Origin of the sequence: Chryseobacterium sp. LJ668 (genome assembly GCF_019613955.1) — a bacterium.
Classification (GTDB): domain Bacteria; phylum Bacteroidota; class Bacteroidia; order Flavobacteriales; family Weeksellaceae; genus Chryseobacterium.
On record NZ_CP080443.1, the window covers coordinates 692,056 to 749,533 of the forward strand.

General features: G+C 34.9%; 60 protein-coding genes and 1 tRNA gene (2 of these 61 running past the window's edge). 44 read left to right on the forward strand and 17 right to left on the reverse strand.

Features of this window, described 5'->3' with window-relative positions; translation table 11 throughout:
* The 6 genes from K0U91_RS03270 to K0U91_RS03295 all read left to right on the forward strand — a co-directional run.
* On the forward strand, positions 1-967 hold the 3' portion of the coding sequence (locus K0U91_RS03270; RefSeq protein ID WP_220180388.1) for a glycoside hydrolase family 28 protein. 695 nt of this gene lie to the left of the window's left edge; the window shows 967 of its 1,662 coding nt (coding positions 696-1,662); its start codon lies off the left edge, out of view; its stop codon occupies positions 965-967.
* Positions 968-979: 12 nt separating this feature from the next.
* Complete coding sequence (locus K0U91_RS03275) at positions 980-1,885, forward strand: alpha/beta hydrolase (protein ID WP_220180389.1); 906 nt, start codon at positions 980-982, stop codon at positions 1,883-1,885.
* A 6-nt stretch (positions 1,886-1,891) separates the two neighbouring features.
* Positions 1,892-2,869 carry a pectinesterase family protein gene (locus tag K0U91_RS03280; protein WP_220180390.1) on the forward strand — a complete coding sequence of 326 codons (978 nt, stop codon included), beginning with the start codon at positions 1,892-1,894 and terminating at the stop codon, positions 2,867-2,869.
* A 149-nt stretch (positions 2,870-3,018) separates the two neighbouring features.
* On the forward strand, positions 3,019-3,756 hold the full coding sequence (locus K0U91_RS03285) for a rhamnogalacturonan acetylesterase (RefSeq protein ID WP_220180391.1): 738 nt from the start codon (positions 3,019-3,021) through the stop codon (positions 3,754-3,756).
* A 236-nt stretch (positions 3,757-3,992) separates the two neighbouring features.
* On the forward strand, positions 3,993-4,334 hold the full coding sequence (locus K0U91_RS03290) for a cupin domain-containing protein (protein WP_220180392.1): 342 nt from the start codon (positions 3,993-3,995) through the stop codon (positions 4,332-4,334).
* 46 nt (positions 4,335-4,380) lie between these two features.
* Positions 4,381-5,283 carry an alpha/beta hydrolase gene (locus tag K0U91_RS03295; RefSeq protein WP_220180393.1) on the forward strand — a complete coding sequence of 301 codons (903 nt, stop codon included), beginning with the start codon at positions 4,381-4,383 and terminating at the stop codon, positions 5,281-5,283.
* Between the two features lie 71 nt (positions 5,284-5,354).
* Here K0U91_RS03295 and pelA read toward each other — a convergent pair whose 3' ends face one another.
* A complete protein-coding gene (gene pelA, locus K0U91_RS03300; RefSeq protein ID WP_258561906.1) occupies positions 5,355-6,377 on the reverse strand; it encodes a pectate lyase in 1,023 nt (340 codons plus the stop codon).
* Positions 6,378-6,786: 409 nt separating this feature from the next.
* Here pelA and K0U91_RS03305 point away from each other — a divergent pair, with 409 nt between their 5' ends.
* Positions 6,787-7,212, forward strand: a complete 426-nt coding sequence (locus tag K0U91_RS03305) for a hypothetical protein (RefSeq protein ID WP_220180394.1) — start codon at positions 6,787-6,789, stop codon at positions 7,210-7,212.
* A gap of 205 nt (positions 7,213-7,417) precedes the next feature.
* Here the strand turns inward: K0U91_RS03305 and K0U91_RS03310 are convergent.
* Together K0U91_RS03310 and mce are read right to left on the reverse strand one after the other, a co-directional pair.
* Positions 7,418-7,491, reverse strand: a tRNA-Ile gene (locus tag K0U91_RS03310).
* 62 nt (positions 7,492-7,553) lie between these two features.
* Positions 7,554-7,952, reverse strand: a complete 399-nt coding sequence (mce, locus tag K0U91_RS03315) for a methylmalonyl-CoA epimerase (RefSeq protein WP_220180395.1) — start codon at positions 7,950-7,952, stop codon at positions 7,554-7,556.
* Positions 7,953-8,046: 94 nt separating this feature from the next.
* Here mce and rbfA point away from each other — a divergent pair, with 94 nt between their 5' ends.
* From rbfA to K0U91_RS03350, 7 genes are all read left to right on the forward strand, one after another.
* A complete protein-coding gene (gene rbfA / locus K0U91_RS03320; RefSeq protein ID WP_219970711.1) occupies positions 8,047-8,406 on the forward strand; it encodes a 30S ribosome-binding factor RbfA in 360 nt (119 codons plus the stop codon).
* A gap of 6 nt (positions 8,407-8,412) precedes the next feature.
* Positions 8,413-9,618 carry an ABC transporter permease gene (locus K0U91_RS03325; protein ID WP_220180396.1) on the forward strand — a complete coding sequence of 402 codons (1,206 nt, stop codon included), beginning with the start codon at positions 8,413-8,415 and terminating at the stop codon, positions 9,616-9,618.
* Between the two features lie 49 nt (positions 9,619-9,667).
* Complete coding sequence (locus K0U91_RS03330; protein ID WP_220180397.1) at positions 9,668-11,461, forward strand: endonuclease; 1,794 nt, start codon at positions 9,668-9,670, stop codon at positions 11,459-11,461.
* Between the two features lie 62 nt (positions 11,462-11,523).
* The gene (locus K0U91_RS03335; protein ID WP_220180398.1) at positions 11,524-12,261 is read left to right on the forward strand and encodes a shikimate dehydrogenase family protein; all 738 of its coding nucleotides are present in this window, start codon (positions 11,524-11,526) and stop codon (positions 12,259-12,261) included.
* Positions 12,262-12,331: 70 nt separating this feature from the next.
* Positions 12,332-14,137, forward strand: a complete 1,806-nt coding sequence (locus tag K0U91_RS03340) for a DUF349 domain-containing protein (protein WP_220180399.1) — start codon at positions 12,332-12,334, stop codon at positions 14,135-14,137.
* A gap of 59 nt (positions 14,138-14,196) precedes the next feature.
* On the forward strand, positions 14,197-15,219 hold the full coding sequence (gene ribD, locus K0U91_RS03345; protein WP_220180400.1) for a bifunctional diaminohydroxyphosphoribosylaminopyrimidine deaminase/5-amino-6-(5-phosphoribosylamino)uracil reductase RibD: 1,023 nt from the start codon (positions 14,197-14,199) through the stop codon (positions 15,217-15,219).
* Positions 15,220-15,233: 14 nt separating this feature from the next.
* Positions 15,234-15,839: an IMPACT family protein gene (locus K0U91_RS03350; RefSeq protein ID WP_219970702.1), complete on the forward strand. Its 606-nt coding sequence runs from the start codon at positions 15,234-15,236 to the stop codon at positions 15,837-15,839.
* 2 nt (positions 15,840-15,841) lie between these two features.
* On the opposite strand, the gene K0U91_RS03355 is transcribed toward K0U91_RS03350, so the two are convergent.
* A complete protein-coding gene (locus K0U91_RS03355; RefSeq protein ID WP_220180401.1) occupies positions 15,842-16,531 on the reverse strand; it encodes a zinc metallopeptidase in 690 nt (229 codons plus the stop codon).
* A gap of 108 nt (positions 16,532-16,639) precedes the next feature.
* Here K0U91_RS03355 and K0U91_RS03360 point away from each other — a divergent pair, with 108 nt between their 5' ends.
* From K0U91_RS03360 to K0U91_RS03455, 20 genes are all read left to right on the forward strand, one after another.
* Positions 16,640-17,764: a GTP cyclohydrolase gene (locus tag K0U91_RS03360; protein ID WP_220180402.1), complete on the forward strand. Its 1,125-nt coding sequence runs from the start codon at positions 16,640-16,642 to the stop codon at positions 17,762-17,764.
* A gap of 1 nt (position 17,765) precedes the next feature.
* Positions 17,766-17,942: a hypothetical protein gene (locus K0U91_RS03365; RefSeq protein ID WP_219970696.1), complete on the forward strand. Its 177-nt coding sequence runs from the start codon at positions 17,766-17,768 to the stop codon at positions 17,940-17,942.
* Between the two features lie 120 nt (positions 17,943-18,062).
* Complete coding sequence (locus K0U91_RS03370; protein WP_220180403.1) at positions 18,063-18,434, forward strand: NADH-quinone oxidoreductase subunit A; 372 nt, start codon at positions 18,063-18,065, stop codon at positions 18,432-18,434.
* Between the two features lie 103 nt (positions 18,435-18,537).
* Positions 18,538-19,107 carry an NADH-quinone oxidoreductase subunit B gene (locus tag K0U91_RS03375; protein WP_219970694.1) on the forward strand — a complete coding sequence of 190 codons (570 nt, stop codon included), beginning with the start codon at positions 18,538-18,540 and terminating at the stop codon, positions 19,105-19,107.
* Positions 19,104-19,598 carry an NADH-quinone oxidoreductase subunit C gene (locus tag K0U91_RS03380; RefSeq protein ID WP_219970693.1) on the forward strand — a complete coding sequence of 165 codons (495 nt, stop codon included), beginning with the start codon at positions 19,104-19,106 and terminating at the stop codon, positions 19,596-19,598. Before K0U91_RS03375 ends, K0U91_RS03380 begins: the two co-directional genes overlap by 4 nt.
* A gap of 59 nt (positions 19,599-19,657) precedes the next feature.
* Complete coding sequence (locus tag K0U91_RS03385; protein WP_219970692.1) at positions 19,658-20,881, forward strand: NADH-quinone oxidoreductase subunit D; 1,224 nt, start codon at positions 19,658-19,660, stop codon at positions 20,879-20,881.
* A 126-nt stretch (positions 20,882-21,007) separates the two neighbouring features.
* A complete protein-coding gene (locus K0U91_RS03390) occupies positions 21,008-21,517 on the forward strand; it encodes an NADH-quinone oxidoreductase subunit NuoE family protein (RefSeq protein WP_220180404.1) in 510 nt (169 codons plus the stop codon).
* Between the two features lie 76 nt (positions 21,518-21,593).
* A complete protein-coding gene (nuoF, locus tag K0U91_RS03395) occupies positions 21,594-22,949 on the forward strand; it encodes an NADH-quinone oxidoreductase subunit NuoF (protein WP_220180405.1) in 1,356 nt (451 codons plus the stop codon).
* Between the two features lie 13 nt (positions 22,950-22,962).
* Complete coding sequence (locus tag K0U91_RS03400) at positions 22,963-23,799, forward strand: hypothetical protein (RefSeq protein ID WP_258561907.1); 837 nt, start codon at positions 22,963-22,965, stop codon at positions 23,797-23,799.
* A 56-nt stretch (positions 23,800-23,855) separates the two neighbouring features.
* The gene (locus K0U91_RS03405; protein WP_219970687.1) at positions 23,856-24,854 is read left to right on the forward strand and encodes a 2Fe-2S iron-sulfur cluster-binding protein; all 999 of its coding nucleotides are present in this window, start codon (positions 23,856-23,858) and stop codon (positions 24,852-24,854) included.
* A 75-nt stretch (positions 24,855-24,929) separates the two neighbouring features.
* The gene (gene nuoH, locus K0U91_RS03410) at positions 24,930-25,991 is read left to right on the forward strand and encodes an NADH-quinone oxidoreductase subunit NuoH (protein WP_220180407.1); all 1,062 of its coding nucleotides are present in this window, start codon (positions 24,930-24,932) and stop codon (positions 25,989-25,991) included.
* A gap of 69 nt (positions 25,992-26,060) precedes the next feature.
* On the forward strand, positions 26,061-26,618 hold the full coding sequence (locus tag K0U91_RS03415) for a NuoI/complex I 23 kDa subunit family protein (protein ID WP_220180408.1): 558 nt from the start codon (positions 26,061-26,063) through the stop codon (positions 26,616-26,618).
* Positions 26,618-27,115 (forward strand): NADH-quinone oxidoreductase subunit J family protein, encoded by a 498-nt coding sequence (locus K0U91_RS03420; protein WP_047447235.1) that lies wholly within the window; start codon positions 26,618-26,620, stop codon positions 27,113-27,115. The genes K0U91_RS03415 and K0U91_RS03420 overlap by 1 nt, the downstream gene beginning before the upstream one ends.
* A 3-nt stretch (positions 27,116-27,118) precedes the next feature.
* Positions 27,119-27,448 (forward strand): NADH-quinone oxidoreductase subunit NuoK, encoded by a 330-nt coding sequence (gene nuoK, locus K0U91_RS03425; protein WP_219970681.1) that lies wholly within the window; start codon positions 27,119-27,121, stop codon positions 27,446-27,448.
* Positions 27,449-27,451: 3 nt separating this feature from the next.
* On the forward strand, positions 27,452-29,365 hold the full coding sequence (gene nuoL / locus K0U91_RS03430) for an NADH-quinone oxidoreductase subunit L (RefSeq protein ID WP_220180409.1): 1,914 nt from the start codon (positions 27,452-27,454) through the stop codon (positions 29,363-29,365).
* Positions 29,365-30,858 (forward strand): complex I subunit 4 family protein, encoded by a 1,494-nt coding sequence (locus K0U91_RS03435; RefSeq protein ID WP_220180410.1) that lies wholly within the window; start codon positions 29,365-29,367, stop codon positions 30,856-30,858. The genes nuoL and K0U91_RS03435 overlap by 1 nt, the downstream gene beginning before the upstream one ends.
* 159 nt (positions 30,859-31,017) lie before the next feature.
* On the forward strand, positions 31,018-32,403 hold the full coding sequence (locus tag K0U91_RS03440) for an NADH-quinone oxidoreductase subunit N (protein ID WP_220180411.1): 1,386 nt from the start codon (positions 31,018-31,020) through the stop codon (positions 32,401-32,403).
* A gap of 325 nt (positions 32,404-32,728) precedes the next feature.
* A complete protein-coding gene (locus K0U91_RS03445) occupies positions 32,729-32,962 on the forward strand; it encodes a hypothetical protein (protein ID WP_220180412.1) in 234 nt (77 codons plus the stop codon).
* Between the two features lie 23 nt (positions 32,963-32,985).
* Positions 32,986-34,290, forward strand: a complete 1,305-nt coding sequence (locus tag K0U91_RS03450) for an AbiH family protein (protein ID WP_220180413.1) — start codon at positions 32,986-32,988, stop codon at positions 34,288-34,290.
* On the forward strand, positions 34,291-34,512 hold the full coding sequence (locus K0U91_RS03455) for a hypothetical protein (RefSeq protein ID WP_220180414.1): 222 nt from the start codon (positions 34,291-34,293) through the stop codon (positions 34,510-34,512).
* 16 nt (positions 34,513-34,528) lie between these two features.
* Here the strand turns inward: K0U91_RS03455 and K0U91_RS03460 are convergent, their stop codons facing one another.
* The gene (locus K0U91_RS03460) at positions 34,529-35,377 is read right to left on the reverse strand and encodes a putative phage abortive infection protein (protein ID WP_220180415.1); all 849 of its coding nucleotides are present in this window, start codon (positions 35,375-35,377) and stop codon (positions 34,529-34,531) included.
* 99 nt (positions 35,378-35,476) lie between these two features.
* Between K0U91_RS03460 and K0U91_RS03465 the strand changes: the two genes are divergently transcribed.
* Positions 35,477-35,704 (forward strand): hypothetical protein, encoded by a 228-nt coding sequence (locus tag K0U91_RS03465; RefSeq protein ID WP_220180416.1) that lies wholly within the window; start codon positions 35,477-35,479, stop codon positions 35,702-35,704.
* Positions 35,705-35,740: 36 nt separating this feature from the next.
* Here K0U91_RS03465 and K0U91_RS03470 read toward each other — a convergent pair whose 3' ends face one another.
* Together K0U91_RS03470 and K0U91_RS03475 are read right to left on the reverse strand one after the other, a co-directional pair.
* Positions 35,741-36,994: an AbiH family protein gene (locus K0U91_RS03470; protein ID WP_220180417.1), complete on the reverse strand. Its 1,254-nt coding sequence runs from the start codon at positions 36,992-36,994 to the stop codon at positions 35,741-35,743.
* 35 nt (positions 36,995-37,029) lie between these two features.
* The gene (locus tag K0U91_RS03475) at positions 37,030-37,305 is read right to left on the reverse strand and encodes a hypothetical protein (RefSeq protein ID WP_220180418.1); all 276 of its coding nucleotides are present in this window, start codon (positions 37,303-37,305) and stop codon (positions 37,030-37,032) included.
* A gap of 148 nt (positions 37,306-37,453) precedes the next feature.
* Here K0U91_RS03475 and K0U91_RS03480 point away from each other — a divergent pair, with 148 nt between their 5' ends.
* Positions 37,454-39,865 carry a GAF domain-containing protein gene (locus K0U91_RS03480; RefSeq protein WP_258561908.1) on the forward strand — a complete coding sequence of 804 codons (2,412 nt, stop codon included), beginning with the start codon at positions 37,454-37,456 and terminating at the stop codon, positions 39,863-39,865.
* A gap of 10 nt (positions 39,866-39,875) precedes the next feature.
* Here the strand turns inward: K0U91_RS03480 and K0U91_RS03485 are convergent, their stop codons facing one another.
* Complete coding sequence (locus K0U91_RS03485) at positions 39,876-41,057, reverse strand: Pycsar system effector family protein (protein WP_220180419.1); 1,182 nt, start codon at positions 41,055-41,057, stop codon at positions 39,876-39,878.
* A gap of 26 nt (positions 41,058-41,083) precedes the next feature.
* On the opposite strand from K0U91_RS03485, the gene K0U91_RS03490 reads away from it, so the two are divergent.
* Entirely contained in the window at positions 41,084-44,797 is a 3,714-nt protein-coding gene (locus K0U91_RS03490) for a metallophosphoesterase (protein WP_220180420.1), read from the forward strand.
* Positions 44,798-44,982: 185 nt separating this feature from the next.
* Here the strand turns inward: K0U91_RS03490 and K0U91_RS03495 are convergent, their stop codons facing one another.
* From K0U91_RS03495 to ruvX, 5 genes are all read right to left on the reverse strand, one after another.
* Positions 44,983-45,858: a hypothetical protein gene (locus K0U91_RS03495; RefSeq protein WP_220180421.1), complete on the reverse strand. Its 876-nt coding sequence runs from the start codon at positions 45,856-45,858 to the stop codon at positions 44,983-44,985.
* A 2-nt stretch (positions 45,859-45,860) separates the two neighbouring features.
* On the reverse strand, positions 45,861-46,640 hold the full coding sequence (gene mazG, locus K0U91_RS03500) for a nucleoside triphosphate pyrophosphohydrolase (protein WP_220180422.1): 780 nt from the start codon (positions 46,638-46,640) through the stop codon (positions 45,861-45,863).
* Between the two features lie 289 nt (positions 46,641-46,929).
* Positions 46,930-47,490, reverse strand: coding sequence for a DUF5606 family protein (locus K0U91_RS03505; protein ID WP_220180423.1), 561 nt, complete (start codon positions 47,488-47,490; stop codon positions 46,930-46,932).
* A 70-nt stretch (positions 47,491-47,560) separates the two neighbouring features.
* Positions 47,561-48,133 carry a peptide deformylase gene (gene def, locus K0U91_RS03510; RefSeq protein ID WP_220180424.1) on the reverse strand — a complete coding sequence of 191 codons (573 nt, stop codon included), beginning with the start codon at positions 48,131-48,133 and terminating at the stop codon, positions 47,561-47,563.
* Positions 48,130-48,546, reverse strand: a complete 417-nt coding sequence (gene ruvX, locus K0U91_RS03515) for a Holliday junction resolvase RuvX (RefSeq protein ID WP_219970662.1) — start codon at positions 48,544-48,546, stop codon at positions 48,130-48,132. The genes def and ruvX overlap by 4 nt, the downstream gene beginning before the upstream one ends.
* A gap of 113 nt (positions 48,547-48,659) precedes the next feature.
* On the opposite strand from ruvX, the gene K0U91_RS03520 reads away from it, so the two are divergent.
* The gene (locus tag K0U91_RS03520; protein ID WP_219970660.1) at positions 48,660-49,142 is read left to right on the forward strand and encodes a SixA phosphatase family protein; all 483 of its coding nucleotides are present in this window, start codon (positions 48,660-48,662) and stop codon (positions 49,140-49,142) included.
* Positions 49,143-49,234: 92 nt separating this feature from the next.
* Entirely contained in the window at positions 49,235-49,423 is a 189-nt protein-coding gene (locus K0U91_RS03525; RefSeq protein WP_220180425.1) for a hypothetical protein, read from the forward strand.
* Positions 49,424-49,488: 65 nt separating this feature from the next.
* Here the strand turns inward: K0U91_RS03525 and K0U91_RS03530 are convergent, their stop codons facing one another.
* The gene (locus K0U91_RS03530) at positions 49,489-51,030 is read right to left on the reverse strand and encodes a serine hydrolase (RefSeq protein ID WP_220180426.1); all 1,542 of its coding nucleotides are present in this window, start codon (positions 51,028-51,030) and stop codon (positions 49,489-49,491) included.
* 78 nt (positions 51,031-51,108) lie between these two features.
* On the opposite strand from K0U91_RS03530, the gene K0U91_RS03535 reads away from it, so the two are divergent.
* The 5 genes from K0U91_RS03535 to K0U91_RS03555 all read left to right on the forward strand — a co-directional run bounded on the left by K0U91_RS03535 (position 51,109) and on the right by K0U91_RS03555 (position 54,240).
* A complete protein-coding gene (locus tag K0U91_RS03535; protein ID WP_220180427.1) occupies positions 51,109-51,606 on the forward strand; it encodes a metallophosphoesterase family protein in 498 nt (165 codons plus the stop codon).
* Between the two features lie 394 nt (positions 51,607-52,000).
* Positions 52,001-52,495, forward strand: coding sequence for a Smr/MutS family protein (locus K0U91_RS03540; protein WP_220180429.1), 495 nt, complete (start codon positions 52,001-52,003; stop codon positions 52,493-52,495).
* 18 nt (positions 52,496-52,513) lie between these two features.
* A complete protein-coding gene (locus K0U91_RS03545) occupies positions 52,514-53,233 on the forward strand; it encodes a DUF3822 family protein (protein ID WP_220180430.1) in 720 nt (239 codons plus the stop codon).
* A 9-nt stretch (positions 53,234-53,242) separates the two neighbouring features.
* A complete protein-coding gene (locus K0U91_RS03550) occupies positions 53,243-53,629 on the forward strand; it encodes a hypothetical protein (RefSeq protein ID WP_220180431.1) in 387 nt (128 codons plus the stop codon).
* A 35-nt stretch (positions 53,630-53,664) separates the two neighbouring features.
* Positions 53,665-54,240, forward strand: coding sequence for an RsmD family RNA methyltransferase (locus K0U91_RS03555; RefSeq protein ID WP_220180432.1), 576 nt, complete (start codon positions 53,665-53,667; stop codon positions 54,238-54,240).
* 30 nt (positions 54,241-54,270) lie between these two features.
* On the opposite strand, the gene murI is transcribed toward K0U91_RS03555, so the two are convergent.
* The 3 genes in view from murI to hemW are tightly spaced (at most 43 nt apart) and all read right to left on the reverse strand, a layout consistent with a single transcriptional unit that may run on beyond the window.
* On the reverse strand, positions 54,271-55,101 hold the full coding sequence (murI, locus tag K0U91_RS03560) for a glutamate racemase (protein ID WP_220180433.1): 831 nt from the start codon (positions 55,099-55,101) through the stop codon (positions 54,271-54,273).
* A gap of 43 nt (positions 55,102-55,144) precedes the next feature.
* On the reverse strand, positions 55,145-56,740 hold the full coding sequence (locus tag K0U91_RS03565) for a DUF4139 domain-containing protein (RefSeq protein WP_220180434.1): 1,596 nt from the start codon (positions 56,738-56,740) through the stop codon (positions 55,145-55,147).
* Between the two features lie 38 nt (positions 56,741-56,778).
* A protein-coding gene (gene hemW / locus K0U91_RS03570; protein WP_220180435.1) for a radical SAM family heme chaperone HemW crosses the window boundary here: on the reverse strand, positions 56,779-57,478 show its 3' portion. It continues 425 nt past the right edge of the window; the window shows 700 of its 1,125 coding nt (coding positions 426-1,125); its start codon lies off the right edge, out of view; its stop codon occupies positions 56,779-56,781.

Genomic DNA, 57,478 nt, shown 5'->3' on the forward strand with positions numbered 1-57,478 from the left:
CGTAGGTTGTGATAAAGTTCTTTTGGATGGACCAACTTTCCAGAATTCTCCGGCGTGGAATCTACACCCTTTGATGTCTTCAAATATTATTCTTAAAAATCTTACCGTTAGAAATCCGTGGTATTCTCAAAATGGTGATGGTGTAGATTTGGAATCATGTAAAAATGTTCTGATCTATGACAATACCTTTGATGTGGGTGACGATGCAATCTGCATCAAATCCGGTAAAGATGAAGACGGCAGAAAAAGAAACATGCCGACTGAAAATGTAATCATCAAAAATAACGTTGTTTATCATGGTCACGGAGGCTTCGTCATTGGAAGTGAAATGTCAGGAGGTGCGAGAAACATTCACGTTTCAGACTGTACGTTCATCGGAACCGATATCGGTCTCCGTTTCAAAACAACTCGTGGAAGAGGTGGTGTTGTTGAAAATATTTATGTGAAAAACATCGATATGATCAACATTCCGACGCAGACTATCGGGTTTAATATGTTTTATGAAGGTGCTTCTCCGGTTCTGGAGGACGGGCAAAATGCAGAAGGAAATAAAGTCCCTGAAAAAGTATTTGCAGTAGACGAAAAAACTCCGATTTTCAGAAATATTTATTTTAAAAATATCAATGCAGTTAATTCTTTTGAAGCAGTTTCCATCAATGGTTTGGCTGAAATGAATATTAAAAACATCGTGATTGAAGATTCTCAGTTTGACACCAAAAAAGCATTAACCATAGCAGATGCAGACGGTATCATTCTGAAAAACGTCAAACTGAAATACACTGAAGGAACTGGAGCCGTTATTTATAACAGTAAGAATGTAGACCTTTCCACACTTCAGCTGGAAGCTTCTCAAAAACCAATCATTAAAGTTTCGGGAAGTAAAACCTCAGCCGTGAAATTACCAAAAAATGTAACTGGTGAGCAATTACAGATTTCGAAAGAGATTGCAAAAAACGCAGTTAAATAATTTCATTTTAATATGAGTTTTCAAAAACTATATTTTCTTTTTGTTTTTTTTGTAGGAGGTACAATAGCATTCGGTCAGACAAAACCGAATGCTACTCCTTACACTAATGAAGCAACCTATGAAAAACTGAAAAAAAAGCATCCGTTCATTACACCATTAAACAGACACACTCCGCCCAACATCAGAATTGATAAAGATGTGGAATACGCCAACATCAACGGATTATCTTTAAAAGCAGACATTTACTATCCTCTTGACAAAACAAAAAAACATCCGGGAGTCGCATTGATTCACGGCGGCGGCTGGATTTCAGGAAGTAAGGAAAATGAAAAGTATATGGCTCAGGAATTGGCATCAAAAGGTTATGTCGCAATCGCTATTGACTATCGTTTGAGCGAAGTTGCCAAATATCCCGCAGCAATTGACGATGTCAAAAATGCGATTAAATTTTTAAAGAAAAACAGGAAAAAATATTCTTTAGACCAAAAAAAGATTGGAATTTTGGGTGAATCTGCTGGAGCGCAAATTGCAACATTGGTTGGTGTACAACCTAAAAATAAAATTAAAGTCATCGTCAATATAGACGGAATCGTCTCTTTCATCCATCCTGAAGCTGAAGAAAGTACTTACGCAGCATTTTGGCTGGCCGGCGACAGAAAAGACAATCTCAAGATCTGGACAGAAGCTTCACCGTTGGAATATGTTGGCAAAAAAACGCCTCCTACCCTATTCATCAACTCTTCCCAGCCTCGTTTCCATGCAGGGAGAGATGATATGATGAAGATTTTAAAAAGTCATAATATCTTTACAGAATATTATGAAATTAAAGATTCTCCGCACTCTTTCTGGTCTGCAGAACCTTGGTTTACAGAAACTTTTAATCTAACGGTGGAATTTTTGGATAAAAATTTAAAATAACTTTATATGAAGAAATTTCTTTTAATATTCGTTATTACTTTAGCTCAAATAGTATGGGCTCAAAATACACCTTACCGTACGATTACCGTAGCAAAAGACGGAAGCGGAGAATTTTCAACGATTCAGCAAGCGATCAATTCTGTCAGAGATTTCGGCCCCGGTGAAGCTTTAATTAAAATACAATCCGGAACCTATCATGAGAAAATCGTAATTTCTTCCTCAAAACACAAAATCACTTTACAGGGCGATCATCAGGAAAACACCATCATCACCAATGATGACTATTCCGGAAAACTGGATGTTTTAAATGAGAAAATGACGACCTTTAATTCGTATACGCTTTTGGTTATGTCAGATGATATTAAAATTTCAAATCTGACTATTCAAAACTCGTCATGCAATCAGGGACAGGCCGTAGCACTTCATGTGGAAGGTGACCGTTTTATGATAAAAGATTCAAAAATTTTGGGTTGTCAGGACACAATTTACACCGGCGGAAATCACAGCAGACAATTTTACGAAAACTGTTATATTGAAGGAACAACCGATTTTCTATTTGGTTCGGCAACTGTAGTTTTCAAAAACTGCACGATAAAAAGTTTAGCCAATTCTTATATCACTGCTGCATCGACTGATCAGTCTAAAAGTTTTGGTTATGTTTTTTTTGACTGTAAATTAATTGCGAAAGAAGGCATTACAAAAGTATTCTTGGGAAGACCGTGGAGATCTTATGCAAGAACTGTTTTTATTAACACCGAAATGGGAAGCCACATCCTTCCAGAAGGCTGGAATCCCTGGAAAGGAGACAAAATGTTTCCTGATAAAGACAAAACCGCTTATTATGCAGAATACAAAAGCAGAGGTGAAGGCGGAAAAATCTCTCAAAGAGTTCCTTGGTCGCATCAATTAACCAAAAAAGAAGCTAAAAAATACACTCTGAAAAATATTTTTGGAGACTGGAATCTGAATATGAGTAATAAGTAATTGGTAATGAATAATTATCTTAAATAATAATGACGCCTCAACTTCGCTCAGCATGACAGCGCAAGAAAAAAGCAGTATATATAAGGTCGCTAGTATAAGTGATATCATGCTGAGCATGTCGAAGCATATCCAAACAAATCAATTTAAAAATGAAAAAATTTCTTTTAGTTCTAAGCATCATCATTTCAACGTTCTCATTAGCTCAGAAAAAACCAACCCTATTTTTAATTGGTGACTCCACCATGTCCAATAAAGACAACCCCGATAGAAACCCTGAACATGGATGGGGACAGGTATTGCCACAATTTTTTACAACAGGAATTGAAATTCAAAACCACGCCATGAACGGAAGAAGCTCTAAAAGTTTCCGAACAGAAGGAAGATGGGACAAAGTTGAAAAACAGTTAAAAAAAGGAGATTTTGTAATCATCCAATTCGGTCATAATGATCAGAAATTGAAAGACTCAACAAAATTCACCAATCCACATACTCAATACAGAGCCAATTTGGAAAGATACGTGAATGAGACAAGAGCAAAAGGCGCAACACCTATTTTAATGACTTCCATCACCAGAAGAAATTTTAATGAAAATGGTGTTTTAATTGACACTCACACAGATTATCCTTTAGTGGTAAGAATGATTGCAGATGATATGAAAGTTGCTTTCGTAGACATGCAGCTACTGACAGAGCAAATGGAAATTGCCGCAGGTCCGGAAAAATCAAAACTATTGCATTTGTACTTTAAGGCCGGTGAAAATGCGTATTATGAAAAAGATAAAGCTGATGACACCCACTTATCAAAATTGGGTGCAGAAACCGTTGCAAAACTTGCGGTAAAATCTTTGAAAGATTTAAAAACCGGCTTGGAGAAATATATTAAATAACTCAATACGTTAAATGACATAGGAGAATTGAGCGTTAAGAAAATTTAAATTTAGTCCGTTAAAAAATTCCCACTGTTTGAAGCGCGAGACAAATTTTTAACTGAAGAACAAACTTTGAATTCGCGCAAGTTTTGGGAATTTTAGGATTTAACTTAAATTATTAGTGGAATTTTCCAAGTCTTGAATTTTGGATTCTTTTGTTTCAAGACAAAAGAATGCAGTAAAAAATAAAAATTATGAATTTCAAAAAAGAACCATTTTTCGACGGAAATTCCGGATGGGAAGATTTGGGTAACGGTGTTTCGAGACAATTCGTAGGGTACAATTCTCAGGTTATGATGGTCATTGTTAAATTTGAAAAAGATGCTATCGGTACTCTTCATCAGCATTTTCATTCGCAGATAACTTATGTTGCATCAGGAAAATTCGAAGTTACTGTTGACGGTGAAACAAAAATTTTGAAACAGGGCGACGGTTTTTTTGCCCAACCAAATATTTTTCACGGTGTAAAATGTCTGGAAGCAGGACAATTGATTGATTCATTTACACCATTCAGAGAAGATTTTTTAAAAGATTAACTGTGAAAATTCCCGACTTATTTTAATTTCTAAAAATTACAAAGCCATGAAAAAAACGGTTTTCGCACTCATGATTTTTCTTTTTAATCAGTTATCAGCTCAGGAAAAAATCATCGTCTGGCCAAAAGGTCAGATGCCAAATTCTAAAGGATTACAATTAAAAACCGAAGAGAAAGAAGGAAGAATTGTACAATTAAAAGAAACCGAACTTTTTGCATTTTTACCTCCAAAAGAAGAAAGAAAACAGATGGCAGTCATTGTAATTCCGGGTGGCGGATATTATAAACTGACCTACGATCTGGGTGGTTTTCAAATTGCAAAATGGTTTAATACTTTAGGAATTTCTGCTTTTGTTTTAAATTACAGATTGCCGACTTCACCTGATTTGAAACAGAAAGAAATTGCACCTTTACAAGATATTCAGGCAGCCATAAAGTACATCAGAAAAAACGCTTCACAATATGGCATTTCGCCCGACCAAGTGGGAGTAATAGGAACTTCTGCCGGCGGGCATCTGGCTGCGACAGTAAGTAATATCGTGACAGATTACACTGAATTACAAGGAGATTGGGAAGATATTTCAACCATTCCAAACTTTGCGATTTTGGTTTCTCCGGTGATCGATTTGGGAGAATTTGCACACGTGGGAAGTCGTAATAGTTTGTTGGGAGAAAACGCTTCTCTTGAGAAAATTAAAGAATATTCTATGCAAAACCGTGTGACAGAAAAAACGCCGCCTACCATCTTATTTCACGCGCAAAATGACCGTACAGTGCCCGTTACAAACAGTATTCTTTATTATCAGGCAATGACAAAAAATAAGGTGAAAGGTGCAATGTTTATCTTCCCGGAAGGTGAACACAAAATCGGGATCAATAATAAATCCGACCTTACAGATAACTGGAAAACATTATGCTCAGATTGGCTGAAAACTTTAGATAATAAATAATTTGGAGTAATTGATTTTTTATCTTGAAAAAAATAAAAAAACCTGATGCTTTCGGATCAGGTTTCTTTATTTTACTCAGAAATTTTATTTTTCTTCAGCCATTTTACATACTCCTTTTCAATCAGTTTTGTTCCGGATTCATTATACCAGCTGTATCCCATTCTCCGTTCTTCAGAAACGTCTTCATAATTGAATTTAACGCTTCCGTCACGGTCTCCAAAAACCGGTTTATTCGTCGGGATATCGTAGAATCTTGCCCAAACTGCCGAGCCTTCTTTTTTACTTAAAGTACGAACTGCTTTATCACTTTCTTTGGAAACATTATACGTGTAGCCTTCAATTTTACTCTCTTTAAACCATTGTATTGCCGACCTTATTGATCTTTCAATTTCCGGAGTTACAGGCTGCATCATTAGAAATTTAACAATATTTACTGATTCTCCCGTAGCTAATGACATCGGTTCAAAAGCCCTGGCTTTTTCAGGTTTTAAAGTAACTTCATTGTACTGATCTGCCCATATAGATAACTTTCCGTTTTGCTGAATCTGAGTTTTAAGGATGCATTCAATTCCTTTCTGTAAAGCAACTTTAGACTTTTCCTTCCATGGAGAGTTCACAGCATCAAAACCTTCTTTACCTTCTGAGATATTATAAAGAATAGTTAGTACATTGATCATCGCATTGTCATTGTAGGTTACCTGCTTTCTGTAAATTGCCGAATTTGGAAAGTATTGGGGGAAACCTCCGTTCGGATACTGCATGGAAAGTAAATATTCGATTCCTTTTTCCGCAGATTTCAGATAATCAGGATTTTTTGTGGCCTGATAGGCTTTTATTAACGAATTAATTTCTTTTGAAGTTGCATTGTTATCAATTGTGGCCAAATCGTTGTCGGCTGCTTTAATTATTTTCAAAAGTTTCGGATCAAGTTTTAAAGAATAATCAACGTTTTTTTTGTCGCTGGTATGCTTTCCCCATCCGCCATTCGGAAGTTGATACACCATCATTTTTTCAGCTAACGTATCTTTGACCTGTGCTGAAACCGCTGTAGTTACCAAGCAGAATGAAGCTATTGTAAGTTTTAAATTCATCATTTTTAAGTTATTTAAGAGTCATCATAATAGGTTGGCAACAGATTGAGCTGTCTTTACAATCTACTTTCCAAATTGCAATCGAATAATAAATGTAATCGATTGCGCAAATTATTCCCAAATATATAATTATTGTCTTAGAATTATATTATCGTCAGTAAAAATAACAAAAATTTGATTATTAGTTCGTAAAAATCGTAAATTTTGCTAAGTGATTTTTAAGTTTGATGATATTTTCGCTAATAAGTTAAGTGGCTTTCAGGAATTTTTTATTTTGGAATTTAGTTATTATAGGTGGATCACTGTTGTTATTTTTTATCATCGGATACGGTTGGTGATGTAATTATATTTTTCATGAATATCAAATTTTTTTTTCTAAATTTAATCGAACTAATAATCAAAAATTTAACCTATGAAAACTTTAATTTTTTCTATTATTTTCCTGGTACCTCTAATGTCCATAGCTCAAACATCAATTACAGATGATTATGACACATATGCTTACTACAAGGAAGATGCAAGTAACAAAAACGACACTTATATTTGGTTATATGATGGAGAATCTTTTAAGATGAATTTTCCTAAAACTGCTACAGGGCTTGAAGCTCTAAAAGATAAGGTCGATTTTATTGTCGGTTTATCTGATGTTTCCACACCTTATGCAAATAACAGTATGGTGCCGGCTGAATATTCAAATCTGAAAAATACTAGACAAATTCATGATCTGATTATGCAGAATAAAATGAATATATTTTTGACTTATCATATTGTCACTAAACGTCTTGAACTTGTAGCAACAAAAGATGGTTATTATTTTTATGTAACAAATAATTACTAAACAGGCTTTGATCTTGTTGCAAGAAAAGCTTATTTTTTCTTTTATCAGTATTACTTCCATCTTTAATTTGATACGTCAGGCTTTGCCGCAAAATAATTAAGTTTACATAACGGATATTGATTTTGAGAAAGAAGAACATAAAACCTTGATTTTAAGACATAAAAAAAGCCTAAGCAAATCTTTCAGATTACTTAGGCTTTAAACGTGGTCCCACCTGGGCTCGAACCAGGGACCACCTGATTATGAGTCAGGTGCTCTAACCAACTGAGCTATAGGACCTCAAAATTTGGTTAAATTTTGTGTTTGCAAAAATAGTAAAATTTCTCTCACTACAAAATTTTTTATGGTTTTTCTTGGCAAAGTTCTATCAATACACCATTGGTACTTTTTGGATGTAAAAAGACAACTAATTTGTTATCAGCACCTTCTTTAGGCTCCTCGGAGATAAATTGAAAACCTTCTTTTTTTAATCTTTCAATTTCATTCCTGATATTTTCAACACCAAATGCCAAATGATGAATTCCTTCACCTTTTTTTTCTATGAATTTAGAAATCGGACTTTCAGGACTGGTAGCCTCTAACAATTCTATTTTACTTTCACCAGTACTGTAAAATGAAGTAGTAACACCTTCCCTTTCTACCGTTTCGTTTTTATATGATTTTTTTCCTAAAAGCTTGGCAAAAAGCTCATCAGACAACCCTAACGTTTTCACGGCAATCCCGATATGTTCTAGTTTCATAATTTTATCTTAATTAACTTTGATTTTTATTGTGCGGTTTAATTTTGCAGCCGGCATCAGCAATTCAAACAAAAATAGTAAATTTGCAGAACTTATGGAAAGTAACAGACAAAGAAAAGTAGCACAAATTATACAGGAAGATTTCGCAGAACTTTTCCGCAAACAATCTGCTGAAAGCAAACAGAGTTTTTTAGTTTCGGTTTCTGATGTAAAAATATCACCCGATTTGGGGGTTGCAAAAATTTATTTAAGCATTTTTCCTCAGGAATTCAGAGCATCTATCATGAAAGAAATCGAGCTCAACAAAGCTCAGTATAGAAATTTTCTGGGTCAGAAAATGGCAAAGCAGGTCCGTGTGATTCCTCAGCTGAATTTTTACCTCGATACAGCTCTTGATGATGTAGAAAAAATTGATAAAGCACTTAGAGGCGAAGGCGACAATCCTGTACTGTAAACCATTTTGAAAAATATTGCATTTTACATAGCTTCACGTTACCTTTTATCAAGAAAAGGAAGCACAGCTGTCACGTTTATTACGTGGTTAGCGGTTGGTGCAATGACGGTAGCTGTAGCGGCAATGTTTGTCATCATCTCTGTATTCTCAGGCCTGGAGGTTTTTAATCAAAATCTAATTTCAAATCTTCATGCCGATTTGACGATCAAAAGCACCTCGGGGAAAACCATTCAAGATTTTGATAAGATCAAAGGTCTGTTAAAAAACAGCAAAGACATTGAATACTTCTCCCGAGTAATTGAGGAAAAAGTATATCTTAATTACAACGGAAAAGGTGATATCGGTTATTTACGGGGCGTTGATTCTTCATACATCAAGGTGAATCCGATTGATCATACGATTTTTTATGGTAAATATCCGAGCTTTCAGTATTCTAACGAGGTCATCATGGAGCATTCTCTTGAGACCCGACTTTCAATTCCTGTAGATACTCTAAATAATTTCGCTACTGTTTTTATGCCTAAATCCGGTACAGGAATTATTAACAAAGAAGAAGATATTTACAATAAAAAAAACATCCTCGTTACCGGAATTTTTCCCGGAAATGACCAGTTAAACAATTATATAATTGCTCCGATCGAACTTTCAGAAGAGCTTTTAAATCTTCCAAAAAATTCTGCGTATCAAATTGTCCTTAAACTAAAAAATCCTGATAAAGCAGAATCAGTAAAGAAAAATCTGCTGTCCTTTCTTGGAAAAGGTATTGAAATAAAAACCAAACAGGAGGAGAATGCAGCGTTCTGGAAGATGATCAATACAGAAAAGCTTTTTATTTATTTAATATTCGCGCTTGTCATTTTTATTACAACATTCAATTTAGCCGGAGCTATTATTATTTTACAGCTCGACAAAAAAGAACAGGCAAAATCTTTGATTTCTCTAGGATTTCCATTAAGCCATTTAAGAAAAACCTATTTTTATACAGGACTCTTAATTGTCGTTCTAGGTGTGGTATCAGGCTTGATTTTAGGAACTGCATTGTGCTTATTCCAACTAAAAACCGAGTTGTTCAAAGCAGTGGAAACCTTACCTTTTCCAGTAAAAATAGTTCCCGAAAATTACCTGATCGTTGCAGCAACAGCATTGGTATTCGGCATCTCAATTTCATGGTTTTTTTCTAAAATCAGTAAAGACTATATTACTAAAAGTTAATATTTTCACATTAATTTTTTTCGTAAATTTGCCTTCCAATTTAAAAAAAATGAAGCGTATTCTATTTTCTTTTGTATTAAGTATTGTTTTCATCAATGCTTTTGCGCAAATTCCTGCCGGATATTACAACAATGCCACAGGAACCGGTGCTACACTAAAAAGTCAGCTTAAAACAATTATCACTAATGGTCATATGGACATGGGTTATGCCGGATTATGGGTGGCCTATCAAACTACAGACCGCGATAATATATCAGGAATTCCCGGATTAGAAAATGACGGATCTATTTTAGATATTTATTCTGAAAATCCTTCTGGAGCAGATCCTTATAATTATGTTGTAGGCCCTACAAACCAGTGCGGTAATTACAACAGCGAAGCAGACTGCTACAACAGAGAACACATCGTACCACAGAGTTTATTTAACGAGGCATCACCGATGGTTTCAGATGTTCATTTTATCAGAGCTACAGACGGTAAGGTGAACGGAATGAGATCCAATTTTCCTTTTGGTAAAGTAGGCACAGCTTCTTTTACTTCTCTGAACGGGTCTAAATTGGGAACATCGGTTTCTCCTGGATACTCGGGAACTGTTTTTGAACCTCTTGACGCATTTAAAGGTGATGTTGCAAGAATGATTTTCTATTTTGTAACAAGATATGAAACACAGCTTTCAGGATTTTCTTCCGGAGATATGCTTGGTGGTTCTGCATATCCTGGTTTACAGACCTGGGAATTGAATCAATTGTTAGCATGGAACGCAATGGATCCTGTTTCTCAAACCGAAATTGCAAGAAATAACGCTTCTTATGCACATCAAGGAAACCGAAATCCTTATATCGACAACCCTTTTTATGTAAATCTTGTATGGGGAAGTCCTGTTGTAGATACTCAGGTTCCTACCGTACCCACCAATTTAACAACCAGCAATCCTACATCCAACACAATTTCATTAAGCTGGACGGCTTCTACCGACAATGTTGGAGTTGTTGCTTATGACATTTATAAAGATGGAGTTTTGTATGCTACAGTTTCAGGAACAACAGCTACAATTTCAGGATTGAACCCTTCTACAACGTATAATTTTTACGTAATTGCTAAAGATGCAGCAGGAAATGCATCTGCTGCAAGTAATACTGGCTCTGGAACTACTCTTGCAGGTGGGCAGCCAGGCGGAAGTTGTGGTACAGAAGATTTTACCAATATCCCTGCAAGCTCATCAAGCTATGGAATTCAAACATGGACAAGCAGCAATATCACATGGACTGCAACAGATGCAAGAACAGATCAAACTATCAACGGAAGAGCGATAAGTATAAGAAACGGAAACCTTACAAGTTCTACTATTTCCGGAGGTATTGGCAGCTTAACAGTTACTACCAAATTGCCATTTTCAGATACAGCAGGTAACCTTACTTTACAGATTAACGGTAATAATGTGGGAACCATTCCGTTTGGTACAACAGCTATAACTACTACGATAAGCAATATTAATGTTGCTAATAATGTTGTGATCAAGATTATAAATGCAGAAACGGGAAAAAGAATTTCAATTGATGATCTCTCGTGGACTTGCTACAACACTCTGAATACATCTGAAACTGCAAAACAAAAATCATTATTCAGTATTTATCCGAATCCTGTGAAAAACAACGAATTATTCGTGAAAGGTGAGAACTTGAACAAAGTTTCGAAAGCTGAAATTTATGACTTATCAGGAAAATTAATCAAGACGATTGAAAATCCTTTTAAAAATTCCAACAAAATCAATCTTCACGGAATCACAAAAGGAGTTTACATTCTAAAAACAGACAGTACTTCTGCAAAATTCATTATTGAGTAGTCATCAACATATTATTAAATATAAAAGACCGATATTTTCGGTCTTTTTTTTATTTTTGATACATGGATTCCAAAAAAAAATTAGGTCTCATCGGGAGAAATATTTCTTATTCATTTTCTAAGAAGTTCTTTGAAGAAAAATTTAAAAAACTTCAGCTCGGGCATTTTACATACGATATCTTCGATTTGCAGGAAATAGATGAGGTTAATAACTTATTCTCTGATCCTGAACTTTTAGGTTTCAACGTTACTATTCCATACAAAGAAAGAATAAGTGATTATCTGGATGAATTAAGTGATGAAGCGAAAGAAATCGGTGCTGTAAATTGCGTTTTAATTGAAAACGGGAAAAAAATAGGTTACAATACTGACGCTTTCGGGTTTGAAAAAACTTTAAAAATTCACAGAAAACCACATCAAAATTCTGCATTGATTTTGGGAAATGGTGGTGCTGCAAAAGCGATAAAGTATGTTTTAAACAAAAATGGAATTTCAACGGAAACAGTTTCCAGAAATTCAGAACTCAATTTTGAAAATTTAGATAAAGAAACAGTAGAAAAAAATAAGATTGTTGTGCAATGTACACCTGTTGGAACATTTCCTAAAACAGATGAATGTCTAGATTTCCCTTTTGAAGGACTTTCAAAAGACCATTTAGTCATAGATCTCATTTACAACCCCAACTATTCGCAGTTTATCATTAAATCATCCCAAAAAGGAGCCAAAACCGTGAACGGATATTACATGCTCGAGCAACAGGCAGAAAAAGCCTGGGAAATTTGGAATTTTAAAAAAAAATAACATAAATTAGTACCTTATTTGGCTTTTTGCTATATTTAAAGAATAAACGCCACTCACATAAAAGATTGCTATGACTACAGAAAACAACCTTTCTGAAAAAGAAGAAAATAATATTTCTAGCGGGGAAACTCATCAGGAAATAGTAGAAAGCACAAATTCTACTGAGGAGAACACTCCAGAAGAGGAATCTAATCATGCCGACGAACATCTGGATACAGATATTTCTCTGGAAGATGCCCTCAAAGAAATGGAAAGAATTATTAATTCTGCTACTGCTGGAGAAAACTTCAGACAGTTCAATGCATTGAAGGAAAAAGCAAATCACGCCATTCACGATGAGATTGAAGATAAAAAGCATGAATATACAGATGCAGGTAATGCAATTGAAAATTTCAGCTTTGAACATCCTTCTCAATCAAAACTTTCTGCACTGGTGCATATTTACAGAGAAAAACACGATTCTTTTCAGAAAAACCAGGAAGAAGAGCAGAAAAAAAATCTGGATCACCGTCAAAGTCTGATTGATCGACTTAAAAACCTGTATACCAATTCTGAACCCGGCATAAATCTTTTTAAATCAATCCGTGAGATTAAAGAAGAATGGTCAAAAGCAGGACAAGTGGCAAAATCTGAGTTTAAAATTCTCAATAATAATTATTTCCACCATTTGAATCAGTTTTACCAGATGCTTGATCTGAATAAGGAATTTCTAGAGCAGGAATACAGCCATAATCTTGAAAAAAGACAGCACATCATCGCACGGGCCAGAGAGCTGGAAAACGAGCCTGTTGTACAGAAAGCCCTAAATGAATTACAGTATCTACATAAGCTCTGGAAAGAAGAAGCTGAACCTGTAGCAGAAGAATTCCGTGAGAAAACTTGGGATGAATTTAAAGAAATCTCAAATAAAATTCATGAAAGAAAGTCTGAGCTTTCCGCAGCACTTGAAACTGAGCAGACTGCCAATCTTGAAAAGAAAAATGAAATCATTGCTGAGATAAAAAAGTTATCTGAACCAAAAGATACCACAAATCATACTTACTGGCAGAATTCGATTAAAAGAGTGGAAGAACTTCGTTCAGAATTCTTAAAAACAGGAAGTGTTCCGAGAAAATTATCAAATAATAACTGGAATGATTTTAAATCTACTTTAAGAATTTTTAATACCAATAAAAATAATTATTATAAGTCATTAAAAGGTTCTCAGCAGGAAAATTTAGATGAAAAGTTAAAGCTTATTCAGACAGCGAAAGATAATATGCTTTCTGAAGACTGGGAAATTGCTGTTGCACTTTTCAAAAAACTTCAGGAAGACTGGAAAAAAATCGGTCATGTCCCTAAAAGTATGACCAACAAGATTTGGGACGACTTCCGTGAAGCATGCAACACTTTCTTTAATAATTACAGGGAAAAAAGCAATGCCTCTACCGATAACTGGAAAGAAAATTACAAGCAGAAGAAAGAGATTCTTGAGGAGCTAAAAACAATCACTGACGAAGAAGGAAGTGTAGAAAAAATTGAAAATATTAAATCTGCATGGAATAATATAGGGAAAGTTCCGAGAGATAAAATCGCCATCAATTCTGAATTTAATAAGACTTTAAGAGAAAAATTAAAGTTGAATAAAATCAATGAGCTTGAGTTGAAGGAAGATGGTTTATCTGAAAACCAGCTGACCGATAAAGCCCGAAAAATTAAGAGTCAGATTTCTGATCTTGAAGGTGAAATCGTGAAACTGGAAAACAATCTGGCATTCTTCAAAAAACCGTCAAGAGATAATCCCATGTTGGCAGAAACATACAATACCATTGACAATAAAAAGTCTCACTTGGAGACTTTGAAGCAGAATTTGCACAATATAATTTCAGGAGATTAAAATAATAATACAATTTATCAGGGCGAAGCAAAGAAATTTGTCTTCGCTTTTTTCATATTATGCAAGACGAATTTTATATAAAAAGATGCATTGAGCTGGCTAAGAAAGCTTTGGGAAAAACCTACCCTAACCCATTGGTAGGAAGTGTGATTGTTTATAACGATAAAATTATTGGAGAAGGCTATCATCACAAGGCCGGGGAAAATCATGCAGAGATCAACGCCATCAATTCGGTTAAAGACAAAAGTCTCATCCCAAAATCTACCATATATGTATCTTTGGAACCTTGTGCTCATTATGGGAAAACTCCACCTTGCGCTTTAAAAATAAAAGAATTAGGCTTCAAAAAAGTTGTCATAGGCGCGATGGATTCTCATGATAAAGTGAATGGAAAAGGTAAAAAAATCATTCAGGATGTGGGAATAGAAGTTGTCTCTGGCGTTTTAGAAAGCGAATGTATTGATTTAAACAAGAGATTTTTCACATATCATGAAAAAAAACGTCCGTTTATTATTTTGAAGTGGGCACAGTCAGTTGATGGCTTCATCGATAAAGACTTTAAGCCTATTGCCATTTCAAACTCATTGGTCAATCAATTTGTTCATCAATTGAGAGCCGATGAGCACGCCATATTGGTAGGAACTCAAACTGTTTTAAATGACAATCCCAGTCTTACCGTAAGAAATATTGAAGGAGAAAATCCTGTAAGAATATTAATTGATTTTGATTTAAAAGTTCTGCAGGATTTTAAAATTTATAATTTAGAAGCTAAAACATTGGTTTTTAATTTAAAAAAGGAAAAAAAAGAGAACAACATTTATTTCATTAAGATCGAAAAAGAAAATTTCTTATCAGATCTGATGAATGCTTTATATAAAAACCAAATACAATCTGTTATCATTGAAGGCGGAAGCTTTACTTTACAAAAATTTATTGAAGCAAATCTGTGGGACGAAGCCATTATTATAAAAAATGAATATCTGAGTCTTAAAAATGGAACGAAAGCACCTGACTTTCAAAATGAACCTTTTGAAACTAAAAAATTTAGAGATAATATGATAGAATTTCATAAAAATTCTTAGTAAAAATTCTTTCAATGCTGCACGAATATAAAACCATAGAAAGACCTGTTGAAAACACGCTTCTCAAAGAAAAAGGAAGTAAGTTTATAGGTTTTGCTTTCCCTGTAAACAATGAAGTCGAACTAAAAAATGCTCTTGCGAAAATACAGTCAGAACATCCTAAGGCAACGCATCATTGCTATGCTTTTCGGATAGGCCTAAACGGAGAAAACTACAGGGCAAATGATGACGGGGAACCTTCGGGAAGTGCCGGTCTACCTATCTACAACCAGCTTTTAGCAAATGAAATCACCAATGTTCTGGTCATTGTTGTAAGATATTATGGAGGAACAAAACTGGGGGTTTCAGGATTAGTTAAAGCTTATAAAGATTCAGCCAAAATCACTTTAGAAGAATCTGAAATTATTGTTAAAGAACTGGAAACAGAAGTTGATATTCAGTTTCAATTCAATCAGCAAAATGTTATTTTCACCTTATTATCGCGATTTGATGCAAAAGTTCTTCATTTTGATGCCAATGAAAACTGCATTCTTACTGCTTCTCTCAAAACAATGCTAAAAGAAAGCATCTCAGAAAAACTTTCCGAGATGCAACATATTTCTTTCAAATTTAAAGATTAACTCTAATCTCTGCGTCCTCCCATTAAGAGTGATGCAAAATAAAGCAATTGAGCCAAAGACCCTATCGCGGCGACAAGATAGGTTCTTGCTGCCCAAGTCAAACTGTCTTTTACACCTACATACTCTTCAGAAGTTACCGTCCCTGTATCTTTCAGCCATTTCATCGCTCTGTTGCTGGCATCATACTCTACCGGAAGTGTAATAAATGCAAAAAGTGTGGTTAACGCAAACATCATCACTCCGACTATCAAAACAATTTTATTTCCGCTTGCTGCCATTAAAACAAGACCTCCCATAATCACAAACTGCATTAAATTGGAGCTGATGTTGACAACCGGAACCAATTTTGATCTGAGCTGAAGCATTGAATATCCCACTGCATGCTGTACAGCGTGACCACATTCATGGGCTGCAACTGCCGCCGCTGCAGCATTTCTCTGCATATAAACACCTTCTGAAAGATTAACCGTTTTATCTGCAGGATTGTAATGATCTGTCAACTGTCCCGGAACTGATATCACCTGTACACCGTGAATTCCATTATCTCTTAACATTTTTTCTGCCACTTCTTTTCCTGAAAGACCGTTCCTGAGATGTACTCTTGAATAATACTCAAATTTTGATTTCAATCTTGCAGAAACCAACCAGCTTACAAGCATCGAAATTCCTATAATTAAATAATAAATTGTCATTTTTTTTAAAAATTTTTAACGAAATAATCGTATTTATAAGATGTAAAAACTGTGCCAAAGATTTGACAATATTTATTTATATTTGTAGTGAAATTACCGTAAAATACTATGTCAGAAGTTTCGATTCTTGAAGTAAAAACACCTAATGAATTAAAACAATTTGTAAAATTTCCGATGGAATTATACAAAAATAATCCATATTATGTTCCTTCATTTATTAAAGATGAAATCAATGTTTGGGATACGAAAGAAAATCCGGCCCTGAGCTATTCACAGGCAAAGCAGTTCATTGCAAAAAAAAACAATAAAATTGTTGGCAGAATCGCAGTAATCATCAATCATAAAGAGGAACAGGAACTTGGGATAAAGAAAGTACGTTTCGGGTGGATAGATTTTATTGACGATAAAGAAGTTTCAAAAGCATTAATCGACACGGTCATTAATTATGCAAAAGATCATCATATCAATAAAATAGAAGGACCAATGGGGTTTACAAATCTCGATAAAGCCGGAATGCTGACTTTCGGGTTTGAAAAAATCGCCACAATGATCGGAATTTACAACCACGAATACTACCCGAAACATATTGAAAATCTCGGTCTTGTAAAGGAAAAAGAATGGGTAGAATTTGAAATGAATTTTCCTAAAATTCTACCACCGAAAGTAGAAAAATTCAGCAAGCTGATTGCTGAAAAATATAATTTAAGAGTTTTAAATTTCAAAAGCAAAGAAGAAATTCTTCCTTACATCAAACCGATGTTTAAATTACTTGACGAAACATACAAACACCTTTCTACCTACACTCCTATTTCTGAAGAACAGATCAAAACATATCGGGATAAATTTTTTCCTTTAATTGCAAAAAACTACGTCATTTGTGTCGTTGATGAACATGATGAATTGGTTTCTTTTGCAGTGACCATGCCTTCATATTCCAAGGCATTACAAAAAGCAAAGGGTAAACTTTTACCCTTCGGATGGTGGCACTTTTTACAGGCAGAAAAGAAAAATGACCGTGCCAATTTTTATTTAATCGGAATTCATCCAGAATATCAAAGACGCGGCGTGACTGCTATTATTTTTAAAGAAATTTTTGTCCGCTTCAACAGTATGGGAATCGATTTTGCGGAAACCAATCCAGAACTGGAGGAAAATAAAAGCGTGCAGGTTCTTTGGCAAGATTACAACCCTGTAAATCACAAAAGGAGAAGAACTTATTCTTTACAATTCTGATATGAAGATCCATCTCATTTTTTTTGCTTTTTTGATCGCAGGATTTATTTCGTACAATGTTTTTTTTAAAGCAGTCGATGACAGAACAAATACCATCATCAATATTTTGTATGCGAGTGTACTTTTCGGCTATATAGCTTTTATGGCATTTGCTCTGCTCAAGAAAATGAAAAAATAACACTATTTTTATTGATTCTAAATTATCAGTTTTCCTCAATTTCATCAGACTTTTAAGTTGATTAATTTCATGCTTTATTGTTTATTGCCTAAATTTGCAACTTGAGATAATAATGTAAAAATGAATTTACCTGAAAGTTATATTCCAATACTCATACAAGCCGGTGTAGCCATTGGTTTCGTTGCCATTTCTTTGCTTGGAGCTCATTTTTTGGGGCCACAGCAGAAAAAAGGGAATTCTGTTAAGAACTCAAGCTGGGAATGTGGTATCCCTGTAGAAGGAAATGCAAGAACTCCATTTTCAATTAAATATTTCTTAACAGCCGTATTATTTGTATTATTTGATATCGAAATCGTATTTTTTTATCCTTACGCTGTTAACTTCAGAGAATTCGGAATAGAAGGGTTTTTTGCGGTTCTCATGTTTGTAGCTATATTTTTTCTTGCATTTTTTTATGTCTGGAAACGTGGCGCACTTGATTGGGATAAATAATTTCAATCATAATTTTAAATAAGAAATTTAGATAAACACAATTAAATTATAGTTAACAACAACGGCAATTTATTATCTAAATTAAAATCTTAAAATCAACAAAATGTCAGATCAAAAACCAATTATAAGAACAGATGCACCAGCTCCAGAAGGATTTGAAGGAGAGGGTTTTTTCGCAACAAAGCTGAGCAGTGTAATCGGAATGGCTAGAAAGTTTTCACTTTGGCCGTTACCATTTGCAACCTCTTGTTGTGGTATCGAATTCATGGCAACATTAAACCCTACATATGATGCTTCCAGATTTGGTATGGAAAGAAACTCTTTCTCACCAAGACAGGCAGATATGCTGATGGTTTGCGGAACTATTGCTAAAAAATTAGGACCTGTTTTAAAAGAAGTATATACTCAGATGGCTGAGCCAAAATGGGTAGTTGCTGTTGGAGCTTGCGCGTGTAGCGGAGGTATTTTTGACAGTTATTCCGTATTACAGGGAATTGATAAAATCATACCAGTTGATGTCTACGTTCCAGGTTGTCCGCCAAGACCAGAGCAGATCATCGAAGGTGTAATGCAGGTTCAGGCTTTGGCAGAAAGTGAAAGCATCAGAAGAAGAGATACACCTGAATATCAGCATCTATTAGATTCTTATAATATTAGCAACGAAGGGAAATGACAAACGAATTTGTATTAGAAGCAATTACAAGAGAATTTCCGGAATCTGTAATTTCAAGTTCAGAATCTTATGGGATGCTGACTGTCGAAATTAAAAAAGATGATATTAAAAAAATAATTCATTATCTTAAAGATTCTTCTTTAGAAATCAATTTTCTTACCGATGTTTGTGGAATCCATTACCCTGAGTTTCCTGAGAAAGAAATAGGTGTTGTGTATCATCTACAGAATATGATGACCAATTTTAGAATACGTCTGAAAATTTTCATGTCCAGAGAAAGTGTTGAGGTGGATTCTTTGACTGAGTTGTATGCAGGAGCCAATTGGATGGAAAGAGAAACTTTTGATTTTTACGGGATTAAATTTAAAGGTCATCCGGATCTAAGACCTATTTTAAATATGGAAGATCTTGGTTACCATCCCATGTTGAAAGAATATCGACTTGAAGACGGAACAAGAACAGATAAGGACGATGCAATGTTCGGAAGATAAAATAATGTAATAAGCAATAAGCAATAAGCTTAAAGCCTATAGCCTAAAGCATTTAAATTATGAAAGATAACTCATTATCTAATATACTTAACCAACACGAAAGTAAAGAGCAGATTGACGGGCAGTTGTACACTCTGAATCTTGGTCCTACCCACCCTGCGACACACGGGATTTTCCAGAATGTGTTGACAATGGACGGAGAGAGAATTCTTCATGCCGAACAAACGGTTGGTTATATCCACAGAGCGTTTGAGAAAATTTCTGAAAGAAGGAATTTTTCTCAGATTACAACCCTCACTGACCGTATGAACTACTGTTCTGCACCTATCAATAACATAGGATGGCACATGACGGTTGAAAAACTCATTGGTATCAAAGTTCCTAAGCGTGTAGATTATATGCGCGTTATTTTAATGGAATTGGCAAGAATAGGTGACCACTTGATCTGCAACGGGGTAACCGGGATGGATGCAGGTGCAATTACTGGTTTGACGTATATGTTCATCGAAAGAGAGCGTATTTACGATATGTACGAGCAGATTTGCGGTGCGAGAATGACAACCAATATGGGAAGAATCGGAGGTTTTGAAAGAGATTTCACTCCAAAATTCCATGAGCTGCTGAAAGATTTCTTAAAAACTTTCCCTGCAAGATTTGCAGAATTCGGTCAGTTATTAGAAAGAAACAGAATCTTTATGGACAGAACCATTGGTGCTGGAGCAATTTCTGCGGAAAGAGCTTTAAGCTATGGTTTTACAGGTCCGAATTTACGTGCAGCAGGTGTTGATTATGATGTAAGAGTTGCAGAACCTTATTCTTCTTACGAAGATTTTGATTTCATCATTCCTGTAGGAACTGCAGGTGATACATACGACAGATTTATGGTTCGCCAGCAGGAAATCTGGGAATCATTAAAAATCATTAACCAAGCTTACGACAATCTTCCTGAAGGACCTTTCCATGCGGATGTTCCTGATTTCTATCTTCCTGAAAAGGCAGATGTTTATCAAAAAATGGAAGCTCTGATTTACCATTTCAAAATTGTAATGGGCGAAACAGATGTTCCGAAAGGAGAAGTTTACCATGCAGTAGAAGGTGGAAACGGCGAATTAGGATTCTATTTGGTAAGTGACGGAGGAAGAACACCCTACAGATTACATTTCAGAAGACCTTGCTTTATTTATTATCAGGCTTATCCTGAGATGATTACAGGCTCTGTGATTTCAGACGCTATCGTTACGATGTGTAGTATGAATATTATTGCGGGAGAATTAGACGCATAATTGAAAATAGTAGAAGAAAGATGAAAGATGAAATACTTTTGTCACACAATATAAAAACGAATTTAGAATATAGAACCTGAGAATCTTTTTTCTTTGTTCTTTACTCTTTAATCTAAGAGATAAAAAATGAGCGAAACAATAGCTTTTAAACCGGAAAGTTTACAGCAGGTACATAAAATTATCGCCAGATATCCCGAAGGAAAACAGAAATCTGCTCTTCTTCCGGTGCTGCATTTGGCACAAAAGGAATTTGGAGGATGGTTAGCTGTTCCTGTGATGGATTATGTTGCTGAATTATTGAGCATTAAGCCAATTGAAGTATACGAAGTGGCAACCTTCTATACCATGTTTAATATGAAGCCGGTTGGTAAATATGTTTTAGAAGTTTGCCGAACAGGACCTTGCATGGTTTCAGGAAGCGAAAAAATATTAAACCATATCAGAACAAAACTGAACATTAAAGACGGCGAAACTACCGCAGACGGAATGTTTACATTAAAGCCAGCAGAATGTCTTGGTGCTTGCGGATATGCTCCAATGTTACAGTTAGGAAAGTTCTATCACGAAAATTTAACCATAGAAAAAGTAGACGAAATCCTTGATCTTTGCAGAGAAGGACAACTTTCTTTAGACTAAAATAAATTTAAACAAAAAATAGCAGTAAGCTAAAAGCCATAAGCCAACAGCTAAATGCTAAAAGCATAATAAAAAAATGAGTAAAAAACTTTTACTTAAAGACGCACATATAGAAGGTATTCGCTATTTCGATACTTACCGCAAGCAGGGAGGTTACGAAGCAGCTGAAAAAGCCTTGAAAATGACTCCCGATGAAATTCTTGAAGAAGTAAAAACTTCAGGGCTTCGCGGTCGTGGTGGCGCAGGATTCCCTACCGGGATGAAGTGGAGCTTTCTGGCAAAACCGGAAGGTGTACCGAGACATTTGGTAGTCAATGCAGATGAATCTGAACCCGGAACATTCAAAGACAGATATTTAATGGAATTTCTTCCTCATCTTTTGATTGAGGGAATGCTGATTTCATCCTACTGTTTAGGCTCAAATGTTTCGTACATCTACATCCGTGGAGAATATTCATGGATTCCTGATATTTTGGAAGAAGCAATTGGGGAAGCTAAGGCTGCCGGATTTTTAGGTAAAAACATTTTAGGAACCGGTTTCGATTGTGAAATATATGTTCAGAGAGGTGGTGGTGCTTACATCTGCGGCGAAGAAACTGCTTTACTAGAATCTCTCGAAGGAAAAAGAGGTAACCCAAGATTAAAACCACCTTTCCCGGCTGTAAAAGGACTTTGGGAAAGACCAACAGTTGTTAACAACGTTGAATCTATCACAGCTATCGTTCCTATTATCGACATTACTGGAGCAGAATATGCTAAAATCGGTGTTGGAAGATCTACAGGCACAAAATTAATTTCTGCCTGCGGAAACATTAATAAGCCTGGAGTTTATGAAATTGATATGACCATTACGGTTGAAGAATTTATTTATTCTGATGAATATTGCGGTGGTATAAAAGACGGAAAAAGGCTTAAAGCTTGTATTCCCGGAGGCAGTTCGGTTCCGATTGTTCCTGCAAATTTATTATTGAAAACGGTAAACGGTGAACCAAGATATATGAACTACGAATCTCTTGCTGACGGTGGTTTTTCTACCGGAACGATGATGGGTTCAGGAGGTTTTATTGTATTGGATGAAGATCAGTGTATTGTAGAACATACTATGACTTTAGCGAGATTTTATCATCACGAAAGTTGTGGACAATGTACTCCTTGTCGTGAAGGAACGGGATGGATGCACAAAATTTTAAAGAAAATAGAAAAAGGAGAAGGAAAGATGGAAGACATCGATTTGCTTTGGGATATCCAGAGAAAAATTGAAGGAAATACCATTTGTCCTTTAGGTGATGCGGCAGCATGGCCTGTTGCAGCAGCGATTCGTCATTTCAGAGATGAATTTGAATGGCATGTGAAAAATCCTGAATTGTGTTTAACTCAAAACTACGGATTGGCCAATTATGCAGACCCTATCCCAGTTGCAGCAAGTAATTAATAGAGTCTCAAAATTGAAAAAAATCATCGTTCTCTTATTATTAATCGGATTCAGTTCGGTTAGTTTAAAAGGACAACAACAGGAAGAAAACAGCAGAGTTTTCAAAAAAGGAAGTTTCTTGGTGTTTTGGGGATGGAATAATGCAAAATATTCAAAATCAGACATTCACTTTAAAGGTGACGGGTATGATTTTCAGTTGGATAATGTAGTGGCTCATGACAGACAGACCAAATTTGACTGGGGAACCTATTTTAATCCGGGAACTATAACAATTCCTCAGGTTAATTACAGGATTACCTATTTTCCGAAAGATAATTTTGGAATTACTTTAGGAATGGATCACATGAAATATGTGATGGATCAGAGGCAAATTGTAGATTTTAAAGGATATATCAATGATCCTAAATATGCCGGGATGGTAAATGATGGGAAAGTAGACCTGGATAATGGAGAATTTTTAACATTCGAACACACAGATGGTCTTAATTATATCAATATCGGGGCTCAGAAATATCATAACGTTTTAAATAAAAAACATATTGCTATTTTTGCGAGTTATGGAGCAGGATTAGGAGCTTTATTGCCGAAATCAAATGTTCAGCTGATGGGTAATGAAAGAAGTGACAGATTCCATTTGGCAGGGTTCGGATTGGATGCAAGAGCAGCATTAAGTGTAGTTATTATTAAACATATTGTACTTCAAGCAGAAGGAAAGCTTGGGTACATCAATATGCCGGATATTAAAACGACACTGAACAATAAGCCGGATAAGGCTTCACAGGATTTTACCTACGCACAGGTGAATGTTGGAATAGGATATACATTTAACACAACAAAAAAGTCAAAATAATTTTTGATTTAATTAATAAAAGAACTATTGCTTAGCGCATTATAAAGCGAAAAAATATGAGCGAAGAAGTTAAAAAATTCAAAATAACGATAGACGGACAGACTGCTGAAGTTTTGCCCGGCACTTCTATTTTAGAGGCAGCCAGACAGATCGGCGGAAAATCTGTACCACCTGCAATGTGCTACTACAGCAAATTGGAAGCCAGTGGAGGAAGATGCAGAACGTGTTTGGTAGAGGTTTCTAAAGGTTCGGAAGCAGATCCTCGTCCGATGCCGAAACTGGTAGCAAGCTGCAGAACCAATGTGATGGATGGGATGGAAGTGAAAAATCTTTCTTCGGATAAAGCACAGGAAGGCCGAAAAGCAGTGACAGAATTTCTACTGGTGAATCATCCTTTGGATTGCCCGGTTTGTGATCAGGCCGGAGAATGTCATCTCCAGGATTTGGGTTACGAATATGGTGATCCGGATACCAGAACTGATTTTGAAAGAAATACCTACGATGCAGACGACTTAGGTCCGAACATTAAACTGAATATGAACCGTTGTATTTTGTGTGCAAGATGCGTTTTAGCGGCAAATCAGTTGACGGGAGAACGTGAGCATGGAATTCTATTCCGAGGAGATCATGCTGAAATTTCAACTTACTTAAATAAAGCTTTAGACAATGATTTCATTGGAAACGTTATTGACGTTTGTCCGGTTGGAGCATTAACTGACAGAACTGCCCGTTTTGCAAGCAGAGTTTGGTTTACAAAGCCAATGAACGCTTCTTGTAATTGTGATAAGTGTTCAGGTAAAACTACTGTATATTTGAAAGGTGATGAAGTAGTAAGGGTAACTGCAAGAAAAGACCAGTGGGGAGAAGTTGAAGAATTTATCTGTGATACTTGCCGTTTCGAAAGAAAAAAATTATCCGACTGGAATATTGAAGGTCCTAGACATATCGACAGACATTCAGTTATTTCATTAAACCATTACGAGAAACCTAAAGACGAATTAAGACTTTTAGACAATCCGATGGCGAAAGAAATCAGTGAAAAAGACGAAAAATAATTTTTAAAGACATAAGATTTCAGACATCAGACCTCGGATTTTAAATCTGATATCTACTATCTAAATAAATAAAAAATGGATTTACTTACATTTAAATTAATACTTGTACTGGCACTTTTCCTGTTATCATTAACGATAGCGGCCTATTCAACATGGGCAGAAAGAAAAGTAGCAGCCATAATGCAGGACAGAATAGGGCCTAACAGATCAGGACCATTTGGTTTGCTGCAGCCTCTTGCAGATGGTGGAAAATTTTTCTTTAAAGAAGACTTTACCCCTCAAAATGCAGAAAAGTTCCTTTTTGTATTGGGACCGGCATTGGTGATGTTTATCTCATTGATTACCGGAGCGGTTATTCCTTGGGGCAGAACATTAAATATTGGTGGTGAATCTTTCGATCTACAAGTTGCTAATATTGATGTAGGTGTACTTTTCATTATAGGAATGGCTTCTATCGGAGTTTACGGAATTATGATCGGAGGCTGGGCTTCTAACAATAAATATTCATTACTAGGTGCAATCCGTGCTTCGTCGCAGATGATTTCTTATGAATTGGCGATGGGTCTTGCATTACTTTCTATCATTATGATGACGGGAAGTTTAGATTTAAAAGTAATTACCGAAACTCAGACTTCAGGCAAAATCTGGGGTCTTTTTGAGATAGATGGGTTAAACTGGAATATACTCTACCAACCTTTGGCATTTTTAATATTCTTTGTTGCGGCTTTGGCAGAAACCAACCGTCACCCTTTCGATTTACCGGAGTGTGAATCTGAATTGGTTACAGGATATTCTACCGAATACTCATCTATGAAATTAGGATTGTACATGTTTGGTGAATATGTGAATATGTTTATATCCAATGCATTTATGGTGGTTCTTTTCTTCGGAGGATACAACTATCCGGGAATCGAATGGGTAACCCAGAACTGGGGAGAAAATGCAGCAGGAATTTTAAGTATCGTAGCATTTTTAACCAAAACGGTTGTCGGAATTTTGATCTTTATGTGGATCAGATGGACGCTTCCGAGATTCAGATATGACCAATTGATGCACTTAGGATGGAAAACATTAATTCCGTTGGCATTGGTTAACCTGATGATTACAGGAGCTGTAATTTTAGCTTTTGGAAATTAATAAATTGAATATAAATTAAGATAAGACACAAGATTAGTCTAATGTCTAACATCTAATATCTATAAATAAATGAAACTTACAAACAGATCAAAAGTTGTTTCGAATAAAGAAATGACCCTTGCTGAAAAAATCTACCTCCCGGCGATTTTTAAAGGTATGGGGATTACTTTTAAGCATGCTGTGAGAACCGTTATAAAAGGCGCACCTGCAGTATATTCTTATCCTGAAGTACAGAAACCGAGAGCAGATATCTGGAGAGGTCAGCACGTTCTGAAAAGAGATGAAGAAGGCAGAGAAAGATGTACAGCTTGTGGTTTGTGCGCAGTGGCATGTCCTGCCGAAGCCATTACAATGACGGCTTCAGAAAGAACAAGAGAAGAAAAAGATCTTTACAGAGAAGAAAAATATGCATCAGTATATGAAATCAATATGTTGAGATGTATTTTCTGCGGTATGTGTGAAGAGGCTTGTCCGAAATCTGCAATTTATCTGACAGACCGTTTGGTAGATGTAGAAACCAACAGAGGTTCTTTCATTTATGGAAAAGATAAATTGGTTGAAAAAATTAATGAAAGGATTGACATCACAGAAAGACAGTCCGAGAAACAAAAAAATGCGGTAAAATAATGGATCAGTTTTTATTTTTCTTGGTGGCGTTTTTAGCAGTGTCGAGTGCGGTTTACTTCGTATTTGCGAGAAATCCTCTCTACGCTATTCTGTCATTAATTGTTACAATGTTTTCAATCGCCGGAATGTACATTCTTCTGAATGCTCAGTTTTTGGCCATCATACAGATCATCGTTTACGCAGGTGCGATCATGGTTTTATTCCTTTATATCTTAATGATGCTTAACCTTAATAAAGAAGACGAAAGTAAGAAGAACAATACTTTAAAGTTTGTTGGAGTTTTTACAGCCGGTCTTTTATTAATTGGGGTTTTAGGTGTTTTCAGAGGAGTTCAGGAGCAACATGTGGTAGTAGAAAACGTAGACAAAGGTGTTGGTCTTACGAAAAACTTGGGAAGACTTTTATTCAACGAATATGTTTTGCCGTTTGAGCTTGCTTCCATCCTGATTTTAGCAGGGATTGTAGGTGCGGTATTAATCGGTAAAAAAGATTTATAAATTATGGGAGAAGTAAATACTTTTATACAAAGCGTCCCTTTGGAATATTTCATCATCCTTTCGTCAGTATTGTTCTGTCTTGGGGTTTTGGGAGTATTGCTGAGAAAAAACGCAATTGTAATTTTGGGTTGTGTGGAGCTTATGCTTAATTCTGTAAACCTTTTGCTGGCTGCATTTTCAGCATACAACGGGAACAGTGACGGACAACTTTTAGTTTTCTTCATTATGGTGGTTGCTGCTGCAGAAGTTGCTGTAGGTTTAGCAATTATTGCGATGCTCTACAGAAATACCCGTTCTGTGGATGTAAGTATATTTAATAAATTAAGAGGATAAAGAATGGAAAATTTAGTCTATGCAATAATACTTTTACCACTTTTAGGTTTTCTCATTAACGGTTTATTCGGGAAAAATCTTCCAAAAATAGTGGTGGGTTCTCTGGCTACGGCAATGGTTTTTATTCCGTTCTGTATTGCAGTAAATATTTTCATGAATTTTGATTCTGAAAGCCAGCCCATAATCGTAAAAGCTTTTGAATGGTTTAGAGTTAACGGAATTCAAATTAACTTCGGTTTCCAGATCGATCAGCTGTCATTAATGATGGTAATGATCATCACAGGAATCGGATCTTTGATTCACCTCTACTCTATCGGATATATGAGTCATGATACAGGTTTCTATAAGTTTTTCACTTATTTAAATCTGTTTATCTTCTCAATGTTACTTTTGGTAATGGGAAGCAACTACTTAATCTTATTCATCGGATGGGAAGGTGTAGGTTTGTGTTCTTACTTACTGATTGGTTTCTGGTACACGAACGAAGAATATGGGAAAGCAGCGAGAAAAGCTTTCATCATGAACAGAATTGGTGACCTTGCTTTGTTGATCGGAATCTTTATGATCGCTTCTCAAACAAATGCAGTTGATTATTTAACGGTTGCTCAAAACGCAGGGAAATTTGAATTAGACGGAACAATTATCATATTTATCACAGCGAGTTTATTCATTGGTGCAACAGGAAAATCGGCTCAGGTTCCTTTATATACATGGTTACCCGATGCGATGGCTGGTCCAACACCGGTTTCTGCATTAATTCACGCGGCGACGATGGTAACGGCAGGTATTTATCTGGTAGTAAGATCAAACTTCTTATTTACTTTAGCTCCAACCGTACAAGACGGAATTTTATTAATCGGATTCTTAACCGCAGCATTGGCAGGTTTCTATGCGCTTCGTCAGAACGACATCAAGAAAGTATTGGCATATTCTACGGTTTCACAACTTGGTTTTATGTTTATCGCTTTAGGTTTAGGAGCTTACACAACAGCAATGTTCCACGTGATGACACACGCTTTCTTTAAAGCTTTGTTGTTCTTGGGTGCGGGTTCAGTAATTCACGCGATGAGCAACGAGCAGGATATGCGTTTTATGGGAGGTTTGAAAAAATATATTCCCATCACGCATGCAACTTTCCTGATTGGAACTTTAGCAATCTCAGGATTCCCTTTATTATCAGGGATGATTTCAAAAGACGAAATTTTAGTGGCAGCTTATGCTAAAAACCCTGTTTACTGGGTGATGCTATTCATCTTAGCAGCTGTTACGGCAACTTATATGTTCAGACTGTATTACCTGACTTTCCACGGAGAGTTCAGAGGTACAGAAGAACAGAAACATCATTTACACGAAAGTCCATTAAACATGACTTTACCGTTAATTGTTTTGGCTGTCCTTTCAGTGCTTGGAGGTTTCATCAACCTTCCTCACTTCATCGGTCATGGTCATTATGCTAAATTAATGGAATGGCTGAAACCTGTTTTGACAGAAGAAAGCTTTAACCAAATGGAAACTACGCTTACAGGAGTAGCAGAAAACACCGAATTTATTCTTTTGGGAGCAACAGTTGCCATGTTTTTCGCAGTTTGGTTTATCGTGAAAAACACATATGTGAATAAGAAAAAAAGAGCTATTGCTGAAGACGATTATACAGGATGGGAAAAACTTTCTGCTAAGAAACTTTACGTAGACGAACTTTACAATGCATTGATTGTAAAAACCGTTGAAGGACTGGGACGTGGGGGAAAAATGTTTGACAAAGGCGTTCTGGATCGTTTTGTAGATTATGTGGGAGAAGGCGCTGAAGACAGCGGAAGATCAATGAAGCGTATACAGAACGGAAATGTAGAAAACTACATTCTGATCATGTCTTTAGCTGTGGGAATTATATTAATTGTTAACTTTATATTACAATAATGTCTTATTTACTATTAACATTATTACTTTTACCTCTAGTAGGTTCGGGATTGGTCTTTGCATGGAGGAATACCTCAAGCAAATACCTGGCATTAGGAATTGCTTTGATTCAAATGCTGCTTACATTTTACGTTGTTTCGGATTTTGATTTTAATCCGACCGTAGACAGCGTATTGCAGTACGAGATTAACGAGCCTTGGTCGCAATTTATAAAAAGTAAACTTCATTTCGGAATTGACGGGATGAGCTTGCTTCTTTTATTGTTGACCAATATTTTGATGCCGATCATTATTTTATCATCTTTTAATGAAAATGTAAGCTATAAAAACACATTCTACGGTCTGATTTTGCTGATGCAATTCGGATTGGTGGGTGTTTTTACCGCTTTAGACGGACTGTTGTTCTACATTTTCTGGGAAATAACTTTGATTCCGATCTGGTTTATCGCCGCACTTTGGGGGCAGGAAAACAAAAGACTTGAGTTCACTACAAAATTCTTCGTATATACTTTCGTAGGATCCTTGTTTATGTTGGCTGGTTTAATTTACGTTTACAATCATTCAGCATCATTTGCTTTGACAGATTTGTATAACGCAAACTTGGGTGAAACTCAACAGATTGTTGTTTTCTGGTTTATTTTCTTTGCATTTGCAGTAAAACTTCCGGTTTTTCCATTCCACACTTGGCAACCGGATACTTATACTTACTCTCCAACTCAGGGATCAATGTTGTTATCAGGGATTATGCTTAAAATGGCAATCTACGGTGTGCTTCGGTATCTGATTCCGATTACACCGACTGCAATTTTCGGAATTTCCGGACAGATTGTAATTATCTTAGCGATTGTAGGAATTGTGCACGGAGCATTAATCGCAATCATTCAAACAGATATGAAGAGAATCATTGCGTATTCTTCTTTCTCGCACGTTGGATTGATGGTAGCAGGTATTTTCTCTTCTGCAGTGCTTACTTTAAGAGGAACATTTACGATTGAAGGAGCTGAAGGAGCTTTGGTACAGACATTTGCTCACGGTATTAACGTGGCAGGTTTATTCTTCTGTGCTGATATTTTATACAAAAGATTTAAATCAAGAGACATCAGACAGATGGGAGGTTTGGCGAAAGTCGCTCCTAAGTTTGCCGTTTTATTTTTGATTATCATATTAGGTTCGATGGGAGTTCCATTGACGAATGGTTTCATCGGAGAATTCATTTTGATTAAATCGATCTTCGACTTTAATGTATTGGCTTCAGTAATTGCAGGTCTTACCGTTATTCTTTGTGCAGTTTATCTATTAAGATTCTACGGAAAAGCAATGTTCGGACAAGGTGACGAAGCAGTTTTAAGCACAGCAAAAGATTTATCTGCAGTAGAATTCTCGGTATTGGCGAGTATTGCAGTATTTGTAATTGTACTGGGAGTTTTTCCTCAGCCGGTTATTGATATGGTAAGTAGTTCACTGAAGTTTATTTACACTTCAATGATTAACTAAAATTTAAATAGTAAAAGATTAAGAATTATTCAGAGAGCGAAAAGAGTAAAGAGAAAAGATAATAGATTAAAGATTTTAAAGACTGTATTTCACAACATTAAATCTTAAATAAACAACTTTGAACTTTAAACCTTCAATCTCCAATCTCAAATATAAATTATGAGTGTTTTAATTATTGTTTTCCTAACTGCAGTTGCTGCGTTATTTTCGGGAGTTTTTGAGCAAGGAAAATTCGCAAGATACATTGGGATTTTTGGATTAATCATTGCCTTATATGTAAGTTTCTTACCGGAAGCTTCATTCTTTGCGCAGTACAGACACATGTATGACTACACCGCAAACACTGCGTTGTTTACAAAAATATCTTTGGTAACGACTTTACTATTATTCTTTTTGGGAGGTTTCGCTTTCAGCAATCACAGAAGCCACCAGTCAGAATTGTATGCCTTGATGCTTTTTGCTCTTTGTGGCGGAATTATCCTTTTCGGTTTCCAGAACTTAGTGACTTTATTCTTAGGAATTGAGATTCTTTCTATTCCTTTGTATGTAATGGCGGGAGCGAACAAAACAGATCTAAGATCAAACGAAGCTTCTATTAAATACTTCCTGATGGGTGCATTTGCAACAGGTTTCTTACTGTTTGGTATCGCATTTATCTATGGAAGTACAGGAACTTTTGATTTATATAAAATTCAGGAATTTACAATCACGAATCCTAAAAACATCATGTTGATTTTGGGGGTAATCATGATGCTTTGCGCAATGTCGTTCAAAGTAGCTTTAGCACCATTCCACATGTGGAGTCCGGATGTGTATGCCGGTTCACCATCTTTGATCACAGCTTTTATGGCGAGTGTGGTGAAAATATCAGGATTTTTTGCACTGTTCAGATTAATGACAATAGGATTCTCCGGTGTAACTGCTGAATGGATTAATATTTTGGGCGTATTTTTAATCATCACTTTATTCCTTGCCAATGCAATGGGTCTTGCACAGACCAATGCAAAAAGAATGTTGGCCTACTCGTCAGTTTCCCATGCAGGATATATCGGGTTGGTTTTCTTCGGGATGAATGCACTTTCTACGTATACTTTAGCATTTTACTTATTCGCCTATTCACTTTCAACAGTGGGCGTATTTATGTGCTTGATTTGGGTAGAAAAAATAAAAAGAGAAACCTCATTTGGCGCTTTCAAAGGATTGGCAAAAACAGAACCGTTATTAGCTGTTGTAGCAACCATCTCTTTATTGTCAATGGCAGGAATTCCTTTGACAGCAGGTTTTATGGGTAAATTCTCATTGTTTGCTCAGGCATTGACAAAAGATGATAATACATTCTTGGTAATCGTAGCAGTTTTAGGTTCGGCAATTTCTATTGCGTATTATTTAAGGTTGATTATTGCGATGTTCTTTTTTAAAGAAAGCACCTTCAAAACTGCAGAGAAAGTGACCATTACGTATAATATTGTTGCGGTGGTAATCATTGCTTCACTGGTAATATTAGGAGTTTATCCTGATTTTTTCGCGAAGCAGTTTGGATTGTAATCTAAATTAAAATATATAAAAAACCTTTCAACGTATTTTGAAAGGTTTTTTTGTGACAATAACTTGAGTATTGATCGATACCAATATTTTCAGCTCCCGTTCTTTCTAAGGGTTTTGATTTTATTACTAACGCCCCAACAGGAACGGGAGTACTAAATGCTACACTGGAAGCAGTTATTGGATGAAAATATTTTCCCAACAGTACGAAACAACAGGGGAAACTGAATATTTAACAAGGGTAATATTGCATATAGTATCTCTCATGATTGGGGCTGCTTGTCTTGATTCAATTTTAAAATTTGCCAAGCTATTATCAAATAGATGAATGTACAATATATGCGTGCAAATTATCGAAAGTCAAGCGTGTCCGGAAACGGTGAAATTCTTTTCTCTTTGCTCAGGCGGAAATAACAAAGCATTAAATTATGCTTATGTAATTATTTCCGGTGATGGGATTGGATATTTTTTGATTGTTTATGATGGTAATCGAATGATCAGTTTTAAAGTGAATAGCTGTAATTCCGAAGGCTGTTTGCTTCGATCAATTGAAGAAGTTTAATATCTTTACATTAAAACTATTCCATGATAAAAAGAATAATTCTAATCGGAAATGGCTTTGATTTAGCTCATGAAATGCCAACTTCTTATAACAATTTTATAGATAATTATTGGTCTAAAATTGATTATCGTCTTTCACAATCTCGAGAACCTCATTACTCTTCAAAGGATTTCGCAGTTACCTATACATATGGTTACGTGAGTGGTGATATATTTAATGCAGCAAGAAATTCGAGTACTTTTCTTTCAAGAGAATATTTAGAAAATGGCATATTCAACACATCTCACAAGATTTTACAAATACATAATAATTTTCTTTTTCAAATATCTGAAAAGTCATTTGAAAATTGGGTTGATATAGAAAATGAATATTATGATATACTTTTAAGCCTAATTCCTGATAATGATAGTAGAGAAGGCGGGATTAAAAAAATAAATGAAGAATTAAAGCGTATTAAAGATGAATTAAAAAATTACTTAGTTGAAGTCGAAGATAAGTTTCAACATTCTGATAAAATAGTAGATCATATTAAAAACATAATGGATCAACCCATTAGAATTGAGGATTTATCCGAAGAAGCTAAGAAAAAGATATACAAAGAAAAATGGGAAATGTTTAAAAACATTGCTCTAAACGAAAATCCAGATAAAAACAATATAGTGGAATTCTATACCAGTAAATTTGATAAATTTTTACATAGTATTGTCTCCAAAGCAGTTTGGAGCGAGTCAGCCTTCTATACACTTCTAAAATCGCATGAAGATAAATTTTTTGAAGATAGACATGACTCAGTAGAAGTAATTAGTTTCAACTATACTTCTACCGAAAAGATTTACGAAAAGTTAATTGATTTTAACGTAACGCATATTCATGGAGAATTAAAAAATGACGATAATCCCCTAATATTTGGATACGGTGATGAACTTGATGATTCATATTTACAAATTGAGAAACTGAGAAATGATGCATTTTTAGACAACATGAAATCAATTAATTATTCTAAAACTAGTAATTATAAAAAAGTTCTATCAATATTAGAAAGCGGATTGTTTCAGGTATACATTTTGGGGCATTCATGTGGCAATTCTGATCGAACATTATTGAATACAATTTTCGAGCATGAGAATTGCGCCTCGATAAAATTATTTTACTATCAAGATTCACCGAATACTGACCGATATTTTGATACTTACAAAAATATTTCTAGAAACTTCAATAGTAAGACAAAATTAAGGGATCGTGTTGTTAATTGGCAGCAATCGGAACCTTTAATACCTTATACTTTAAAAATAGAAGTTGTAGATGACTTTAAATACAGTAAACGTTAAATGAAACGAAACCGCATAATCTACCACGTAAAACTACACGAACCGATTGAAGGTAAAGCTGATTTCTTTTTCAGCTCAATTACGGCTATTTACAATACTTTCACCGCAGAACAAATTGGAGTTGCCAGACAGACTTTATATCAGCAAAGTCTACAGCCTGGTGATGAATATAGGACAAAGTTTTGTGTAGTGAAAAAAGAAGAGGTTTTGAATAATAAGTAATAAGTGATTACAAAATCTACTTGTAAGTTTGCAATTCTTTTCTAAGAAATTCATTTGTAAAATTGCTAATTCCTAAATTCTCAAGAATGCTATATTTCTTTATCATTAGGTTAAATTCGTCATTTTCTTGATTTACAATACACTTGTAAAAAATAGTTATCAGTTCACTTATATTTAATTGAGATCTAATTATTGAAGCGTATAAGTCTTTTTCCTTTATTTCACTTTTTTCAATTAATTTAAGTATTGTATATAAAGTTAGAAAGTATGAGTAGAACATATTTCCATACCAAATATGACCATCTCTGATCGCGTGCACAACTTCCTTTCTTGTTAAAGAAATTACTTGATTATCGACTTCTTTGTTGTGACCTCCCCTATTAAAATGATCGATTTTTAATACATCTTCAGATATGCTTCTCATCTTAACATTCACGGTGTTAGTGAAAAAATCAAAAACACCTTTTTTCGTGTAAGTACTATTTAGGCTTGTGTAAGACTGGTTTTCTACATTATGATTAAACATATTTAACATCTGAAAAAATGTGTTTTCAAATTGTTGTTTGGTTAAAGTTTCGTTTTGAGTTTCAAATTCATTACGTGTAAGCTTCATTTCTTCCCTAGTCAGCTCCAATTCATTTCTTTGTAATTTTAATTCTTGGCGTTGAAGTAAAATAGCAATGATAACTCCTGTAAAAGACAATCCGGTAAAAAAAGCATTTGAAGCTCCAAACATATCACCAAAAATACCTTGTTGGTCACACGATAAGCTTTTAGCATAATTGTAATTATAGTAAAGAGTAAAACCCATTAACAGTAGCGAACCTCCACCGATAGCCCAAAATATCCAATTATCTTTTTTCATAAAGTATTAGTTTTTACAAATATAGAAAGTGTATTGTAAAATCTTAAACTTAATTGAAAAGAATTAACTTTGAAATAATTAATATTTAAAAACAATACCATGAAAATTAGAATTCAAAACGGAACAGAAAATTTAATTCTAGAGTATGATAACGAAAATAGAATTAATGAACTTTATGCAAGTATAATTCTTTCTCTCAAGGACGAAACTAATAGTACTTCTGTTTTATATAGTAAGGATGATTCCACAACAATTGTTTTGCCTTGCTTATATCTTAAAAATAGCAAAATTACACTGTATAAAGAAGGAGATATAAACTTTTTGTAATGTGAGGGGCTCCAAGCCCCTCAATCAATACTTTTATTATTTATAGCTATATCTAACATCTTGTGGTAAAGGTTGTGATAGTGTTTTATCAACTACTTTTTGCCTCATTAAGGCCTTTTTATTAAAGTGTCTCGATATATTTTGCGAGAGATCTGTAAAATTATCAGTGCCGTCTTCGCTTAGATGATAGTATACTTTAATTGATTTACAATTGTTATGCTCAAAAACTGTATTCAATAATGTTCTATCTGACAATCCACACGAGTGCCCCATGATTAATATCTGATAATCTTTTGACTCGATCCAATTTAACAATTTTCTATAATTGGAATTATTAAAGTACATAAATGATTTGATATTTTCGAGATATTTATTGTCACCTATATTTTCTAAAACTTTATAATTATCATCCATTTCATCTCCAAAACCAAAATTTATTGGATCTTCAACGCTACTTACCGTTCCATGTATTTGGATATGTGAACTTTTTCCTATCTTTTTATCGTTTTCCAAGTTTAATCTTGAAACATAGTTTGCAACATTAGACGTGTAATTAAAATCTAAGAATAAATTTTCAGATTCGTAAGACCCGAGATATGATAATTTTAAGCTATTATCATACTTTATTAATTCGTCTTTATAATCGTATGGAAATTCTAAAAACAGCTTATGATCCGGTTTTCGATAAAGATCTTGATATTTATTTTTAAACAGAGTTGCTATCGAGTTTAACTCATTTCCGCTTCCAAGAAAATTATATATATTTTCAATGTTTTCAGTTATATAATAGTTGAGAAGATTTTTAATATTTTCAAATTCTTTGTTAAGTTGTTCAATGTTGCCAAGCTGAGGAAATTCACCAGTCTCTTTAATAATTGAAAGTAATGCTTTATAATAAATATTTTCAATGTCTACCCAGTTTTCTAAATTTCGAACCGTTATTAACTCAAATAATTTATTACTAAATTCAAAAATAATCTCGCCACTTTCATCTGCGAAGGCGAAATGTTTATATGTAATCTTAAATGAGCTTTCTCCATAAAAAGAATTAGCAATATTATAAGAACCATGATTATAAAATCTCCGAGCATTTGCTACAAACTCTTTGTAATTTAAAAATTTTGAATCACCCCTAAAATGATCATAGTTTATGTTGAATAATTTTTTGATCAAATAATTACTATTGATATTATTTACATTTTGCCAAATGAAATTTAAAAATGATGTATATGAAGTTGGAAGACCATGTGCCAAATCAAAGCCATTACCAATAATTACTAATCTATTCATGTTATTAGTTTTCACAAATATAACAAAAAAGCCATCTACAATAGAGGGCTTAATTTATCTTGATTGTTTTTGATGAAGTAAGGTGTACTTCTCGCTCTTTCGATCTTATTCTTATTGTCAGAAACCCACGATGTAAATTGAGACGGCAATTCTTTTACAACATCATCAGGTTCCGAAGGTTTCAAACCTTGAAGGATCCGTGTATTATCTTTCTCCATTTCTTCAAAAGTTTTCAGAAGTGTGATTACCGTACATCTGCAGTTCGGATGCCATCCCCAGAATTTAAAATCTTTCGGATATTCTCCGGCCATCGCTTCGCAGAAAGGGCAATGATTTGGATTGTTTGATAATTTAATTCAAATTCCGACCGAACAAAATCGAAATGCTACTGATGTCGTGGACTTGTCCGTAATTGATAAAGTAAAAACCTTACAAATATATTTTAGCATGTAAAAAAGAATGAGTATAGATGCTGATTTCAAAATAATTCAGTCGAAATTTCCAGGTTTACACAACAGTTTTACTTTCACAATTTCTTACCTTTACCCACAAAATTTATTTCCCGTTTTGTCGAATCTTTACAAGAAAGAAAGTCCGTTTCAGGTTTTTATATCGTTCAAAAAATATTTGGATGTGTTGGAGCATATTCGCTATAATGATCGTTTAGAATACCGCGCCAGCTACGCAGAATCTCTGATTGAAAAAACTAAGAATTTCCAGGAATTGCGGGATGGCTTTCAGGATCTTTCCCTTTTTGAGAAACACAAAGATCTCATCAGACTTTTACTTGCAGATCTTTTCCCTACCGGGTTGACCCGTAATGAGATCAAAGCGGCAGGAATTCCGCTTACCAATATTACCTTTAATTATACCGAAAGATTTCAAAACATTCTGAATGACGCCGGAAAAGATTTTGAAATCGAATTCCGTGACATCAGCGATGACGAATATTATGTATTCTGCTGTTGCCTGATTTTACAGACGTACCTTAAAAAAGATATTAAAGTTACCTTACCGTTTTATTATGATATTCCCGATAAGCAGGGAATTATAAAACACTATAAAATCACGGTAAACTCAGATTACAGCGATGTATATCCTGCAGTTGGTACGGAGATTCCTTCTGAGGATATTTTAGATATGCTGCTCGAAAATTTAGATGACATTCAGCTCTGGAAAAAATATTTTCCGGCAGAATCGTGGATCTTAAATGGTTTCAGCATCATTTCACTCATCGACTGCACCTCGGAAGTTGCACTTTCTGACCTGAAATCGAGCCTTATTAAAATTGATCTCCAACATCCGGCTCCCGATGAAAATCTTAAGGAAATCTTTAAATCTTATTTTGAAGTTGCCGATCTCAATTTCGGGTTAATGCTTTTTAATACCAAAAATAAAAGGCTTGAGAAACTTCCGATTTATGATAATGTTTTTACCAACTATATCCTTGATTTCTGGATCAATACTTTCGATGAAGAAGTAAGAAAAACTGCCTTCGAAAATATCAGCTACAACTCAAAACCCGTTGTGGTTTCTAATGTTGACAAGCTTGATGACGAAATCAAAAAGCTGCCTTCTTTCAGCATTCTCAAAGATAACCGCATCAACAGCTTTATGGTTATTCCGATTATGAAAGATGGCGAGCTGCTTGCTATGATGGAATTTACTTCACCCTTGCCCAACAGTTTAAACGGTTTAAAACTAAAAAAACTCGAGTTCGTTGCAGACATGATCATTTTCTCTCTCAGCAGATTTTCTTACGAAAGAAATAATCAGATCGAAGCCATTATTCAGCGCGAATACACGACGATTCATGATAGCGTGATCTGGAAGTTCAGAAATGAAGCTGAACGTTATTTCAATGCCTATTTATCTAAAAAAATATATACTTTAAAAGAGATTTCTTTTAAAAATCTGACACCGTTATTCAGTTTCTCAGATATTCGCTCTTCGTCAGACAAGCGTTTTAACCTGATGCTAGAAGATCTTAATCAACAGATTGACGGACTTCATGAAGTGATTCTCCTCCTCAATTCTTCAGATGCAGAGAAATATTCTCTGGCATTGGATGTTTTTGAAAATGAACTGAATAATGAAATAAAAGCAGATACAGAACAACGGTTTCAAAGGCTCTTGCGGGAAGAAATTCATCCCTATTTGCAAGGCCAGCTCGAGGTAAAAAGTGATAAAGCTGTAAAAGAGAAAATCAAAAATTACTTCAGTCAGGTATTTTCGCAAAATGATCTTTTTTATGCCAACAGAAAAAATCTTGATGATTCTATCACCCTTCTCAACCGTAAACTCGCTGATATTTTAGATCAGAAACAGGTCGCTGCCCAGGAAATTTTCCCGCATTATTTTGAAAGATTTAAATCTGATGGTGTCGAGCATAATCTCTACATCGGTCCGAATATCGCTCCGGATTTACCCTATTCTACAAAGGTTGTTCACGAATTACGATATTGGCAGCTGGAGACAATCTGTACGATGGAACATGAGTTTAATTTGTTTAAAAAAGACCTACCGATCTGTTTGGATATTGCTTCATTAATCTTCGTGTATAACGAAAAAATAGATATCCGTTTCCGGATGGATGAGAAACGTTTTGATGTAGACGGAGCCTTTAATTCCAATTTTGAAATCATCAAGAAAAGACTGGATAAAGCCCACATTAAAGATTCTACAGAAAGAATTACCTGCCCCGGGAAAATCACCATCGTTTATTTCGGAATGGAAAACCAGCGCGAATATCTTCAATACATCAGCAGACTTCAAAAACAAAATGTCTTAAAATCTGATGTCGAATTTTTAAGGGTTGAAGATTTGCAGGGAATTACGGGATTGCTGGCGTTGAGGGTTTCTTTTGTTTGAAACATGCAGCTTATAACTTAAGAAAAGCATACGCAAAAGACAGCACAGAAATAATAATTCCCGCCATAAAAATATTGTAAGTGATAGACAACAACTTGTATTTCCGGTCTAAAACTTTTCCTAAAAAATACAAATCCTTTACCATAGAATCGTAGATGTAATCTCTGTCTTTGATCAAATCATGCATTGAACTCAGATAATCGTTAAACTGCATTTGGTGAAAATTACCAAAAAACAGAAGGTTTACTTTTCGGTCTGCAATATCCTGTCTTGTAAAAGTAGTTTTGGTCACATTTGGTTTGGTAGAAAGAATGGCGAAAATAATCGTTAGAACACTTGAGATCAGCAGGAAAAAAGTAGGGATAATCAAATGTGCATTTTTAGGAGTATCTAATTTCGGAACCAAAACAGAAAGACAAACCGAAATAGTGATCGCATTGACAGAAAGCAAAATATTGGCTTTGCTGTCTGCAATATCACTCAATCTTGTATGATTATTCAAAGTAACTCTGAAAAGCGTATCTACACTTCTGTCAGATTTTGAATCCTTATCTTTTTTAGAATCCGAACTTTCTTTCTTTGTTTTGTCTTCTTTATCTAATTTATCGAGCTTTTTTTCCAATTTTTTTACATTTTTCAATTTAAGCGGTTCCCAGTGTTCTTTGGCATATTCCGTAAAATATCGGTGCTTGTTTTTCAGAAAATCAATATTCATCACGTTCCATTCATCATTTGAAAAGCACATTCCGCCAGTCAGCTCCCATTCTTTACGAAGCGCCTCTGCTGAATCATTATAAAACGGACTCGAAAAATGACTAAAATCCGCATCCTTCATAATTTCTTCCAGAAGATTTTGAGGCTGATGATATTTTTCGGTAGAAAGAATCAGAGCAGCAACTTCATCAATATATTCTTGTGATGCATTCTCATGCAAAAGAAATTCTGTAACAATTTCTACCCCTTTTTTTTCATGTCCTTCAGCGTTGCAATCGGTAAAACCTACATCATGAAACCACAGCGCCAGCAAGATTTTTTCCCGCTCTGCTTCAGAAACATCCGTATGCTGCATGATCTCTTCAGCCTTGTTGACAGCATACGTGGTATGAATAAAATTATGGTAAAAATATACAGAAGATAACTTATCTTTGAATAAGTTTTCTACATAATCTTTAGCTCTGTTTAAAACGCTCATTTCTGAATTTTTCTTAATGTAAATGTATGAATTTATCCTTTAAATTTGATCGAAAAATATTCTCCTTAAGTGCTAAAGCAGTCTTGCTTTCAGGATTTTTATATTCGTGTGCAACTTATAACGTACAAAAGGGTAAAAACTTGCGTGAAGTAAAAATTTCTGACATCAAAACTGATAATGATTTTAAAATTTTTCTTGTAGGTGACGCCGGAAATGCAGATGAACCGCAAGCTCAGCAGACTTTAAATTTTATTAAAAATAAGCTGGATTCTGCAGATAAAAATTCAATGCTTCTGTTTTTGGGTGACAATATCTATCCGTTGGGAATGCCCGGAGAAAGTGATAAAGATTATCTCTTGGCCAAACAGAAAATGGAAAATCAATTAGCGATAACCAAAAACTTCAAGGGAAAGACATTGGTCATTCCGGGAAACCATGATTGGTACCACGGTCTGGAAGGCTTGAAAGCTCAGGAAGAATTTGTAAAATCTTATCTGAATGATAAAAAAGCATTTTTACCTAAAAATTCCTGCCCGATTGACGACATCACTTTAACCAAAGATATCAAGCTGATTGTTGTAGATTCTGAATGGGCTTTAATCAACTGGGACAAATATCCCGGCATCAACAAAGGTTGTGACATCAAAACGACGGCAGATTTTTATGCCGAATTCAAAGATTTGATTTTAAAAAATCAGGATAAAAGAATTATTGTAGCAATGCATCATCCGGTGATCAGTTCGGGTACGCACGCAGGATTTACTTCAGCAAAATCTCATCTTTCCGCCTTGCGGGGGAAAGTTCCGGTTCCCGGGGTTGCCACGGTAGTCAATATTTTGAGAAGTTCTTCCGGGGTAAGCATGGAAGATCTGAGCAACAGTCATTATACAGAATTTGCCAACAGAATTAAAAGCATTATTCAGGATAAAGAAAATGTGATTTTGGTTTCAGGCCACGATCATAATCTTCAATATCATTCGGACAGAAATATCAGACAAATCATCAGTGGTGCAGGTTCAAAAACCGATCCGGCAACGATTGTTCAGAAAACAGATTTTTCTTACGGCGGAAGCGGTTTTGCCGTTTTAAATATCCGGGAAGATTTAAGTTCTGATGTTGAATTTTTTTCAACAAAAAACAAAAAACTAGAAAAGCTGACTCAAATTGCAGTGATTTCAAAACCTGCAGAATTGATAAACAATTATCCTGATACCTTACCTTTAACCGGGACGACAACTATTTATTCTGAAAGACAGGCAACAGCAGGAAAATTCTACTCTTGGCTTTGGGGAAATCATTACAGGAAATATTATGCGCTTCCAATTGAAGCTAAAACAAAAAATCTGTCAGACATGGATCCCGGATATTCACCTGTCAGAGAAGGTGGCGGAAACCAGTCGAACAGTTTACGTTTAAGAACCAATGACGGACAGGAATTTGTCATGCGAGGAATAAAGAAAAGTGCAGTCCGTTTTTTGAATGCTCAGGCTTTCAAGAAAAGCAGCTTCGGAAGTGAACTCAACAATACTTTCCCTGAGAGATTTTTGCTCGATTTTTATACGACTAATCATCCGTTTACAGGATTTGCGGTCAATAACATGATCGACAAATTGGGTATCTTTCACAGCAATCCTGAACTGTACTACATTCCAAAACAAAAATCTTTAGGACAGTACAATCAAAATTACGGTGACGAACTGTACATGATTGAAGAACGTTTTTCATCTGATCCAAAAACATTACAGTCATTGGATAACGCTGAAGACATTCTTTCGACTTCAGATGTTCTGAAAAATATGCGAAAAGACGGTAAATATTCTGTAGATCAGGATCTTTACATCAGAGCAAGAATTTTTGACATGCTGATCGGCGATTGGGACAGACACGAAGATCAATGGAAATGGGCAGAATATAAAGTTGGTGACAAAGTCGTTTACAAACCCATTCCCCGAGACAGGGATCAGGCATTCAGTAATTATGATGGTGCAGCTTTTAAAGTGTTGATGAATATTCCGGCAATACGTCACATGAAAACTTTTAAAGATGACATTAAAAGTGTTCGTTGGATGAATATGGAACCATATCCTATAGATTTAATTTTCTTGAAAAACGCAAATCAGGAAGACTGGATAGCTCAGGCAAAATATATTAAGGAACACTTATCAGACAATGATATCGACCGTGCTTTTGATAATTTACCGAAAGAAGTTCAGGATGAAACCATTGCTGATATTCAGAGAAAACTAAAACTCAGAAAAGGTAAACTGGAAGATTATGCAACCCAATATTTTGATGTTTTGCAGGAAAAAATTCCATTGACTGGAACCGTTAATAAAGATAAATTTGTTATTACTAAAACCGGAAATTCTGTTGAGGTAAAACAATATCAACTAGGCAAAAACAAAGGTGAAGAGTTGGTGTTTAAAAAGAAATATGAAGACACAAACACAAAAGAACTATGGATCTATGGCTTGGAAGAAGACGATATTTATGAAGTTTCTGGCGAAGGAAAATCTAAAATCAACATCCGATTAATTGGTGGCTACAATCACGATACGTACAATGTAGATAATGGGAAAAAGGTAAAAATCTATGATTTTAAATCACAGAAAAACACGTATAATTCAAAGTCTGCAGCCCAACATATTACCAACGATTATGACGTCAATACATACAATTGGAAGCACCCGAAATATAACTTCTTTGCAGGTTATCCGATGGCGAATTTCAATCCCGATGATGGAGTAATTTTGGGAATTGTGGCAAATTACACGGTCAATAATTTTATCCGTGATCCTTTTACCCAGAAACATAGTTTAAGTGCCAATTATTACACTTCAACAGGCGGATTTAATGTAGGTTACAAAGGAATTTTCAAAAAAGCAATTGCTGGTTGGGATGCCGGAATTGATGCCACTTATACCACTCCATTTTTTGCAAGAACATTCTTTGGTTTGGGTAATGAAAGTTTGAATGATGCTGATGAAGATAACCGAGACTACAACAGAGTGCGTATTTCTCAGTTTAAATTTGCCCCTTCTATTTCAAAAACAAGCTGGCTGAATATGAAACATCAGTTCCAGTTGAATTTTGAGCACTCAAAAGTACAGTTCAACGATGACCGTTTTATTGCTGTTTCTCCTGTTGTAAATCCTGAAGTTTTTAGAGGACAGCAATTTGCAGGGGCTAATTATACATTCAGTTTTAAAAATTTAGACAATAAAGCATTTCCTACTTTAGGAATGGAATTGGTTTTAAATGCAGGCTGGAAAGCCAATCTTTCAGAGTTTAATCAAAATTTCGCCAATTTCAACGGAACTTTAAATCTTTTTCATAGAATTGATAAACGGGGAAAATTTGTGTTTGCCAACTCGAGCAACGCAATGATCATCAACAATAATAATTTTGAATTTTATCAGGCTGCTGCAATCGGCGGCAACAACGGAATGCGTGCTTACAGAAATGAAAGATTTGCCGGGAAATCATATTTTTCCAACAATTCTGAGATCCGTTGGAATTTTGGAAGAGTAAAAAACAACATTGTTCCTGCCAATATGGGAATTTTAGTGGGTTATGACTTGGGAAGAGTCTGGATAGATAATGAACAGTCTGATAAATGGCATCAAGGCGTTGGCGCAGGATTCTGGCTGAATATTCTTGAAATGTTCTCTGCAAGATTAGATTACTTTACCGGAGAAGATGGCGGAAGAATTTCCGGAGGTGTGGGGTTGACCTTTTAATAATTTTGATTCTTTTATTTTAAAACTATTTAAGCAAAGACTTTTTAAATGTAAAATCTGTCATTCTGAATGGAGCAAAGCGGAATCAAGAATCTTAACTCAATTTTGTTGAGATTCTTCTTTCATCAGAATGACAAACATCAATTTAAAGTAAATATTTAAGATCCACAGAAATTTCCTGAAGATTATTTTAAAGAAAACCGATACACATTCCCGCCTTCATTTTTATCCTTTTCATCAACAATCAACAGAGTTTTATCATCAACAAAAACCACCGCCTCTTTCTGCGAATTGTGATTTAAAGACATTTTCTGAATTGCATAATTTTTGAAGTTATTTTCAAATAAAGCAGATACTAAAAAAACGTTTTTATGCGTCAATAAAACAACCTGATTTTTAGAATTGATAGAAGCCGAAGTAATCGCCGCGTCATCAAAGCTGCCTTCAAGCTTCAATTTTCCCACTAATTTTGCTTCAAAATCTCCTTCTTGATTAGGAATTTGAAATACCAGAAAAGTTCCGTCAAAACCTTTACTTCTGTTTTTTGTGAACAGATAAAAACTGCCGTCTTTTTCTACAAAAGCCTCGCAATCATATAGCAAATTTGATTTTTTCGGAGGAAATTCTGTCTGACCTTCATAATGAAATTTTGTGGTCTGAGTAACCTTTGTCGTTGTTTGGGAAGGGTTGTTTAAATCTAATTTTAAGATAGAAAGATTTTGCCTGTCGTTATCATTATTCCCGAAATCTCCGATATAGATATTTCCGGCAGCATCTTTTGTAATGTCTTCCCAATCGTTATTTTCAGCGTTTTCCACCAAAACATCATTAATCAATTCACCTTTTCGGTTCAGTCCGTAAACCACGTTTTTATTTCCGGCATCTTCAATGGCCCAAATGGTTTTCTGATCCTGAGAAAGAGCAATTCCGGAAACTTCTCTCAGTTTTTTGGGCAGAGAAAATTCTGTTTTCAGATCGTCTTGTGATTTTGCTTCTGAATCATTTTTTTTGGGGTTGCATCCTATGAAAAGCAGTGAACAGATCGCAGAAAGTATATTCATTCTCATATGTTATTTTTATTTAAAAGTTTAACTTCATCCCAGAGTTCGTCCATTTCCTCCAGATTCATATCACCCAAGGTGAGATTTCTTTCTAACGCTAAATTCTCCATTTTTTGAAATCTTGAAATGAATTTCAGATTGGTTCTTTCCAATGCCGAATCAGGATTTAAACCTGCAATTCTTGCATAATTGATTAATGAAAAAAATACATCGCCCAGTTCCATCTCTTTTTTATCCAAATTTGTTTCCTCATGAAATTCCTGAATTTCTTCATCAACTTTTTTCCATGCATCTTCGGCATCAGGAAATTCAAAACCAATACCTTTCACTTTATCCTGAATTCTGTACGCTTTTACCATACTTGGCAACCCTTTAGGAACGCCTCCAAGAATTGACTTATTGCCTTCCTTGAGCTTAAGTTTCTCCCAGTTTTGCTTTACTTCTTCTTCATCTTTCACTTCTACATCACCATAAATATGAGGATGACGAAAAATCAGTTTTTCATTTAATGAATTGATGACATCAGCAATATCAAAACTTTCTTTTTCTGAACCTATTTTAGCATAAAAAACCAGATGGAGAAGCACATCACCGAGCTCTTTTTTAATTTCAGTTAGATCTTCCTGCAAAAGCGCATCTGAAAGCTCGTACGTTTCTTCTAAAGTTAAGTGACGGAGGGTCTGAAAGGTCTGTTTCTGATCCCACGGACATTTTTCACGAAGATCATCCATAATGTCAAGCAGTCTTCCGAAAGCTTCGAGTTTTTCCTGTCTGGTGTTCATAATTGAGAGTTAAAAAGTCTTACAAATTTAGTGGTAATTTTCAGAGTTATAGCAAAAGGATATAGGAAATGAAAGCGTAAAAAAATTCTATTGTCTGAAGTGCGAGACTAATTTTAAACGAAGAAGTAATTTTGAAATCGCGCAAGTTTTAGAATTTTTAGTGGGTATTGATTATTTTTAGCCTTTCTGTTCCAGGTCTTGAAATTTTGTTTCTTTTGTTTCAAGATAAAAGAAATAAAAAAACCTCATCATCACTGACAAGGTTTACTATTTTATGTAGATAAATTAATTATCCCATTTTTCTATGTGTACTCTTCGTTGCAGATTTTGCTGAAGAAGTGGCTTTCACTTTTGGTGTTATCGGTTTGTCAGCTTTCGGAGCTGCTTTTTTCGGAGCTGCTTTGTCTGTGATATCTCCTTCTGCTACTTCACCTTCTACAGTTTCTGGTTCTGCTTTTATAAAACTTTCAGGAGTAATGTATCCTGCTTTGTGTAGGATGTTGTACCACTGAGCCAGTTTTTTGATATCAGAATAGTATACTCTTTCTGTATCGTAATTTGGAAGAGAAGCTCCCATAAATTCTTTCAGCTCTTCGTCAGAAGATTTATGAGAAATTGTTTCTTTGTACTCATAGTTTTTTGCAATATTTTCAAAAACCTCAAATAAAGGAACTTCTTTTTCTAATGTAAACATCGCAATGTTATCTAATAAACTCACTTGGCTTGAGTTCCCGATACTCACTTTCTTTTTTGTTGTAACGTCTTCAATAATAAATCCGTTTTTCAATTGCGAAACTAATTTGTAAAGACCTGGTTTACCAGAAATCGAAATTATTTTTTCTAACAGCATATTCTTATTTTTTAAATTTTTTAGCAATCTGCTTGACACAAACTGCAGTTTATTATTTATTTTCTATTAATTACTTTGGAAATCTCATTTTGTAGTTGATCGATACATCACCCTGAGAGATTTTTACCAGTTTTCCTTTAACCAGTTTTTTCTTTAAAGAGCTTAAATGATCGGTAAACAGCGTGCCTTCGATATGATCATATTCATGCTGAATTACGCGGGCTCTAATATCGGAAAAAGTTTCTGTATGCTTAACAAAATTTTCGTCATAATATTCTATAACGATCGTACTTTTTCTTTTTACGTCTTCTCTCACATCAGGAATAGAAAGACATCCTTCATTAAACTTCCACTCTTCACCCGACTCTTCAAGAATCTGAGCGTTGATGAAAACTTTTTTAAAATCGTTCAGCTCTTCAGCAATATCTTCATAATCTTCATCTTCTGCCAAAGGAGACACATCTACAATAAACATTCGGATGTCTAAACCTATCTGCGGCGCTGCAAGACCTATGCCATTGGCGCTGTACATGGTTTCAAACATATTATCAATAAGCTGCTGCAGCTCAGGATAATTTTTATCGATCTCTTTTCCTACTTTTCGCAAAACAGGATCTCCAAAGGCTCTAATTGGTAAAATCATCTTGTTCTTTGTTCTAAAAAATTCTGCAATATAATGGTTGCACTTACTTTATCTATTAACCCTTTTTCCTGTCTCTTTTTCTTGCTTTTCCCGCTTTGGGAGATAAAAAAAGAGGCCATTTTTGACGTAAATCTTTCATCTAAACGATGAACCTCAATATCGGGAAATTCTTTTCTGAAAATTTCTATAAATTTCAGAATATCAGTTTCCACGTCTGAAAGATTTCCCCGCAAATCTACCGGAAGACCTACTACCATTTCTTCTACTTTATTTTCGTTGAGATATTTCTTTAAAAATTCCAGCAAAAACTTTGTTTCTACGGTCGGTAATCCGCTCGCAATAATCTTCATATCATCGGTGACAGCAATGCCACAACGAGCCTTTCCGTAGTCTATCGCAAGGATTTGTCCCATAAGTCTGCAAATTTAAGAAATTTTAATGATTTTATTCCAAACGTAGTTTTTTTTATAAATGTTGTGAGATTCCATGATTTTTTTTATAATTTTAATATTCCAAACTCAAAACTATGAAGAAACTGATCTTGGTAAGACATGCCAAAAGCGATTGGCCGGAAGAAATGGAAGATTTTGATAGACCATTGGCGGACAAAGGTTTACAGGATGCGCTCAAAATGTCAAAATATCTTAAGAATCAAAATATTTCCATTGATCAATTTGTATCCAGCCCTGCTGTGAGAGCTTTGAATACGTGTAAAATTTTTAATCAAACTTACCGATTAGATGTAAAAACAAATGATAAGCTTTACAATCCTTCAGAAAACAATTTCACTTCTGTAATTTACAGTTTGGATGATCAGGTAGATTCTGTTGCATTATTTTCGCACAATAACGGAATTTCCAATTTTGCCAATTATATTACAGACAACATCTTTCATTTTTCAACATGCGGTGTTGCCGGTTTTGAGATCGATTGCAAATCCTGGTCAGAATTTGACGGTGCGAAGAAAAAGTTTCTGTTTTATTATGAGCCGAATAAGATTCAGTTTTAATTTTGATGAAAAACAAATTAAATATCTTGATTTTGACAACCAGCATTCTATGTCTTGGTTATATTTTGTTTTTAGTATACTATTCTTTAAACATGGAAACATCGAACCTTATCAATGTTTTTGCAGAAATCATCACTATTCCCGTCATTGTTGTAACGATTGCTGTTTTCTTTTTTAATCTCTATATTTTAATTAAAAATAAATTCAAGTCAGTATCGATCAATATTCTGAGCTTTTGTGTGCATTTACTTTGCTTTGTAACCATGTTCTTTGCTGAATAAAAACAATTATTTAAATAAAAAACGGACTAAAGCCCGTTTTTCTTGATGATATTTCTAAAAATTGGTTATTTCCTTTTCAAATCCAAATCATCAAAATCAAAACTAAAATCTGTGATATCTGAAATCGCTTTCATCTTTGCAGATTCTGCCTTCCCGTTTTCATCGAAGCTGAAAATAATGTAGGCATCGGCATCATAGCTTCTGTCATCCCATTTGATAATGAAAGTATTATTAGAAAAGGGAAGCAATTCACCTTTCAGCCTTGGAGAGTTTTTACAAGAAATTCTATATGTATTTCCTTGCTGAGCAATCTCTACATCACCAAACCAGGCATCATTGTATTTTCCGATAAACTGCTCTGCTTTTGGATGAAGATTTTTATCTTTCTTAAAAGCTTCGGATTTTGCGTAAGCTTCTTTCTTTTGTTTTTCGTATTCAGCGTTCGCTTTTGACATCCTTTCGCCATACGTTTTAAGCCAGTTTCTATCTGCAACGCCCAAATGTGAATCTTTTAAAGTATTGGTAATCGTGTTAAAAGCTGCACCAGATTGCTGATTTGTCAGCACAACAATCCCTAGCTTCATATCAGGTATTAAAGTAAACTGAGTAACGGTTCCGATTAACCCACCTGTGTGTTGAATTTGTTTATGACCTTTCACGTCACTTAAAAACCAACCTAATCCATAACCGTAAAAACCTGTATCATAAGGATTCTTCATGGCAACCGGACTTGCTATCTGCAAATTCCACAGTTGCTGAATCTGTTTGTCTGAAACCAATTTCTTTCCGTCTTTTGTTGTAAATCCATTTAAAAGAAAATCTGCCCAAGTAGTCATGTCTTTGATGTTACTCATGATTCCGCCGGCTGCATTAGCTGTTTCATTCCAGTCATGAGGCACGGCAATTACTTTTCCGTCAGCCGGCGCGTGAGCATCGATTTTGTTGGCGACTGCTTTTGCTCTGTTGTAACTTCCGAAACTTGAATTCATTCCGACAGGTTTCATAATTCTCTGCTCAATAAATTCTGCCCAAGTCAAACCAGAAATTCTATTAATTACCTCTCCTGCAACGATAAACATGATATTATTGTAGTCTAAAGTCGTTCTAAAAGGATTTTCAGGCTTTAAATATCTCACGTTATGAACAATATCGTTTACGCTTAAGCTTCCACCTTCAGGAAAGAACATCAAATCGCCTTGTCCTAAACCTAATCCTGCTCTGTGTGTAACTAAATCTTTGATCGTCACGTTTTGAGAAACGTACGCATCATTCATCTGAAATTCCGGAATGTATTTTGAAACCCTGTCATCCCAGTTCAATTTTCCTTCATCTGCCAGAATTGCCAAAGCTGTACAGGTAAATGCTTTTGAGTTGGAAGCAATGCCTACCAAAGTGGTATCATCCATAGGTTGCTTCGAGATTAAAGATCGTACTCCAAAACCTTTTGAATAAATCATTTTACCGTCTTTAATAACTCCGACAGACATTCCCGGAACTTCAAAAGTTTTTAAGGTATTTTGAATGAGTTCATCCAATTTTTTTTCGTCGACCTGAGCAAAGGTGATAAAAGAGACAAGAACAAAGAATAAAGATAGCTTTTGCTTCATTTTTTTAATTTTTCCAAAGTTAATCAATTCGGTATTATTGAGTAAATTTGCACTTCAAAAAGATATTCTCATTTAGCAATGACCAAAATTCTCCTTCTCTCCGATTCTCACTCCTATATTGACAACAGAATTTTAGATTATGCCCAAATGGCTGATGAAATTTGGCATTGTGGAGATTTTGGAAGTTTTGAAATTATTGAGCAACTTGAAAAAATCAAACCTTTAAAAGGTGTTTGGGGGAATATCGACAACGCAAAAATCCGTACTGAATTTCCGGAAGTGAATCGATTTTTCTGCGAAAAAGTGGAGGTTTTGATGATTCATATCGGTGGTTATGCCGGAAAATATACCCCTTTAGCCCAAAAAGAAATTTCAGCAAAAGCTCCGAAGTTGTTTATTTCAGGGCACTCTCATATTCTTAAAGCAATGTATGATCAGAAAAACAATTTGCTTCATCTCAATCCCGGAGCATGCGGAAAACAGGGTTGGCATAAAATGAGAACGATGATGCGGTTCGTGATTGATGGGGAAGAAATAAAAGATTTGGAGGTGATCGAATTAGGAGCAAAAGTTTAATTTTAAAACACAAATATCACTAATGATTTCACTAATATCATTAAAGGAATGTGAAGAGTTTTCGTATCTGTGATTGATGGAGAAAGTTTGAAGGTTATCGCTACAATTTGAACCAGGTAGGTTATTTAGAGGTTGACAGAAAGTATATTGGGGGAATTTTCATCTTTTGGAGGGGTGGCGAAAATTCTGAAAGAATTTTTGACGGGGTGGTATAGAAACGGTTACCCCACAGCAAGAAAAGAACTTCGACAAGCTCAGAAAAGACTGGCTTGCGAGGAGTATGAGTGGATAGCGGGAATAGCTCCTTAAAATGAGTGATGAAGTAATGGTAATAAATATTGATGAATTGCAGAAATCAAGAGATTGCTTCCTCGCGATGATAAAAAGAAAATATATGAAAACAGGCGATAAAGTTTCGGTGGTAGATGAAGATTTGAGCGGAGTAGTCACATCTGTAAATGGAAATATCGTGGTTTTCAAAGATGAATATGGTTTTACCTATCAGTATCCGAAAGAAAAACTGGTTCCGAAAAACACATCTCTTTATGAAAATATACAGGTGGTAAAAAAGGCAGAACCGAAAAAGATGACCTCTAAAAAACACGATAAAAATCCTTTGATTCTTGATTTACATTTTCATAATTTGGTTAAAAATCCTAATGACTACGAAAGTTTTGAGAGATTGTTCATGCAAAAGGAAAAACTCGTTCAGACGATTAATTTCTGTAGAAAAAATCATCTGAAAAGACTTGAGATCGTTCACGGTATTGGTGACGGTGTATTGCAGAAATTAGTCTGGGACGTGCTTGAAAGCCAAACCGGTCTGGATTTTTACAACAAAGAAATACTTCATCACCAATCGGGTGCGGTAATGGTAGAATTTCACTAAATTTGCAGCAATTAATATATGAACGTACTTACTTTACTTTTTACCAAAGACGGGCTAACCTATCAGATTTCCAAGAACAAAAATGTTTTGGAAGAAAAGTCTTATCTCGTGAATGAAGAATCACCAGCAAATTTCATTACCGACCAACTGGAAGAAACTTTGCTGAAGCAAAGATATGATGAAGTATCTGTGATCTCCGCACTCAATCATTTTACTTTAATGCCGGAAGGTTTTTCTGAGCACGACGCAGGATATGACTTAATTGCTTTTAATGCGCCTGTTGATAGACAAAATGAAGAATTGATGCTTTCGGTAAACAAGAAATTCAAGGTTCAGTTTTATTATACTTTTCCGAAAAATTTTTATAAAAAAATCAAAGATCTTTCGATTCCTGTGAAATTTAATTTTTCGGGAGAGAAATTTTTAAACGCGATCCACAATAAAACAAGTAAAGAAATTCATATCAATCTTTATCAGAATCAGTGCGAGTTTTTTGCGATCGGTAACAAGAAAGTAATTTTATACAACAATCTTGATGTCAGCTCTGAAGTAGATTTTCTTTACTTCGTGATGTTTACTTTAAGTAAAATAGGTTTCGGAATCAACGACACCCACTTTTATGTATACGGAGAGACAACAGAAAACGAGACGTTTATCTCAGAGCTTCAAAAGTTTGTGAAGAATCTGAAAATTGTTTTTGACAACATCCCGAATAAGAACTTTACATTAAATCCTTAATCCATTATCATGAATACAAAACTTTTATCTTTATTATTCCTTACGTTTGGTATATTCGTCTTTTCTCAAAAAGTGACAATTAAAAAAGACATTATATATTTAGATGCAAAAGAATGTTTAAAAATTACTGGAGACTCAAATAATGTATCTATTGTGGATTTAAATGGAAATGAAATAATTTTCTTAAAATTTATCCATAATTCAAGATATGGTTCAGTATATAATAAAATTACATTTTTAGGTCAAGGTCTCACACTTACCTCACAGTCTTATATTTTTAGCAAGAAATTACTTATTGAAAAATTAATAGAAAGTAAAGTTTTAAATAATTGTAAGCTGGATGAGGAAAAAGTAAATACATTTATTATGAAATATGATGAAAATATTGAAAGGTAATTACTGAGAACTTTAAATCAATTTCAAAATTTACTATGTACAGAATAATTGCCGGCAAGTGGAAAGCCAAAAAAATAGCAGCTCCGAAAAACTTTGACGTAAGACCGACCACCGACTTTGCAAAAGAAGCATTATTCAGCATTATCGAAAACACATACGATATGCAGGCTAGCTCTGTGCTTGATCTTTTTGCGGGAATCGGCTCGATTACTTTTGAATTTGCTTCAAGAGGCTGCATGGATCTGACATCGGTAGAACTGAATCCGAAGCATACATCATTTTTAAACTCTACTGCTGCCGAATTGGGATTCAGTTTAAATGTAAGCGTACAGCGTGGTGATGTTTTTGACTGGCTTAAAAAATTCAGGAATAAAAAATCGTACGAGATCATTTTTTCTGACGCGCCATTTGAAACCGAAGAAAAAAAATATATGGAATTGATTTCTCTGGTCCTTCATAATAAATATTTGAAGCCTAACGGAGTTTTCATCATAGAGCACCAAAGCAGATTGAAGCTTGATCATCCCAATCGGATAGATACCAGAAAGTACGGAAATATAAGTTTCAGCTTTTTTGAGCCAAACCCGGAAGAATCGACCGAACAATTATAAAAAAAAGACTCAGCAATGAGTCTTTTTTGGTTATAATACCTTCAATTCTAAATCAATGCTTTTTCCGAAGAACTTTTTTGAGATCTTCTCAAAGTTTTTCGTGATGTCCGATAAATAAAACTGATACGTCGCCTTCGTATTATCGGTGTTGAGCAGATGATATTTATCTAAAATGATATTCAGATGATTGGCCACAATATTGGGTGAATCGATCACACGAACGCGGTTGCCGTAATATTGTTTGATCTCATCAATCAATAATGGATAGTGTGTACAACCTAAAATTAACGTTTCAATATTTTTAAGCTTCGCATTACTCAGATAATTGTAAATGATAGAATGCGTAATCGGGTGATTTTTAAAGCCTTCTTCAATCGCAGGAACCAACAACGGAGTTGCCAACTCATCTACTTTGATAAATTTATTGTGCTTGCGAATACTTTTCTTATACAAACCTGAATTGACCGTAGCTTTGGTCGCAATTACACCAACATTTGTATGAATTTCATAAGCCACTTTTTCCGCCACAGGATTGATCACATCAATTACGGGAACTTTACCAGCAACCGTTTCCATCACTTCCTGTAAAGCATTTGCCGTAGCAGTATTACAAGCAATAACAATTGTTTTGCAGTTTTGCTCCAATAAAAAATTGGTGATCTTCGTTGCGTATCCTATAATTGCTTCTTTAGATTTTTCACCGTAAGGAAGATGTTTGGTATCTCCAAAATAGATGAGATCCTCATTCGGAAGAAGTCTTTTGATTTCTTTCGCAACCGTCAAACCTCCTACACCACTATCAAAAATACCGATAGGCTGTTTTGGTGAAAGATGCGAATAATCCTGTTTTTTAGTTTTCAAACGACGTGAAATTTAGTGCAAAAATAGTGAATAGAATTTAAAATTAATTAAGATTACTAATTGAAAAATCCTTCGGATATCTTACTTTATAACTTACTCTAAATTTCTTTGTTTCCGATGGCGAAATTTTAACGTCCCAGGTTAAATATCCTTTTTCTTTGTCCTGTTCTGCATTATCAGTTTGTAATAATTCTATCTTAACCGACTCGTCTTTACTTAGTGGAAACTGATCTTTTATTTCTATATCAATAGTCTCTTTTTTATTATTCCTTACGACAATATCATATGTAATTGTTTTTTCCTGATAAGATGAAAACATTTTCACACTTGATTTATCATCAATCACCTCTTTTCTAACGCTGATTTTCTTATCATCACCAAGCGTGATACTTAGTTCATCAGTTGTCTGATTGGGTTTAATTGTTGTTTCGCCAATATACATATTTTCAAAAACAATATTTGCCGAAGCCGAAATCAGATTATATTTATTAAAATCTTTAATTTTAGCAATTAAGAAAGCATCTTTACTATATTTTGGCGCCACAAAATATTTATAAGCTGCGGGAATCTTTTCCTGTTTCAAATTAATAAAATTTTCCTGATTATTTGAGAGAATATCATAAGGAACGTCAACATCAAAGCTGACATTAAATTGATTTTCAACAGATTTAAATGCATATCCTACTACAACAACTTCTTCTATCTCTCTAGTTTTTACAGTATCACTTCGAGTGCTGTATCCTCTTTCTGAGACTTGATCTTCAGCTTTAAAAGAATTTAAAAACCACGGATTTAAAACCGGTGCCGTGCTATTTCTACTTGATCTTCCATTGATTAAAGATAGCTTTACACCTTTCCAATCGAGACCCGTGTCTTGTCTTACTTTAGCTTTAAACAAAACATCCAATGGCTCAGAAAGTTTATTTCCTCTTACTTCATAGAAAGGCTCCCAAGATGCATTTTCTGCCAAATAACTAATATCTGCTTTCACATTTGCTGCAGCGGAGCTCATTACTTTTAAAATTAAAACTCCATCTGAAGATGCTTCTTCCATTTCAGAATTGATTTTTAGACTACTTCTCAATCGGTTTAGTTTTCTTTGAAAATCTGCATTTTTTTTGTTGATTTGAGATATTGTCGTACTGATTTCAAGCCTTTTGCTCTTGTAATAATCTGCGAGCTGCATCAGTTGAGCCACACTAGAAGTATTGCTTCCAACTAGAACAGTTTGATTTTTATCTAAAAGTTCAAGCGTTTTGTTGTTAGCTTCAAGCTCCATACTTGCTTTATAAACAAGATCTTCCAGCAGGGTAATGCTGTCACTAACTTTTTTAATACGTGGATTTGTATTATCCATATCATAATCAGACGTATAATTATCTGTAAATTGAACTGAGAGAATGCTTACATTTTTATTGTTAACACTTACCTGCAACGACTTTTCGAAAATTTCTTCAGAAATATTTGTAATAACGACTTCCGAAGCTCCGGAAGGGATAGAAAAATTTGCTGAATTTTGAAGCTCAGCAGAACTTCTATAAACATTTACAGCATTAACTTTTGCTTTAACAAATATGGGCTTTTGAGAATAATGTAAAACTCCAAGAAATAATAAAAACAGTAATAAACTTTTCTTCATTGGTTATTATATTTAATTCCAAATATACACTAATGGCTTTAAACCTGAAACAGATCTGAAGCAATTCCGTCTGCCATAAACCAATGTTTTTCAGGAATTTTCAGGTGATTATTTTCTTTTATTAAAATTCCATCTGCTATTTTCTGTTGAATTTCTTTATGAAACTGGTTTAAAATTTCTTCTTTAAATTTATTCTTTAAACTTTCCAGATCAACCCCCCATGTTGTCCTTAAACCAATCATGATCATTTCGTTAAACTGATCTTTAGACGAAAGAAGTTCAGTTTCTTTAGCCAAAATGTTGGAGTTTAATTTTTTGATATAGTGCTGATTGTTGGCAATATTCCAGCTTCTAGTATCAACTCCATTGTAAGAATGTGCAGATGGACCAATTCCCAGATATTCATTATACTTCCAATATGCAGAATTATGTTTAGAATGAAAACCTTTTTTCGCAAAATTGGAGATTTCATAATGTTCAAAATCATGATCTTTCAGAAAATCAATCATATAATAGAATTCTCTGTTCTGCTCTTCTTCCTTAGGATTCGAAACTTTTCCGTTGGCAATCCATTTTTCTAAAGCGGTTTTGGGTTCAACTGTCAGTGCATACGATGAAATATGGGGAACTTCAAGCGCAATGGTTTTATTTAAATTTTGCTTCCAAATTTCTAAATTGGAAGTTGGCGAACCATAAATTAAATCTATACTTAAGTTTTCGAAGCCAAAATCCTGAGCT

What these genes read in the sequence shown, in the direction of transcription:
- K0U91_RS03490 (WP_220180420.1), top strand. Translation starts at nt 41,084, where the DNA reads ATGAATTTATCCTTTAAATTTGATCGAAAAATATTCTCCTTAAGTGCT.
- K0U91_RS03470 (WP_220180417.1), bottom strand. Translation starts at nt 36,994, where the DNA reads ATGAATAGATTAGTAATTATTGGTAATGGCTTTGATTTGGCACATGGT.
- nuoK (WP_219970681.1), top strand. Translation starts at nt 27,119, where the DNA reads ATGGGAGAAGTAAATACTTTTATACAAAGCGTCCCTTTGGAATATTTC.
- nuoL (WP_220180409.1), top strand. Translation starts at nt 27,452, where the DNA reads ATGGAAAATTTAGTCTATGCAATAATACTTTTACCACTTTTAGGTTTT.
- mce (WP_220180395.1), bottom strand. Translation starts at nt 7,952, where the DNA reads ATGAAACTAGAACATATCGGGATTGCCGTGAAAACGTTAGGGTTGTCT.
- K0U91_RS03485 (WP_220180419.1), bottom strand. Translation starts at nt 41,057, where the DNA reads ATGAGCGTTTTAAACAGAGCTAAAGATTATGTAGAAAACTTATTCAAA.
- K0U91_RS03360 (WP_220180402.1), top strand. Translation starts at nt 16,640, where the DNA reads ATGTCAGAAGTTTCGATTCTTGAAGTAAAAACACCTAATGAATTAAAA.
- K0U91_RS03370 (WP_220180403.1), top strand. Translation starts at nt 18,063, where the DNA reads ATGAATTTACCTGAAAGTTATATTCCAATACTCATACAAGCCGGTGTA.
- K0U91_RS03285 (WP_220180391.1), top strand. Translation starts at nt 3,019, where the DNA reads ATGAAAAAATTTCTTTTAGTTCTAAGCATCATCATTTCAACGTTCTCA.
- K0U91_RS03275 (WP_220180389.1), top strand. Translation starts at nt 980, where the DNA reads ATGAGTTTTCAAAAACTATATTTTCTTTTTGTTTTTTTTGTAGGAGGT.
- K0U91_RS03365 (WP_219970696.1), top strand. Translation starts at nt 17,766, where the DNA reads ATGAAGATCCATCTCATTTTTTTTGCTTTTTTGATCGCAGGATTTATT.
- K0U91_RS03385 (WP_219970692.1), top strand. Translation starts at nt 19,658, where the DNA reads ATGAAAGATAACTCATTATCTAATATACTTAACCAACACGAAAGTAAA.
- K0U91_RS03535 (WP_220180427.1), top strand. Translation starts at nt 51,109, where the DNA reads ATGACCAAAATTCTCCTTCTCTCCGATTCTCACTCCTATATTGACAAC.
- K0U91_RS03460 (WP_220180415.1), bottom strand. Translation starts at nt 35,377, where the DNA reads ATGAAAAAAGATAATTGGATATTTTGGGCTATCGGTGGAGGTTCGCTA.
- K0U91_RS03525 (WP_220180425.1), top strand. Translation starts at nt 49,235, where the DNA reads ATGGAAACATCGAACCTTATCAATGTTTTTGCAGAAATCATCACTATT.
- K0U91_RS03415 (WP_220180408.1), top strand. Translation starts at nt 26,061, where the DNA reads ATGAAACTTACAAACAGATCAAAAGTTGTTTCGAATAAAGAAATGACC.
- K0U91_RS03505 (WP_220180423.1), bottom strand. Translation starts at nt 47,490, where the DNA reads ATGCTGTTAGAAAAAATAATTTCGATTTCTGGTAAACCAGGTCTTTAC.
- K0U91_RS03450 (WP_220180413.1), top strand. Translation starts at nt 32,986, where the DNA reads ATGATAAAAAGAATAATTCTAATCGGAAATGGCTTTGATTTAGCTCAT.
- K0U91_RS03350 (WP_219970702.1), top strand. Translation starts at nt 15,234, where the DNA reads ATGCTGCACGAATATAAAACCATAGAAAGACCTGTTGAAAACACGCTT.
- K0U91_RS03290 (WP_220180392.1), top strand. Translation starts at nt 3,993, where the DNA reads ATGAATTTCAAAAAAGAACCATTTTTCGACGGAAATTCCGGATGGGAA.
- K0U91_RS03380 (WP_219970693.1), top strand. Translation starts at nt 19,104, where the DNA reads ATGACAAACGAATTTGTATTAGAAGCAATTACAAGAGAATTTCCGGAA.
- K0U91_RS03550 (WP_220180431.1), top strand. Translation starts at nt 53,243, where the DNA reads ATGAATACAAAACTTTTATCTTTATTATTCCTTACGTTTGGTATATTC.
- K0U91_RS03295 (WP_220180393.1), top strand. Translation starts at nt 4,381, where the DNA reads ATGAAAAAAACGGTTTTCGCACTCATGATTTTTCTTTTTAATCAGTTA.
- K0U91_RS03330 (WP_220180397.1), top strand. Translation starts at nt 9,668, where the DNA reads ATGAAGCGTATTCTATTTTCTTTTGTATTAAGTATTGTTTTCATCAAT.
- K0U91_RS03495 (WP_220180421.1), bottom strand. Translation starts at nt 45,858, where the DNA reads ATGAATATACTTTCTGCGATCTGTTCACTGCTTTTCATAGGATGCAAC.
- ribD (WP_220180400.1), top strand. Translation starts at nt 14,197, where the DNA reads ATGCAAGACGAATTTTATATAAAAAGATGCATTGAGCTGGCTAAGAAA.
- K0U91_RS03520 (WP_219970660.1), top strand. Translation starts at nt 48,660, where the DNA reads ATGAAGAAACTGATCTTGGTAAGACATGCCAAAAGCGATTGGCCGGAA.
- K0U91_RS03340 (WP_220180399.1), top strand. Translation starts at nt 12,332, where the DNA reads ATGACTACAGAAAACAACCTTTCTGAAAAAGAAGAAAATAATATTTCT.
- K0U91_RS03475 (WP_220180418.1), bottom strand. Translation starts at nt 37,305, where the DNA reads ATGGCCGGAGAATATCCGAAAGATTTTAAATTCTGGGGATGGCATCCG.
- K0U91_RS03530 (WP_220180426.1), bottom strand. Translation starts at nt 51,030, where the DNA reads ATGAAGCAAAAGCTATCTTTATTCTTTGTTCTTGTCTCTTTTATCACC.
- K0U91_RS03555 (WP_220180432.1), top strand. Translation starts at nt 53,665, where the DNA reads ATGTACAGAATAATTGCCGGCAAGTGGAAAGCCAAAAAAATAGCAGCT.
- K0U91_RS03375 (WP_219970694.1), top strand. Translation starts at nt 18,538, where the DNA reads ATGTCAGATCAAAAACCAATTATAAGAACAGATGCACCAGCTCCAGAA.
- K0U91_RS03435 (WP_220180410.1), top strand. Translation starts at nt 29,365, where the DNA reads ATGTCTTATTTACTATTAACATTATTACTTTTACCTCTAGTAGGTTCG.
- K0U91_RS03405 (WP_219970687.1), top strand. Translation starts at nt 23,856, where the DNA reads ATGAGCGAAGAAGTTAAAAAATTCAAAATAACGATAGACGGACAGACT.
- K0U91_RS03480 (WP_258561908.1), top strand. Translation starts at nt 37,454, where the DNA reads ATGAGTATAGATGCTGATTTCAAAATAATTCAGTCGAAATTTCCAGGT.
- mazG (WP_220180422.1), bottom strand. Translation starts at nt 46,640, where the DNA reads ATGAACACCAGACAGGAAAAACTCGAAGCTTTCGGAAGACTGCTTGAC.
- rbfA (WP_219970711.1), top strand. Translation starts at nt 8,047, where the DNA reads ATGGAAAGTAACAGACAAAGAAAAGTAGCACAAATTATACAGGAAGAT.
- K0U91_RS03565 (WP_220180434.1), bottom strand. Translation starts at nt 56,740, where the DNA reads ATGAAGAAAAGTTTATTACTGTTTTTATTATTTCTTGGAGTTTTACAT.
- K0U91_RS03440 (WP_220180411.1), top strand. Translation starts at nt 31,018, where the DNA reads ATGAGTGTTTTAATTATTGTTTTCCTAACTGCAGTTGCTGCGTTATTT.
- def (WP_220180424.1), bottom strand. Translation starts at nt 48,133, where the DNA reads ATGATTTTACCAATTAGAGCCTTTGGAGATCCTGTTTTGCGAAAAGTA.
- K0U91_RS03545 (WP_220180430.1), top strand. Translation starts at nt 52,514, where the DNA reads ATGAACGTACTTACTTTACTTTTTACCAAAGACGGGCTAACCTATCAG.
- K0U91_RS03540 (WP_220180429.1), top strand. Translation starts at nt 52,001, where the DNA reads ATGAAAACAGGCGATAAAGTTTCGGTGGTAGATGAAGATTTGAGCGGA.
- nuoF (WP_220180405.1), top strand. Translation starts at nt 21,594, where the DNA reads ATGAGTAAAAAACTTTTACTTAAAGACGCACATATAGAAGGTATTCGC.
- K0U91_RS03445 (WP_220180412.1), top strand. Translation starts at nt 32,729, where the DNA reads ATGTACAATATATGCGTGCAAATTATCGAAAGTCAAGCGTGTCCGGAA.
- K0U91_RS03390 (WP_220180404.1), top strand. Translation starts at nt 21,008, where the DNA reads ATGAGCGAAACAATAGCTTTTAAACCGGAAAGTTTACAGCAGGTACAT.
- K0U91_RS03465 (WP_220180416.1), top strand. Translation starts at nt 35,477, where the DNA reads ATGAAAATTAGAATTCAAAACGGAACAGAAAATTTAATTCTAGAGTAT.
- K0U91_RS03455 (WP_220180414.1), top strand. Translation starts at nt 34,291, where the DNA reads ATGAAACGAAACCGCATAATCTACCACGTAAAACTACACGAACCGATT.
- K0U91_RS03355 (WP_220180401.1), bottom strand. Translation starts at nt 16,531, where the DNA reads ATGACAATTTATTATTTAATTATAGGAATTTCGATGCTTGTAAGCTGG.
- K0U91_RS03335 (WP_220180398.1), top strand. Translation starts at nt 11,524, where the DNA reads ATGGATTCCAAAAAAAAATTAGGTCTCATCGGGAGAAATATTTCTTAT.
- pelA (WP_258561906.1), bottom strand. Translation starts at nt 6,377, where the DNA reads ATGATGAATTTAAAACTTACAATAGCTTCATTCTGCTTGGTAACTACA.
- ruvX (WP_219970662.1), bottom strand. Translation starts at nt 48,546, where the DNA reads ATGGGACAAATCCTTGCGATAGACTACGGAAAGGCTCGTTGTGGCATT.
- K0U91_RS03305 (WP_220180394.1), top strand. Translation starts at nt 6,787, where the DNA reads ATGAAAACTTTAATTTTTTCTATTATTTTCCTGGTACCTCTAATGTCC.
- nuoH (WP_220180407.1), top strand. Translation starts at nt 24,930, where the DNA reads ATGGATTTACTTACATTTAAATTAATACTTGTACTGGCACTTTTCCTG.
- K0U91_RS03420 (WP_047447235.1), top strand. Translation starts at nt 26,618, where the DNA reads ATGGATCAGTTTTTATTTTTCTTGGTGGCGTTTTTAGCAGTGTCGAGT.
- K0U91_RS03280 (WP_220180390.1), top strand. Translation starts at nt 1,892, where the DNA reads ATGAAGAAATTTCTTTTAATATTCGTTATTACTTTAGCTCAAATAGTA.